Below are 53,776 nucleotides of genomic sequence, written 5' to 3' on the forward strand. Positions count from 1 at the left end.
GCCAAGGCCAAGGAGTTCGACGCACTCAACGAACCCGCCATGACCAAGGACTCTGAACGGCTCCGCGCCACGTCCGCTGGGCCGGGAGTGCCGCTGGCCAAGCTGGTCAACAACGGCAAACGACTCTTCGCGTCGTGGGAATGGGTACAGATCTGGCTCATGGGACCTCGCGCGGGTAAGACCACCAGTGTGTGCGTCCCTCAGATCCTGGAAACCAAGGGCCCTGTGGTGGCGACCTCGAACAAGCGCGACCTCGTGGACATGACGCGGGGCCCCCGGTCGAGGACCGGGGTGGTGTGGGTCCACGACGTCCAAGGCATCATCGGGGAGGAACCCACTTGGTGGTGGAACCCGCTGTCCTTCGTCACTGGCATGGAGCGGGCCGAGATGCTCGCGGACATCTTCGTCACCTCCGCCACGTCCGCCGGATCCACCCAGGACGCCTACTTCGAATCCGACGGCCGACGCCTGCTGTCGATGATGTTCTACGCCGCCGCAGTCGGTGGCCGTCCCATCACGGACGTACACCTCTGGGCCCAAAACCCCGACGACAAGGCACCCCGAGACCTACTGCTCGAGCACAGCCACACGGCAGTGGCCGTCTCCCTGGGCAAGATCCAGCAGCTCACGCCGAAGCAGCGCGACGGGGTCTACGGGACCATGCGCCCCTGGGTCAACGTGCTCTCCTACGACCGAGTCGTCCCCTGGGTGCGCGATACCGGCCAGCTCGGCCGAGCCGAGTTCGACCCCAAACGCTTCGCATCCTCAACCGACACCCTGTACCTGATCTCTAAAGAGGGCGCAGGGTCCACCCGTGCCATCGCCGGTGCCCTGGCCGTGGCGGTGCTAACCGAGGCCGAAGAGATTGCCGCCCTCCAGCCCGGGGGCCGGCTCTCCCCGCCGATGACGGGAGTGCTCGATGAGGTCGCCAACGTCGTGCGGTGGCGCCAGCTACCGGACGTGTACTCCCACTACGGCTCCCGGGGGATCGTGCTGTCCTCGTTCTTCCAAGGCTGGGACCAAGGCCTGGAGGCCTTCGGGGAGAAGGGCATGAAGAAGCTCTGGTCCGCCGCCAACATTCGGATCGCCGGTTCTGGCCTCTCGGACTCGTCGTTCCTGCCGTTCCTGTCCCAACTCATCGGCGACCACGACGTCATCCGCCGCACCACCTCCACCCAGAAAGGTGGACGCTCGGTGTCCACCGCCATCCAGCGCGAACGCCTCCTGGACGTCAACGACCTCGCCGCCCTACCCCGCGGCAGAGCCGTGCTCTCCACCTCCGGGCTGCCCCCGGGCCTGATCGAGCTCCAGCACTATTCCACCAACCCCTACGGCGATGACGTAGACGCCTCAAAGGACTACTACGAACAGCTCGCCGGTTAGTCAGTAACTAGAGGCGGCCTGCGCAATCCACTTGCTCTGCCGCTGGTGCTGGTGCTGGGCGGAACATGTCAATCAATTGCAATCTTGTCGAGGTGCTCCACCTGCCCAGACATCTCTTTGTCCACGCGAATGTTGAACTGCAATACGACGTGCCGAGTTAAGTCGACCTCAACGTAGTGCTCCTCTAAATTCCCCAGGTCCACGGCGTCGACTTCACCAGATTGTTCTAAGGAGTAAGCCTCAGAGCGGTGAACATGCGCGCTGATGTTCACTTCCGCCCGGCATTCAAGCTGACCAAGCTCCATGGTGTTCTCGAAGGCCTCATACGGATCCCAGCTGGCTGAGTCCACCTCGAGAGCTACCCAGCTGATGTGAGGAGACTCGATCTCCGAGGGAAGTACTAGCCCGTCAATCTCCAAACCCGAGGGATACGGATCAAAATCGGACCCGGCGACCTTAGCGCCAACCAGATGGTTCTCGACGTAGTCTTCGGCCGCATCCATAGCGAGGTCTTTGGCTGCCGGAGCAAAGTATGTCTGGCCTTCCTCCGCGAGACGAACCTCCTCTTCATACTCCGCCAGGAAGTTCTCAACGTCGATGCATACAGCTACTTGGTCCGCTTCATTCAGGGTCACCCGGAGGTCCGGATGCAGAGTGCCTCCAGAAGCGAAATCCTTATGGTTTTTAGTGAGGAGAATGATGCTTCGGCGAGGTTCGGAGACAGCAAGTGAGCGGACCGTCTGCCAAATCACATAGTCGGCGATTCCGGCATCGTCTGTCTTGAACGGCTTTTTTGCCCGCAAGTAGGAATCAATCAGATCTTCGGGATTAATTGGTGGCAGGTCGAGAACTTCGCCAACCGACGTAATTTGCCTTCTTAGACTGTCCTCATATACCCCGCTAGAGAGGGCGGCGTCCCGTCGGCTACGCAGATCCTTCTTGCTCACGCCCGGCGAGGATAGACCAAGGTCAATCAGGACATTGTCAAGGTCAACTGGATTGTCTACCGCGTTAATGATCAGGTTCATATTTTCGCGGTGCCTGCGCTGATAATGCCTAACCATCTCCCGCACGACTACTTCAGGGAAGTACAGGCGAACAACTCTAGAACGCTGAAGATTCACTAGTCGTTTCCATGTACCTCCCCTTAGATGGAGGTCGCCCCAGAAGAGATTTGTATCTACAACAACAGCATCTGCGAGGTGTTCGTCTTCCTCGGCAAGGCTGAATATTCCGGTGGTTTCCACGTCGTCATTATCACCCGAGCTCAACAAATCAGAACCAACCTCGAGGCGCTGGGGTGACCGCCCACTGAGGAGGCACGTCGGTGGATCGGGGTGGGTCGTAGTCCCAGAAGGGGCCGTCGGGGTCGGTGAGTCGGTCCATGATGGGCCAGAGGTAGTCCCGGAACCAGGCGGTGGAGGCCATGGCGTCGCCCCACCGGACTTGTTCCCAGGATTCCCAGAGTGCTTCGAGGACGGTGCCGACTTCCTCGTACCTCCACCACTGGGGGTCCCAGCGGCGGGTGGCGGGGTTGCGCCGATAGTGGGGGAGCAGCCAGCCCTCGACCCAGGCACCGGCATTGGGAAAGCACAGAGGCCGCTCTTTCTCGGCCCCCTGGTGCGTCTCGGTGGCCGGATCGTCAGCGCTGCCGAATTCCACGATCATCGGCTCACTCCTGTCTCTTGGCTGCGACCGGCGGTCGGTGCGGTGGAGACTGGCCGCTTTGTGGTCTTGGCCGGGTTGGTTGCGATGCGTTCAGCGGTCGAGCGGGGGAAGAAGTCGGCTTGCTGGGATCGCACGTTTGCCAGTTCAGGGGTGTTGGCGTGGCGCTCGATTTGAGCCAGTTGGGCGTCTGTGACTCGCTGGTATTGATTCGACAGCCTTCCCCCGGTCTGTTCCTCAGCCTGGGCATGTACCTGGTCCTGTTGTGCTTCGGATCCATATCGGTCAGCCAGGGCTAGGTGGACGTCTTCGTCCACAGCCTTGGCGTCGGCGCCCTTCGCGGCTGCTTGACTGGCGACCTGATCGGCCTCGCTGGGCTGTGCGCTGGCATCCAGCTGAGAGTCGGTACCCAGCTGCTCATCTCGGTCGCTCTCTCGTTCCAGTGTGGCCGTGGGGGCCAGCGCCTGGTCGGCCTCAGCGTCCAAACGCTGTCGGGCGAAGTAGTCGTCCAACGCATCACGCAGGGCCGCGTGCCGGTCGACCAAGGACGTGGGGTGGTCCTTGTTCATCAGCTCCAGATTGATCCCGTAGTCGTTGCGCAGCACGTCGGCGGCGTGCATCCATGCCCCGCGAGCCTCCGGGTGGGCACCGGCCAGGTGCGCGGCCACGGTGACGCGGTCGGCGATGGATTCAGAGCCGGCGGTGCGCCAGAACTCCGGGTTGTACATCTCCCGATTCACCATCGCGGCGACGTTGGCCTCGGCCCGGGTCTGTTGGTCGGCCTGTGCGGTCCTCTCGGCGGCCTGCATCTGTTCACGGCGAGCTTGGGCTTCACGGAGTTGCATCCTGGAGCCCATCGCCACGCGCAGCATGTTGCCGAACTGCGCGGCCATCTCGGATTCTTCCTCGTTCTCTGCCATGTCCCTCTCCTATCGATCCATTCCGGTATCCGGTCGGGGCCGGGTGAACTGTTGGCCGCCCATCCGGGCGCGGGTCTGGCTGGGTGCGAGGGTGTACTGGGCCGTGATCACGTCCACGGTGCGCATCAGCGCAGCGGTGCGGCTCGCCAACTGCGGACGGTGCGTGGCCAAGGATTGAGTGGTCATCGCCCGGGAGAGCCGATTGGCCTGGGCCAACACCGCAAGCCACCCACGGGCACTGTCCTTGGCCGCGAATCGAGCTCCCAAGCGCACCGCGTGGGTCACGTTGCCCCGCCCTTGGGCAGCACGGGCGTACTGCTCCGAGAGCTGGGAGAACGCACCCGGCTTGCCTCGCTCGACGTGCATGGACAAGCGGGCGTAGATCGTGGACAGGTCGTCCGGGCCGGTGCCGGTCTTTCCGCTGAACAACTTCTCCACCGATGCCGGGTCAAAGGACCCGACCTGCACCGAAGACCAGTCGCGCTTCGCACTGTTGTGCATCGAGGCCAGCAGGGTCTCGGCCGATTCCCTTCCGGCGCCTTCGAAGCGGCGTAGAACGTTGGGCCACCCTAGGGTGGCATCCAGTTTCGATGGGGAGTACCAGACCGATTCCTGTGCCTCGCCGAGGGCCACCTTGTACCCGCGGATCTGGGTGGTGGATCCTTTGGCAAACGACGGTGCCACCCGCACGTTCAACTCACCCAATCGTTCGATGTACTGGGACGGAGTGGCGGCTGTCGCCAGCGCGGTGCGCATCCGTCGGCGCAGCTCCGGACGAGGAGCCTGGGGGTAGCCCTCGGCGGACGCACGAGCGACCTCGGCGGGCTTATCCCCGGACAAGCCACGGGCCACCTGACGGGACTCCAACACCGCCAGCCCGTGCTCCGCTTCCAGCTCCCCGCAGACCTTCTGCGCGCGGTAGTAGTCGTTGTGAATATTGGCCTTGGTTCCGTCTTCCCGGACCAACTGCACGGCAATGTGAATGTGATCGTTGCCGGCTTTCGACACTCCGTGGTGCACGGCCACCCAACGGGAGGACTGCGCCCCATCCGGGTCGATGAACCCCATCCGCTCCACGAAGCCCTGGGCGATGATTCCCCACTCCTCTTTGGACACCTCCCGCTCGCCTTTGGCTAGGGATAAGGAGCAGTGCCAGACATGGCCGTCCTTCTCGGCGACCTTGACCTTGCGCTGGGACGCTTCGTCCCACGCGAAGACGGGGGCCTTCACCTCGGTGCCATGCGTACGCCGGGGGCCGTCCAGGATCGCACCGATGCGTTGCCCGTCCTCGACGGAAAGCTCCTGTCCGGGTTCGAACTCAATCAATACCCGGTCGTCGCCGGAGATCACCATTGGTGTGGTGTGCTCGTTGGACCGACCCGGGCCGGCGAGGTAGCTCATCAGCCCGATCATCTGCCCGCCGCGGACCACGTTCGGCATCATGGCGTGCCCCTATCCAACGCCAGGGTCTCGATCGTGACATCAACGTCACGCAGCACCCCGCGCAACTCATCCAACGACCCGCGCACGTCTCCGTGCAGTTCCCCGTCGGTGTTCAGCCCACGGGCAATCTGGTTCAGGTTGTTCCCGACACGGGCGAGCTGCCCGGTCACCACGTTCAAGGCCGTCAGGAGCCGACGACGGCCCGTCACCGTCTCGCCAGCGGACTCGGCCAGGGCGGACTCCTTCAACAGCCGCGGCACCGACACCCCCTGCTCGGCTGCGGCCAACGACAGCATGGCATCCTCGGAGGCCGAGAGCCTCACCACCCGGCGAGCCGGACGACCACCAGCCACGTTGGCCTGACGCTTCCGCTCAGCCACCACGACCACCCCCGACCTGACTCCCGTTCTTCTACGACTCCGCCCAGTGCAACGCCGCTCACTCGTGAGTGTCCCATCCGACCAAGCGTCAGCGCAAGGGCACAAGCAGTTTAGGGCACCTAACCTTATAGCTTGCTCCAGTTCCGCCGGTCCCGTTGGCGCGGGCGTCGATGCGGGCTGCCGCCCGCAGTTGATGGACGGGAACGGAGCGTTCCATTCGGCCTTGGAGGGTACTGGTCCGCCAGAACCGGTCAAGCATCCGGACCGGCTTTCGCGGCATATCCTCACTCGCTCGTTCCTCGCTCCCTCCGGTATTCCACGTCCGACCCTCCCGTGCTTGACCGAACCTGACGGCCCGAGTATTTCGGTCTTCGCCGAAAGGAACGGCAGCCAGAGCAAAGCGACAGGAGAGTTCTCCATGTACCTCACCACTCGCGGTTTCCAGACCGCCCTAGAAGACTTCCTCGGCGACGACGCCGGCGACCAGGTCCTCACCTACGCCCGGACCCATCGAGCCGCCGAACACCTCCAGGGCTACCCCGAGCTGCTCACCCTCGAGGAGGTCGCCCACCTCCTCGACACGGACACCCACGAGGTTCTCCAGGTCACCGGTGACGACGCACTGCCGGCCATCGAGATCGGTGCCACCATCCGCCGCTACCGACGAGAAGATGTCCACAACTACCTGCACCACCTCAGCGAGAAACCCGCACCCGGCCTAGGGTGAAAACCATGACCGAGAACATCACCGAATCCTTCATCGACCAGGCCCGCAAACTCAACGACCAGCGCCTCACCGCAGTCCAGGACATCGCCGCCGCCGTTCAAGCCCGCGTCGACGCTGAGCAGGCCCTCAAGGACGCGCAGGCGGCCGAACGCAAAGCTTTCAAAGATGCCGAACGTAAAGGCTGGACCAAGGCCGAGCTGGACAAGCTCCGCCCGGCCAAACGCCGTCGCACCACCACCAAGGACACTGCCGGCACCAACGCCAATACCGCGGCCGCAGACCACTCACCCGACCACCGCCAGTCCACTGACTGACACCACCACCCACAGGGGGAACACCATGGAATCCGTCATCACCGAGAAACTCTCCGAACTGCTCAGCAGCGCACCCGAATCACCCGTCGTCGTGGACATGCATCTGCACCGTGAACCGGTCACCGTCGTCTTCGAGCCGCAGGACTGAACCATGGCCGACGACAAGCCCACCATGCGCATCACCACCCCGACCGATCTGGCCGGAGCCGTCCCCCACATGGTCGGCTACCAACCAGGCAACAACCAGATCGCCATCCTCGGCTTCCACGGACCCGACTACATCGGCGCCGCCGTCCACACCTGGACCGCCACCCTCGGCGACGGACCAGCCCACGCCGCCGAAGTCACCGACCACATCACCCGCGCGTTCGGCGACCGCGCCAACTCCTACCTGGCCATCGGCTACGGACCAGAGGGCCCCGACCGCGCACTCCTGTTCCAGGACGCCTTCACCCAGCAGACCGAGACACGGGCCCAGGCCTGGGCCGTGGACAACGACCGCCTCCGAGTCTTCACCCCTGGCCGCGGGTGGAGCCCCGAAGCCGACCTGGAGGACACGGCCGGCACCGAGTACTCCATGGTCACCGGCGCCCAACCGGTCGCCACCCGCGAGGAACTCGCCCGGCACTACGAACCGGTCTCCGAAGATCAACAAGCGCACCTGGATCCGGAGACCGCCCAACGGTTCGCCACCATGGCGCCCACCGCCCAATACGAATGGGCCTCCCGCGCCCTCACCGAAGGAGCCGAGTCCAAGACCGGCCTGAGCGACGAACACGTCGCCGTCATCGCCCATGCCGTTGCCACCAGTGTGCACATCCGCGACAACCTCCTGGCCGACGTGATCGGCGACAGCATCAAGGCCGATCGCCTCGTCGACGTCTTCCGGCGTTGCGATGACGCACGTCGACCCGGCATGGCCGACCTCGCCGGCGCCGCCCAGTTCATCACCCGCGGCAGCACCGTCGCCATCGAAGCCATCACCCGCCACACCACCGGGGAGCTCGGCCGCATGGCCGACCAAGCCGCCTCCCTCGGCCTCGACCCGCAACCACTGATCGACTCCATCGCCCGCGACGAACTACGCCAGCGCCTCACCGCGGCAGACCGTCAGCACTACCGCAGCCACGTCGCAAGCCATTCCCCGCTCCTACCCAACCCTGACCCCAGAGCGCCTACCCGGCCAGCGCCCGACACTGGTCAGCAGACCAGAGCACACCCCTGGGCCGGGATGGACCGCTAAGACGGAATCAACCTCACCGGCGGTGGCCGCCCCGACATGTCCTCTTGGGGTGGCCGCCGCCGCCACGAGAACCCTCCCTGCGCAATACTCCCTGGACTATGGATCCGGACCTTGGACAGGGGCGTAGAGCATCCCCGCGGACTAGGAATGTGGATACTCAGCGACCTAGTGTCCTGCGCCGTTAATTCGGTTCAATAGTCGTCCGAGGGATTCGAGGATCTGGTCTGCGGTCTTGGTCCATATGAAGGGCTTGGGGTTCTCATTCCAGGCCTTGACCCAGTCGCGCAGGTCCTTCTCCAGGGCCTGGACGCTTCGGTGGTCGCTGCGTTGGAGGAGATCTCGGGTGACTTCGGCGAAGAGCCGCTCGACCTGGTTGATCCAGGATGAATACGTGGGCGTGAAGTGCATGTGGAACCGGGGATGGTTGGCCAGCCAGGTCTTCACCGTGGGGTGCTTGTGTGTGCCGTAGTTATCGCAGACCACGTGCACGTCCAGGTCCTCGGGTACTTCTCTGTCGATCTTGGTCAGGAACTTGCGGAACTCCGTGGCCCGGTGGCGGCGGTGGGTGGAGGCGATCACGGTGCCGTCGGCGACGTTCATCGCCGCGAACAGGCTGGTGGTGCCGTGCCGGAAGTAGTCATGGGTGCGTTTCTCCGGCATCCCGGGCATCATCGGGAACGCCGGCTGGGAGCGGGAGAGGGCCTGGACCTGGGACTTCTCATCCACGCTGAGCACCACCGCGGATTCGGGCGGGTTCAGGTAGAGCCCGATGATGTCGTAGACCTTGTCCACGAAGAACGGGTCGTTGGAGAGCTTGAACCCGTCCTCGAGGTGGGGCTTCAGGCCGAAGGCCTTCCAGATTCGCCCGATCGTCGAGGCACTCAGCCCGGACTTCTCGGCCATCTTCGATCGCGACCAATGCGTCGCGTACTCCGGGGTGGACTCCAGGGTCGCGACCACCACGTCCTCGACCTGTCCGGCAGTGACAGTGGCCGGACGGCCAGGCCGATCCTCATCGGCCAAGCCGTCCAAGCGGTGCTCCAGGAACCGGGCCCGCCACTTGCCCACCGTATGGCGCGTGACGCCCAGTCGGTCGGCGACCACGGTGTTGGATCCGCCGTCTGCGCACTCCAACACGATCCTGGACCGCTGCGCCAGTGCCTGCGAGGACTTCCTGTGCCTGGTCCAACGCAGAAGCTGTTCACGCTCCTCATCACTGAGAAGCAGCTCGGCCTTCGGACGTCCGGTACGTGCCATACCCCAATTCTATGACTTAGATCACGAATTAACGGCGCAGGACACTAGTGCAACATTGACTACCTGTGAGTCTGCCCTCAATAGCCCGCTCAGGACCCAGCCAACTTGATCACCCCAGGCGTGTCAGTAATACTCAAGTTTCGGGCTTGAAGCAGCGGATACGATTCCGCATTGCTTACGGGAGAACCACTATTCACCTCCCGGTGAATGATGCTCTCGGGTCGAGGAAAGAAAACAGCGACGGGAGACCCTTGGCACAGAAGGTGGAAGTAGTTTTGGTAGACGATCTGGACGGTAGCCCAGCGGATGAAACCGTTCAGTTCTCCTTGGACGGACGCCATTACGAAATCGATTTATCGGCGCAGCACGCCAAGGAACTCCGCGCAACCCTCAAGACACACATCCGCAAGGCCCGCGCGGTCGCGCCACCGGCCCCCGCCAACGAGGCGGCACGGATCCGTGAATGGGCCGCCGAAAACGGCTACGAAGTATCCCGCCGCGGACGGCTGCACCGAGACGTGGTGGAGGCATACCGCAACGCCAAGAAGTAACCAGCCCAGCGGTCGGCCCTGAAGCACCCGGAATCTGATTCGGGTTTCAGTAGGAATCGCCGCGCCAAAGCCGGCTGGCCGGCACCCACAACTCATTCGAATCGCGCGTCCAGTGGCACGCCGGTTCAGCACTGAATCCACATCGTCGCCGCACATCAACCGTGTCGCAGGAGGATCCCCTAACGGACACACCCGAGCCCATGGTCGGAGACGCCACCAAGCGATCACAGAAGACCGCCATTTAGCGATTAAATCCACACCGGAGGTCGGTCTCGCCTCATCAAGATGATGCCTATGAGACGCCTGCTGTGGCCACGCTCGTGTTGCCGATCGGCACGTCGAAGCGATGGCGAGCGACGACGATGTCGTCTCTTGGACGAGACGGGTGAGTATTCGGACCTCTGGGAGCCACTGAATATTGTGGTTCAGAGCCACCACTATGGCCGTTGAGAGCCGGCGGCCGGCCGGGTGGGAGCCACCGGCCCTCGACGGGCTTTCTAGTGGCCGTTCATGGCGGTGTGTTCGCGCATGTTGTAGCTGCCGGTCTCGATCCAGAGGGTGTTGTGCACGATGCGGTCCATGATGGCGTCGGCGTGCACTCCGGAGCCCAGGNAGATCGTGGTCTGGGTCCTGCTGGCCCTGGTCATCGTCGGCGGCACCATCGGCTATTTCGTGGCCCGCGGCGCCACCACCACCCCACCGCAAGACGCCAGCGCGTCCACCGGTCAGGAATCCGGACAGCCGAGCCAAGAGACCGGGCAGCTGGTCCGGGAGAACAGCCGGGTGCTCTCCCAGGCACCGAACGAGAAGGCCGTGCTGGTGGAGTTCTTGGACTTCGAATGTGAGGGCTGCGCCGCGGCCTACCCGGTCGTGGAGGACCTGCGCGCCGAGTACGGAGACACGGTGACCTTCGTGCACCGCTACTTCCCGCTGCCGGGCCACCCGAACTCGATGACCGCCGCCACCGCCGTGGAGGCCGCAGCCCAGCAGGGGGCGTACGAGGCCATGTATCAGAAGATGTTCGACACCCAGGAGCAGTGGAGCCACACCGCCGAGGACCGCAGCCCGGTGTTCCGCGGCTACGCCGAGAAGTTGGGCCTGGACATGGCCGCCTACGATGCTGCGGTGGCCGACCCGGCCACCCGCGCCCGGATCGAGCAGGACCTGGCCGACGGGGCCGCCCTGGGCGTGCAGGGCACCCCGACCTTCTTCCTGGACGGAAAGCCGCTCACCCTGAACACCCTCGAGCAGTTCCGCGCCGAGGTCGACGCCGCCGCCAAGAACTGAGCCGCCACATGCGCACCCCTGCCCCGGACGCCGACCCGCCCATGACAACCCCCACCACCACGGACCACCCCGCCGAACACCCCTCCGAGCCCCCGGCCGGCGCCGGACCGGCCTCCGAGGCGGCGGGGACGCCGGCCCTCGCCCGGCACCGCCCGTTCGGGGTGGTGCTGCTCGTCACCGGCGCCGTCGGCTGGATCGCCTCGGCGATCCTGGTCCTCGAGCGCCTCGCCCTGTACGAGGACCCCGGCCACACCACCAGCTGCGACATCAACCCCTGGGTGTCCTGCGGGCGGGTGATGGGCACCTGGCAGTCCGAGCTGTTCGGCTTCCCGAACCCGCTGATCGGCATCGTCGCCTTCGCCGTGGTGCTGGCCACCGCGATGGTGGTGCTCTCCGGGGCCCGACCCGGCCGCTGGTACTGGGCCGGACTGCAGGCCGGGGTCACCCTGGGGATGGGGTTCGTGGGGTGGCTGTGGTTCCAGGCCCTGTACGAGATCTACATCCTGTGCCTGTACTGCATGATTGTCTGGGCGGCCATGATCCCGCTGTTCATCCTGCTCACCGCCCGCAACCTGGCCCACGGCGTGATCCCCGCCCCGCCGGCGGTGGCCCGGTTCGCCACCGGGTGGGCCGGGACCCTGATTGCCGTCGTGTACGTCGCCGTCGCCGGCTCCGTCTTCATCCAGTTCCTCCCCGCCTTTACCGGCCCCTGACCGGCACTGGCCCCAGGCGGCGCCGAACATCTCACCTGAGTTGCGCCCCGCAGGGACCAGACGCACAACACCGTTCAGAGACGAACCCGCATGATCGCCACCGTCGCCGCCATCCTTGCTCTGGCCGTGTACCTAGCAGGCCTGGAGGTAGGGCGAACACCACTACCCGAGTCCTCACCCTGTGCGAGAAGCGCACATGGTTAATGGTCTACCTGACGTCATCATGCTTCTCGGCCGGGCGTCCGTGCCGATCACCGCTTGGCACTCGCGAGGCTCATGAGGCCAGGTTTTCCCCTGAGGCCTACCGGTCGCCGGCGGCGGGACCTGACGAGTTCCGCCAAGCCGCTCCAAGGCCGAGATGATCCTTCCCTCCCCCGATGCTCTTGCCGGGGGACAGACACCGGCCGCAGCACGGGGCCAGGCTCGACACGGTGAAGAACCACGGACGCTGGCCGGGTTTCCAAGCGGGCCTGCACCGCGGACCCCCCCGGTCTGGGCGGCGACGCCGGGCCCACGCAAGGGGGCGGCCGACCCCTTGCCAGGGGGAGATTTTAGTCGCGCAGCGTCCGAATTTCTTCTTGAGCCGCGCTCAGCTCGGTACGCAGAGACTTCGTCTCGGTGTCGGTCTTGCGGAGCTTTTCCCGGGAACTCTTGAGATCTTTCCGCAGCTGTGCCACCTCGGCTTCCGCCTGCTGGCGGGTGGCCTTCTCCTGGGCTTGGTCTTGACGGGCTTGGGCCGCGGTCTCGACCGCTTGATCCCGCTCGGCCTGCACTTTGGTCAGGTCAGCTCGGCAGTCTTTGAGGGTGCTGAAGGCCTCGTCCCGACTGATCTCGGCCTCCGTGAGGGCTGTTCGCGCCGTTTTCGTCTCCGCTTCGGCCTGGGCCCGCGCATGGCGGTCTTGCTGGGCCTGCGCTTTCGCCTGGTCGGCGATGTCTTGGAACTCGCGGACCCGCTCCTTGGCCTCGTCAAGCTCTCCTCGTAGCCGACCCGCTTCGTTCACCGCTTGCTCCCTACGGCCCTCCTCGCGGGCGCGGGCCTGGATGGCATCCGACGCTTTTCCGATGGCCTGCTGCTGTTCGGCTTGGGCCCTGGTCAGCTCGGCCCGGATTCGCTCGAGCTCGCTACGGGCTTCATCGCGACTGACTTCCGTCTCGGTGATGGCTGCCAAGAGGTCGGCCGCTTCGGCTTCGGCGTGCTCTTGGGCCTGCCTGGCCTCGGTGGCCAGGTGTTCAACCTCCGTCCGCGCGGCCGTCAGGGCTGCCCCCCAAGCGCCATTCAGGGCCCGGGCCACGGCCTCGGGAGGTTCGGGCACGGACTGAGCCTGCGCGTGGGCCTGCCGCCAGGCGCGCACGCCCTCGGAGGCATCCTGCATGGAGACCTGGGCCTGCTTCCGCACCGTAGCCACGGTGATGCGCTCTCCGGCGGCCTCGAGCTGGTCACAGGCCGCGAAGACGCGGTCGCTCACGGTCGGGGTGGACATTTCGACCATCGAAGCTCCCTAGAACGAGAAGTAATAATAGTCAGCCTACTACTATTACTACTTTTCGTCGAGTAGGGGCTGGCCTGGGTTCTTGGAGTCTTCCCTCTCTGCTTCGGTGAGGGTCATGGATGCCGCTCTATCAGCTGGGTCTACTGCTGTGTGAGCCTGGGCCGGATGCACCGTTGCCATCCACGGCCCTCCTGCTGCGGCCGCTGGTCGCCAGTCCACGGAGCACGGCGGATACCGGAGGGGACGGAGGGGCAGTCATCGGCCCCGCCGCCCCCGGGCTCATCTACGCCTCGGGGTAGTCCAGGGCGTCGAGCTGTCCCTGCATCAGGTCCGACGCAGTTCTGCGGTGGCCTGCTTGGCTAGTTCTTCGATCTTGTCGGGGCGGAAGCCGGACCAGTGATCGCCGGTCTCGGTGATCACGACGGGGGCCTGCATGTAGCCGAGGGTCCGGATCCGCTCTAGAGCCCCAGCATCCTGGGACAGGTCCACGGTCTCGTAGGCGATGCCCTTGTTCTCCAGGGCCCGGTAGGTGGCATTGCACTGCACGCAGGACGGCTTGCTATAGACGGTCACGGTCTAGTCCTTCCGGGTGGGACTGTCGCGATCAGTGGCCGCGGATCAGATCAGGGTCGATGCCGTCGCCGAACTCCGCGCCGGGAAAACACCGCGGGTGGATGCCACTGGTGATCTGCTCACGGAGCCGGTGATCGACCTCGGGCAGTGCGTCCTGGACGGGCTGACCGTCCATCAGGGCATCAGCCCCGGTCTGGGGGACGGTGATCCATCCCTGCTGCCCGCAGAACGGGCACACCGGGGTCAGGATGTCGGCGCAGTTGTCCTGCATGCTGTCGTAGATCGCGTGGTGACTCATCTGGGGTTCCTCTCGCCGTGGGGGTGGGTTGTTCCTCTCCCCCGTTGTTTTTTGCCTGCTGGCGAAACGCAGTGAAGCTGCCCCGGACGGAGCCGGCATCAACCCGTAGGGCGGTGGAGGAGGAAAGCTTGGGGAGGAAATAAGCGACGAAGGAGCGCCGAGCCAAGGTTTCTTCAGGAGCCGGCCCCGTAGCGCTAGCGGAGGGGCTTGTGCCGGTGGAGCCGGGGCGCATAATCCGAAGAACAGCAGCAAAAAACGAAGAAGAAGCCGGCCCGCCAGGGCCGGTACCTGGTCGACGCCGTTCCGGCGGGACAGGACAACAGCCGGCCGCAGGCCGCCCGCGTGTGCGGTTCCGAGCCAGCGAGGAACACCACCGGGTCCAGGGCTTCGATGCCCCCATCAACTGCGGCGATTCCCAGCTCGCCTCCTAGCTCGTCCGGCCCTTCCCCTAACCTCTGACCCGAGCACCAGCCGCTACAGTGGCTGGTCTTGCTCGTTGCTTCCTGTCTTCCCCTCGCAGGCTGGCCCCCGTCCCAGGGGCCGGTCACGCTCACCCCAAAATGGGGTCGGCATATTGCCTCGAGGAAGGGGAATTCAGGGTGGGAACCTTGACTCAATCGGTGGGCGTGACGTGCACCACGGCCGGGGTGCCGCTGCGCCTGGACTGGGAGCATCGCCGCTATATCGTCGCCGCGGAACCGGCCCGCTGGTTCGAACGCCGCCGGTGGTGGACCGAAGAGTACCGGGCCGAGCGCGGCCGCGGCCCCGGCCTGGTGGACCACGAAGTCTGGCGGCTCCAAGTACGCCTGGAACGAGCCCATAACGCGCCCCTGCTCACCCTCGACATCAGCCACCACGTCGATTCGGGCCGCTGGCGATTAATCCGCGTCCACGACGACCAGGGGCTCGAACAGTCCATGGTCGGCCGCCGCCCACTGGCCAGCACCTGATGTGTTCGACAATCACTGAACGCAGTGCTGGCCCCTGGCCTGCACGGCGCCCCGCGCCCGAGGCAAGGCGGTGTGCATGTCGTGGGTGAAGCGCCCCGGCGGTGGCGCGTACCGTGCGAACGCAGAGTTGTTCCGGACCTCGGATCCGACGGTCTTCGGCGGGCCGAAGACCTGGCAGCCCGAGGACACCTCCGGGCCACCATCAGGCCTGGAGCCCTATGTGCGGGTGAGCTTCCCGGTCCAAGACGCCAAGGCGGTGCGCTGGACCCAGACCCACGTCCTGGTCCAGTGGCCAGATGACGCCCATCATCCGGTGCAGGCCTGGGTGCCGGCCTCCTGGGTCCACCGCATCCCCCGGGAAGAGTCCTCCTGGACGGACCCCTACGACCGACACGACCGGTAGCTCTCAGGGTTATCCACAACCGCGAAGCATGAGACCTCAAGCCCGGTTAGGCTCGGCGTGTGGAGCGGAAGGGGCGGGCACATCCTGAATGGGTGATGATGTCCGACAGGGGCGTCTCAGCCGCGGTCATTGCCCGCTTGAACGACGTGAACCCGGAGTATGTGCGGGAGTACGTGCGCCGGCGTGGTGAAGCACTTCGGGGCGGGCCCGCCCCGACGCGCCTGGCCCTCCATGACCGGCCGCGCCCCAGGCCCTCGAACTGGCCGGATCCGGACCGGCGCTGGCGAGCCCGCCTCGAGGAACTGGACCGATTCCTCCAAGAACACCAGCGCCGCCCGCACGCCCGCCGGTCGGATGACTCCCGGCAGACTGGTTCCGAGTGGTCCCTGGCCCATTGGCTGATCACCCAACGCTCCCACCATCGCGCAGAACGGTTGCCCTTGCACCGAGAGCGTGGATTAGATCGGGTGTTGCCGTCGTGGAGGTTGGATGACCGGTCGATCGAGAACGAATCCAACTGGCGACTACGCCTGGTCGAGCTGCTGCGCTTCCTCCACGACCACGGTAGGTTCCCCCAGCACACTGACATGCCTGGCGACCAGGAGAAGAGTCTGGCGGTGTGGGTCTATGCCCAGCAGAGCGCCTACCGCGCCGGAACCCTGGAGCCAGAGCGGCTGCAGTGGTTGGACCGGCAGGTTCCGCGGTGGCGTCCGGTACGCGAACAGGAAGAGAGGCAGGGGTCCTCAAACTCCACTCCATAACCCTCCCTGAGGACGCCGAGCGCGGCCGGGACATACTCATGACAGAGTTGTGGACATACAGAGCCCGTGACTCACAGAGTCTTCGACCGTTCACCAGCAGACATCCACGCAAGGCGAAAGAACACTCTCGTTCACCCCGTGCACTGATGTTCACAAAGTACACACAAGTACACCGGGGGAGTGGTCGTGGCTCAGTTGAATCCGTTTCGCCCCACTGCAGGGGCGGAACCGCCGCAGCCCTGGACGCCGCCGTTGGCCACCAATGCTGACAGACTGCCAGGCCGACAGACTCACAGAGTTCGACAGTCCAGGCCGACCCCTGGAAGTGAGTTCTAAAGGGATAAAAACTCTGGCGGACATCGCCGCCCGCATGGCAAGACCAGCCGGTACGCCGGGGTCTACCGCGACCGGCTGCTCAAGGCGGGCATGATCCAGGCCGCCGGCTACGGGCTGGTCGACTTCGACGCACCCTACCTCTGCGAATACCTGCGTGAGCACGCCGCCCACCTCACGGCCGACTCCCACACGCGCGGAACATCCTCTGACTAGGCCAGGTCCGGATAAACTGCCGGCTGTGGCCTCACAGTGTGGGCCGGTGCGAGCACATGACCTAAGGAAGCCATGGCCCAGAAGGCACAAGTAGTTTTGATTGACGACCTCGACGGATCTCCGGCAAAGGAAACCGTTTCGTTCGGCCTGGATGGACGCCACTACGAGATCGACCTGTCCACCGCCAATGCCAAGCAGCTGCGCGGCGAACTGACCGCCTACGTTCGCCAGGGCCGAGCCACCGCGCCTCAAGCGCCGCCTCGCCCGGCGGCGGCCATCCGCCAGTGGGCCCAGCAGAACGGTTACGACGTCTCGGCCCGAGGACGCATCCATCAGGACATCCTCGAGGCTTACAACAACGCCGAACAGACGTAGTCAGAGAGTCCACTTACTAGACATATAATCCAGTAAGTGCTGGCCTGACGTATTCGTGACCGGCGTATTCTCTCGATTCCAGAGCGGGAGCGGGCTATGCGGGGAGCCCAAGGTCAGAGATCGGTGCTGCGGTGGTTGATGTAGTCGGTGAAGGTGGCGCCCGCGTCGCGGCGGTGTTTGTCGGTGACTTGGTAGCTGTAATTGAGGGCGTCGGCGACGATGGGCGCGGGCATTTCCAGGACCAGGGCCCGCAGAGAGGCGTTGCGGGCGCCGAGCAGGTCGATGCCTCGCTCACGCAGGCGGCTCATGATGGTGTTCTGGTGCAGGTGTTCTCCGGGCCTCATGCCGGGGAAGAGCCAGGTGTTGGCCCGGTGCGCGGAGGTGTTCGTGTGCGGCAGCGCGTCAAGATGTGCCCGCACGATCCTGTCGAACGGGGGCGGGATCTGGAGTCGGTCGTCGGTGAAGCTCACGGTGAGCTTGCCCTCGGTGTCGTGGATCTGTGCCAGGCGCATCCGCGAGATGCGGGTGAGCGATTGACCGTAGAGCAGCAGGAACAGAGCGGCGACTTGCAGTGTGCCCGGGATCTGAGTTGAGGGTTCGGTGAGGGTCCGGAGGTGTTCCAGCCGCTGGGCCTGGCTGATGACAGGGGTGGCCTGGGCGATGCGGTAGGGGAAATCCACGGTGGGCAGGTGCCCGTGCTCGACGGCCCAACGCACGAAGCCCCGAGCCAGACTCCGGGTGGTGGGCCCACCGGCCAGCCAGGCGTCCACGTCGTGCTGAGTGCATTCCGCGGGGCTGTGTCCGCGGGCCCTGAGGTGTCCCAGCAAGCCGATGGCCATGGTGATGGACTGCTTGGCGGCCAGGAAGGTGCCCTTCTTCAGGCCCTCGGTGGCCTGAAGGTGATGTATCCGGTTCAGGTGCACCCAGAGGGCGTACTGCCGGATGATCCGGGCGTCCTCGGCGGGCAGGGCGCTGACCTTCGTCTCGAGCCAGGACTGGAAGCGTTCGATGTCCAGGTTCACCGGCTCCAGTAGTTGGTGCTCGAGGCACAAGGCGCGCAGGAAGGCGACTTTGCCGGGGCAGGGGTGCTCCTGGAAGGTCTGGTGAGTCAGGGGCAGCCGGCCTTGGGCCAGATCCCGCAGCAATTGTTCGGCGTGCCGGTTAATGGTGAGCCAGATCCGGGCGCTACGGGCGTGCTTCTGGCCGGTCAGGGCGGTAAACAGGGGGAGCAGTGGTGCAGCGATGGCCCCGGTGCCATCGTCGAGCAGCACGGTGAGGTCATCGGCCAGGCAGCAGTGGGCGCAGAGTCCGGTGCGCACGAACTCGTCCTCGCGCCCGCACCGGGTGCAGTGGAAGTCGGCCGGGATGCCGGTGCAGTCGGCGCAGGCCGGGGCGCCGTCGAGTAGCCCGGGCAGTAGGCGGTGTTGGGCGCAGCCGGGGCAGGTGCCGTGCAGGCGGGTGGCGCGCTGGTAGCAGCGCCGGCAGATCCGCCCCTCGGGCCAAGTGGCCGCGAACCTCACCCCAGTGCGGTCGCAGCGGGCGCAGGGCCCGGTGAAGGCCGGCCGGCTCATTCGGGCCGGTGAATGCGGGCCCTGATCGGGCGGATGGCGTCTCTCTTCGCGGTGCTGGCCTCGGTGCCGGTGGCCTGGTGCCGGACCGGAGTGGCCACCACCGTGGTGGGGCAGAGATCTTCGAAGCTGCACTCCAACACGTCCAGCAGCGCCCCGAGCAGAGTCAGGTTCATCCGCTCCGGGGTGGCCCCGAGCAGCCGGTAGAGCTGGGAAGACGACAGGCTCACCCCGCGATCGTGCAGGTGGGGGATGAGCTCGGAGAGGTTGTTCATCCCCCGGGCGGCCATGACCTCCCGCAGCCGCCAGGTGTACTCCACGTGCCGTTTCATGGGTCAGTACTCCTTGCTGGTGGTCATCGCGGCCGCGGCCATCCGGTGGATGGCCCCGTCCACGACCCGGGCCCGGTAATCGGGGGACAGGCCGGTGTAGATCGAGGTCGTCGAGGCGTGCTCGTGGCCGACCTGTTGCTGGATGAAGAACGCGTCGTAGCCGGCCTCGATCAGGTGGGTGACGTAAGACCGGCGCAGCGAGTGGAAGTCCAGGTCATCATCCAGCCCGGCCTCCCGCTTGACCTCATTGAAAGCCCGGCTCAGCGAGTCCGCGGCGATCGCCGCGGTGCCCCGCTCGCTCGGCCACAACCAGGTCGAACGGGCCGGGGCGTACAACGGGCGCACCTGATCGGTCCATTGCCGCAGGCATTCCACGGCCCAGTCGAACTCCGGCACGGTCAGCACGCTGCGCCGCTTCGGCGGGGAACCGCGCATGGCCTTGCCGTGCCGGACGTAGATAATTCCCGCGTTGCCGAACTGAGGTGCCCGCGGATTGGTGGCGATGTCGACCAGGTCCAGGCAGCGGACCTCGTTGCGGCGCAGCCCCCACGCGTAGGCGACCTTCATGATCGTCGCGGTGCGGAACGCCGGGATCCACCCCTTGGCCCCGGCCTGGCGAATGCGCAGCACCCGGTCATCGGCGCAGTCGAAGAGGTCCTCGAGCTCGTCCCGGGTGTACGGGCGCTTGCCCGGGGTGGCCACCGCATCCTGGGCGTGACGGGCGGTGTTCCACTCGTGGAAGACCTGCGCCGGGTGCTCACCGAACCGCTCCCAGCACTGCTCGCCCCACCCATACGCCGGGTCCGTCAGGTACTCCAAGAACATCCTCAGCGCGTTCTGGTACCCCAGCACCGTCGACCGGGCCGCACCCTTGACCGCCCGCAGCTCCAGGAAGAACTCGTCCACCACCGAGGCCGTCCACTGCCACGGGTAGGCCTCGGCGAACCGCCGGAACCGCATCACCGTGGACCGGCGGCCCTCCACCGTGCCCGCCGAGAGGTTCCGGGCGAACTGCTGGGCCGCCCACCCGTCCAGCATCGCCACCCACACCGTCTCGGCCTCGTTCAGCACGCCCGTCCCGCAGCGCAGCACCAGCGGAACACTGCCGACCGGACCCACCTCAGGCGTTCGCATAATGAGCGAAATCTTCGCACTAACCGCGAACCACCGTCAATGCTTGCCGTAAACCGCTGGTCAGCCCGGTGTTCTTGGCCCCTGTGTCCGGACATCGGTGTACTGCAAGTGCTCCGCGGCCCGCTCAGAAACCGATCTCCAGCGCTCCGTCATGGGGGAGTCGTCCCAACCGGCGGATTCGCAGAAATCGCCAACATGCCATGGTCGAGTTGACATAAGATAGCTTATCGGCGCTCAACCAACGGGAGTTGCAGTAGATGCAGGAACTCCCGTCTTCTGGCGTGGAAACGTCGCTGCAGGTCAACTGCGGCGAGGGTGTGGCACCGTGGATTGACCGGGCGGTGCTCTCTGGTCGTAGTGTGCTGGTGGCCGTAGGATTCTTGCATCTAATGCAGGATTCCACGGCTGTGAGGCGTGATGGACGGTACCGTTCCGGGGTTCGTTCCGAGGCTGCTGACCGATGCGTCCGTCGGTCTGTTCCGGGCCGATGAGCGGGTGTTCGAATCCATGGTCGATGGCTGGCGGGCGCAGATGCTGGCCCGCGGACTGACCACGGCGACGATCGAGAACCGCTCACGTCTGGTGCGCCGGTTCCAGCAGTTCACCGGCGAGTTCCCGTGGCACTGGCGCCCCGTGGATATCGAGGAGTTTCTGGCGGAGCGCCGCAGCGGTGAGAAACCGATCAGCCTGAGCACGTTGCGCTCGGACAGCAACGCCGTGGCCATGTTCTGTGCCTACCTGACGCATCCGGCCTACGGGCGGGCGGATTTCTGCCAGCGGACCTTCGGGGAGATTCCCGCGCAGATCTGCTTTGAGTGGAACACTCCCCGACACACCACCGATGACGCTGGTGGGGCGGCTCACCATCGAGGAAACAACCACTGGTCTTGAACTGATCAATCCGCCCTACACACTTTCATTGGAACGCGGCGACTGACGGGACTACCCCCATAACCCTTGTGCTCCGAAGCCGGCACTGCCGGCACGACTACTCCCGTTCATGCCAGTTGTTATTGAGGGTAAAGCAATGATCGGTCGACAGCAGCCCGCAATATTATCGAGGTTGGCGAAATGCCACCTTTTAAGAGATTGCGCAGATAGGGGCTCAGCGCCATTGGTACTGCTTGACAGGGCGGTCATCCCACCGGAACCGGGTCCATGATTCTTTGAGCAGGCGGCGGATCACGATGATGGCGTTGGCCAGGTGCGTCCAGGCCTGTTGGAAGCAAACGCGACATCATCCGCTGCCTGAAACGCTACGTGATTCGAGAGGTCTACCACCTCGTCAAAACCGACCCAAGAACGGGCGAAATCGCGAGTTGACAACTATAGGAGCATCAACGCCCTGGCCGAGACCGTGAATGGCTACTACAAGGCCGAACTGATCCGCGGGCCCGCCCGCGAAGGGCGCCCGTGGAAGACCGTCGAGGACGTCGAGCTCGCCACCCTCAGCTGGGTCCACTGGCACAACCAGACCCGCCTGCACGGCTACCTGAATGACGTGCCGCCAACAGAGTTCGAGGAAACGTTCTACGCTACGAAGCGGACCGACCAGACCTTGGTCGGAATCCAATAGAACGAGTCTCCATCAGACCCAGGGCGATTCACAGGTTCGCTGCGACCCACACGAGCGGTGCCCACAACCATGACTGCCACCAAGATGTTCTCAGCGATCCACTAGGTGTTGCTGGGCTTTGATCAGCCATGGTATCTACCTTGCTTTCCGCCTCGACACGTTGGCCAGCTCGCACTCGAGGCATGCCGCACATTCGACACCGGAGAACTGAAAGCTGTACTGCGTGGCTACCAAGCCGGCTACAACGCCAGGGCCAGCGAACTCGGGGACTACGTCGTCCGCTGGATCGAAATCAAATACGGCATCAACGGGGCTGCCGAAGAGGAAGCCCGGATCATCCTGGCCGCGCTATAGACCCCATTGATTGCCAGCATCTCACTGTTAAGATCCAGTCACGCCTTGGTCGTTGCACTCAACTATCGGGAATCGCGCATCAACGACTTTCAGGATTTCTGCAGTGAGTTCGCCTTCAGCTTCGCTCATGTCGCCGTAGCGTACATGTGTGCCATCAAGAGTGGCAGGTATATTCAAGGCATCAAGGATTTGCCAAAACCTACGCATGTACGCTTCGGGAGTTATGGAGTTTTCGACGTCATCAGAGGGTATCTGTAAAGTGACGCGTTTGTATTGTTCCGCCATGGCGCATCCCTCTTTGTGCGGTGTCAATGGACTACGGAGTATCTCGAAGCATGGGGCCCGCATCGCTGCAATAATCCGAGACGGTGGCGATATTTCCATTTGGCGTCGATATTTTCCAGTTGCCTTTGTACTTCCCTGGCGCAGTCTTGAGGTAGTAGTTCCCTGTGCTGTACTGCGTGTCCTGCGGAAGGCCGTTCAACGTCAGGCTAATGGTGCCGGGGGTTGTCATGTATCCGGTCACGATGATTCTCTGATTGGTCGAGGGGCAGGTCAGGGAGCCGGACGCGGACTTGACGGCCGCAGTAGCGGGCGGTGCCCAGAAAAGTAGCGCGAGGATGGTGAATAGAGGAATAAGCGCTTTGCGAAGGGGTGTCATTCTTGTCTCTCCAAGGTGCGTAATGAGTCCCAGGCTGTGTTTGTTTGCGAGTGAGAGTAACCACCTGGTGGTTATCTGGATATTTCCAGTAAGTGAGCTGGATCTCAAGGCCTGACGGACAAGTCCGCCGGCGCAGCGCATGAGCAAAAGGGCCCAGCATGACCCCGAGGTCCCCGGCCAGCTCACCAGCCTCATCAACGTCACCGCCCGAGCCGTTCAGTCCGTTCGAGAACTGCACAGCTGCCCGTGAGGCTGGCGCGGCCCCGGTCCACGCCGATTCGCTTGGGTATGCGCCCCATCTGGATGGCATTGGTGATGGAGTCGGCTGCGAGTAGTGACCGCCCAGGAAGGGTCGCGATTCGATTCAAGCCCAACCCACCATCTAAATGATTCGCGATAAACGATCGATAGACGGGAGTCCCGGCACCGCAGCGATTCCCGCTTCAGCCCATCCCGTCATCCGCGAGTTCTCAGCCCGTGAAATTCCTGAATAACGGGTATCAGTCAGGTTGGCCGCATCAAAGGGTGCCTCTTGGAGTTTTTGGGAGTGACGCGTGGCTCCATTGTGGCGGTGTCAGTTTCAGAAGTCGACGGCACTGATATCAGAAGTGGCCTTCACGGATCGCCATGGTGACGTCGGAGGTGTTCCGTAGGGGGATCCTCATGCGGGTGCTCAACCGGGTCGATGGAGTGATCATCGCGATTCGGGTTGTGATCCGTAGACTCCTACTTATGGACCTTCTAGACCTGGGGCGGATCATTGTCGGGTTGGTGCTGCTGGTGCTGGGCGGGGAGGTACTGGTGCGAGGGGCCTCCGCCCTGGCTCGTCGAGCGGGGGTTTCCTCCCTGGTGGTCGGGCTCACCGTGGTCTCGGCGGCCACGTCGGCGCCCGAGCTTTCGGTGAGTATCGGTGCGGTCCTGCGCGACGAACCCGGACTGGCGGTGGGCAATGTGGTCGGCAGCAACATTGCTAACGTCTTGCTCATTCTCGGCCTCTCCGCTCTAGTTCTGCCGCTGGCCGCGACACAACGGTTGGTGCGCTTTGATCTCCCCCTGATGCTTTCTCTGTCCGCGGCGCTGCTGCTGGTCTGCCTCGACGGGGTGATCAGCGCGGTAGACGGGCTAATCCTGTTCGGTGCCGTGGTCGCTCACACCGTGCTGACCGTCACCATCGGCCGCAGAAGGACACAGTCCAAGGCCCCTGTTATGCAGCTGGCTGAGGGTTCCCCGGGTATCGGCACCTCCGCCCAGGCCCAGAAACTGCCTGTGGCCTCGAGCGGAAAGTCGATTCTGCTCGTGGTGTTCGGAGTTGCTCTCCTGGTAACCGGGGCCACGCTCCTCGTCGAGGGCGCGGTGAACACCGCCACCACGCTCGGGGTGAGCAGCCTAGTGGTCGGTTTAACCGTCGTGGCCATCGGCACATCTCTGCCTGAGCTGGCGACTTCCCTCATCGCCGTGCGCCGTGGCGAACGTGACTTGGCGATTGGCAACGTGGTCGGCAGCAACATCTTCAACATCGGAGTCGTGCTCGGGTTGCCAGCCATGATCTCCCTCGAGGGCATTCCCGTATCCAGCGCCGCCCTGGCCTTCGATATCCCGGTAATGTTGGCGGCCGCGATCGCCTTGCTGCCCGTAGCCTTCACCGGCTTCACGGTGGCGCGATGGGAAGGCGCCCTGTTCGTAGCCCTGTATCTGGTTTACCTCGGGTATCTCATCCTGGCTGCCACCGCACACGACGCACTGGAAGGATTTACCGCCGTGATGGCATGGTTTGTCCTCCCATTGATCACAGTGACGCTGATCGCCTTCACCGCATACGAAATCGGGCTGCGTAAGGGCCGACAAAGCAGCGGCACAACCCCCCGTCCGTCCTGACCACGAGCCGCTGACTAGATCAACCCGGGCCTGTCAATACCGCGCGCCCCCCCCAGGCACCAGATAGTCGCCCCCCCCGATCAGTGCCAGACCCAGTGTCTAGTGGCCACCTGCATGGACACCCGGCCTGTAATTCAGATGACGTCACGAGGTGGCCTGAGTATTGGATCAGAGGAATCAACTCTGCAAGCCTCCCCAGCACACTGGCCGGCCATCACCTGCACCCCAACACCGTCATAGAGCGGCTGCGCGACCTGGGCGTCAACCCCTCAGCGCCCGCCACCGAGCCATCGGTGAGCTCGTCCTCGAATGCCCGCCCTCGCTCGTTGCCGAGGTCCTCGGCTACAGCACGCAGGTGGCTTTCCTCCACGCGAGCAAGGCTGCTGAGCCATGGGCCCGATGTGCCGGCCGATCCGTCAGGTCGCCCTGAGCGTCCCGAAAGACGATCATCCAGCGGACATGCCTGAGCCCATGGTCGGAGCCGCCACCACAGATGACCGCCATTTATCCCCGAAATTCACAGGCTTGTTGATTGCCTTTCGCTGGAGTTGGTCAGGCGCATCCGGACAGGGCGGCACCGAGGTAGGGCAGGTACACGATCGTGGCCAGTAGGACGAGCGTGGCCAGGTAGGAGGTGGTCGTGAGCGCGGCGAGCAATCCGGCCGGTCCGGTGTGCGGTTGCACGAGATGGCGGATCCGGTCGGGACCGAGGGCGTGCAAGGCTCCGTCGAGGGGTGCCTCATGCCCAGCGTGGTGGGCGTGCTCGCCGAGGGTGAGCAGGGCGCTGGCCAGGGCGGGGGTTCCGACGCGGCGGCGGGCGGCGTCGTCGGCGGCGATCTCGAGGTAGTGCCCGAGCGCGTCCTCGACGGCGGCCATTATTGGCAGCCAGCGCAGGGGCCGGCAGATGCTGGCCACGGTGGTGGTGATCAGGTGGTGGCGCTGATACAGGTGGGCATGTTCGTGGGCCAGGACTGCGGCGAGTTCATCGCGGGTCAGGGCTCGTAACGCCCCCTTGGAGATGAAGATTCCGCCGTGGCGCCGCGGGAGTGTCAGGGCGAACGGTCGGGAGTCGTCGATGATGAGCACGCTGTGACCGAGGATCTGTCGGGGCTCGGCCCAGACTCGCAGCCGGTGCGCGGTGCGCGTGGTCGCCCGGCGTTGCCGGTGGGCCTCGGCGCCGACCATGATGGCAAGGCCGGCAGCACCCAGTGCAGACAGGGCCAGCAACACCGCAGCGGGAATCCCGGTGTCGATGGTTGCGGTGGGGAACGGGTTGGCGGCGGCGAGGCAGCGCTGGCAGACGTCGGCGGCGCTGCCGGGTAAGAGCACCGGGCCGGAGGTGATCCACGCCAGCAGTGGCCCGAGGGCGAGGGCGGTGATGACCCAGCTGACAACGCTGCCGGTGAGTAGCGCCGCGGAGGTCCGGGGTGCGCGGACCAGTGCGGGAGCAGCCCGTCTGAGCACCCACGGGCCGGCCAGCGCCGAGACGGTCAGTGCGAGGACCAGCATTACGGTGAGACTCTCCGCGATCACCGCCCCCCTCCGTCCGCTCCATCCGTGCGCGCACGCAGGTAGTTGCGCAGCAGGTCGAGGTCGGTGGGAGGGATCGTGTCGATGAAGTGCAGCATGGACGCGGTACGGTCGCGGCTGGATTCCAGGGCGTGCCTCATCACGGAGGCGACATGCTCCTCCCTGGGGATCCTCGCCTCGTAGCGCGTGGAGTGGCCCTGCCGCAGGGCGGTGACCAGCTTCTTGCCGTCGAGGTTGCGGAGCACGGTGGCGATCGTGGTGTAGGCCGGGTCGTGAGACAGCCGGTTGATGATGTCCCTGATGGTGCCGGGACCGTGATCCCAGAGCGCGTCCATCACTTGTGCTTCCAGGGCACCCAGGCGGGGTGGTTCTGCTGCGAGTCCAGGCGTGGTCATCGGGCGGTCTCCATCCTCGGGGTAGGGACTGGGCAGGCGAACTGTCCGCGGAGTCGGCCCAGCAGGGCGATGCCGGTCAGCAGCAGGGCGCCGAGGGCGAGGTACGGCTGGATGGGGGCGAACCAGGTGATGGCCCCGGAGTAGCCCAGCGCTAGCAGGGCAAGCTTGTTGCACACCGGGCATCCCACGGCGAACCATGCCAGCAGGCCCCCGGCGACACCGAGCCGGCTCGTGCGCTGTTCCGCAGCATCACTGCCGTCCTCCACCCTAACGCGGCTCGTCGGGGCGGCCGCGCCGGCGGTGTCGACGCGCCCGCGCACGTAGGTGGCCACGAGCATCCCGGACAGTACGGAGGTGAGGACCCATACCGGGTAGTTCCACCACACCGGGGGGATCTCGCGGGTGAAGAACGTGTTGGGGATCAATACCGTCGCCAGCCCCAGCACCAGGCCGAACACCAGTGCCGCTGCTGTCGCGACCAGCACCTGGCGCCCCGTCCATGATCGGAGCGCCTGAACGGCCTCGGTGATGGACCGGGTCGCGAATGTCGGTTGGCGCGGTGCAGTCCTCATGGCTCCATCCTGCCCGAGGATGACTATGAATCATAGTCGACTATGTAAGATAGTCGATCGTGGCATCAAAGCGTCAGCGAGGAAAGGGCCCCGAGGCATGAACGCACAGAACGGTTCAACGAAGAAGAGAGCCTGGATGGTGCCCGCCGTCCTGGTGGCCGTCGCGGTCCTCCTGGTCGGGACAGTGATGATGTCCGCCCTGGGCGGTTCAGGCTCCGACGGCGCTGCTGCACCATCGACACCGGTGGAGTCGGCGCCGACACAGGTCGAGGGACCGCCGGATCTATCCGAGGCCGAACGCCACGACCCCGACGACCTGCTCGCAGCCGGCCCGGTGGAAGCGCCGGTGACGCTCGTGGTCTTCTCTGACTACCAGTGCCCGTTCTGTGCGCGCTGGAGCGAGGAGACCCTTCCGCTGATGATGGAGCACGTTCAGGCCGGTGACCTGCGCATCGAATGGCGGGACGTCAATGTGTTTGGTCCGGCCTCGGAGCGGGCCGCCCGCGCCTCCTATGCGGCCGCACTGCAGGGGGCGTTCTGGGAGTACCACGACGCCCTGTTCCAGGACGGGCAGAAGCGGTCCGAGGGGCAGCTGAGCGAGGAGGCGCTGACCGCCCTGGCCGAGGAACTCGGGTTGGATCCCGACCAGTTCGCCGAGGACATGGACTCGGCTCAGACGGCCGAGCAGATCGCCACCAATGAACAGCTGGGGCTGGGGCTGGGCGCCTACTCGACCCCGACGTTTGTGCTGGGAGGCCAACCCATCGTCGGCGCCCAGCCCTCGCAGGTGTTCCAGGACGCCTTCGACCAGGCCCTGACCGGATCGGAGTGAGTCCGTATGGATATTGGATTGCTCAGCGCCTTCCTGGGCGGGGTCCTGGCCCTGCTCAGCCCGTGCGCGGCCCTGTTGATGCCCGCGTTCTTCGCCTCCACCGTCGGGGCCGGGCCCCGGTTGCTCGCCCATGGGGCGGTCTTCTACGTCGGATTGTTGCTCGTGCTGGTGCCCCTGGGCGTGGGCGCGGGGGCCATTGGGACTCTTTTCGCCACGCACCGCGAGGTGATCGTGCTCAGTGCCTCGGTGCTGCTGGTGGTGCTGGGCGTAGTGCAGTTGCTCGGGTTCGGGTTCGACCCGGCCCGGCTGTTGCCCGGCGCGGCCCATCTGCAAGAGCGGGCGACCACGGCCACCGGATGGGCCAAGACGCTGCTGCTGGGCGCCGCCAGCGGGGTTGCTGGCTTCTGCGCCGGCCCGATCCTTGGCGCCGTGCTCACTCTGGCCGCCGCCCGAGGTGACATGGTCTCCGCCGGGACACTGCTGGCCGTCTACGGGGCCGGTATGGTCGCCCCGTTGCTGCTGATCGCCGCACTCTGGGGCCGCTTGGGGGCCCGGGGCCGGCGGGTGCTGCGTGGCCGGGCCTTCACGGTCTTCGGCCGCGAACTGCACAGCACCTCCATGCTCACCGGGTTCATCCTCATCGGAGTGGGCGTCGTCTTCTGGACCACCAACGGCCTGGTCACCGCCCCGGAGTTGCTGCCTTTGGAGGCCCAGGCCTGGTTGCAGGAGGGGTCGGCGGTCCTGGCCAATCCGGTCGTGGACATCCTTGCCATCCTGGTCCTGGTCTGCGCGGTGCTCATCGTGTGGGCGCGGCGACGACGGCGCGACCGCTCCACGGCAGGCACCCGCCCAGTGGGCGGATCATGATCCGTGGCCTCCGGGCCCTGGCTCTCATCATGGCCGTGGTTCTGGCCTTGACCGGGTGCGCTGGTGGGCTACCGGAGCCGGTGCGGGACCCGCATCCGGCCGAGGAGCCGCTGCCCGCGGTGGATACCCGTGCCCTGCGGCTGCCCACACCCTTCACGGGGTTGAGGGTGGTGGACCCCGGGTGGACCAGCGCCCCGCAATACGCTGACGGCATCTTCGTGGGGGTCGCAGAACAGGAGGCTCTGTGGCGGTTCTCCGCTGTCGATGTCCACGGTCAAGTGCGGTGGGTGGCCGAGCGCCCCGCTGAGGACACCGGGTTCGCGCTCACCGCCGACGCCGACGGGCGTTCACTGGCCGTGCTCACGGACGCCCACCAGGGATCCGGCACCGAGCCCGACACGGTCACCGCGACGGCCTACGTGTTGGCTACCGGGGAACACGTGTGGGGTCCCGTGGAGGTTCCCGGTCCCCAGGTGGGGCCCGGCCTCGTCTTCGCTCGACCATCCGAGGATCCGGCGGCGAGGGTGAGGTCGCGCACGGTCCTGGATTCAACCACCGGCCGCGCCGTGCCCTCGATATCCGACTCCTCCGACCGGGTCGTCGGCGAATACCACGGGACGGTGCTCGTCAGCGGAGACCACACCCTCACCGCACTGGACATCGCCGATGACCAAGAACTCTGGAGCATCCCGTTGGCCGAGCACGGTGAGGTCATCGCCGCCGTGGACTCCTCCGGGACTGCAGCCGCCGCGAACGGGCTGGTCCTGCTGGAGACCGAGCACTCCCGGGGTTTGCTCATTGATCTGCGCAACGGCGCCATCCTCAGCGACACGGCCCGCGACGCCGCCGCGGACCCTGGTACGGGCGCCGTCGTCATTCTGGACGAGGCCGGCCTGCATGCGACCCGGGACGGTCAGCAATTGTGGTCATTCACCGTCGCCAGCGACACTCGTCTCGCCGCGCTTGGCGGGGCCCTGGTTTACCTGCGGGACGACGAAGCAGTCCGGGTGCACAACGTCATCACCGGCGAGGTCGCCGACGCCTACGACCCCACCGGGACCGGCACCATCCTCGTCCCGGCGCACCTCACCGCAGAGGGGGCCGCGCTGTTTGTGGGCAAGGGGTCACGTCACCTCATCGTCACCCTCGTCCCTGAACCGGGCGCCTCTGGTTGAAAGTGACCGGGGGCACCCTGCCCGCCGATAGGCATCTTTTCACCGGGTACACCACGGGTTCTTCGGCGACTGAGGCCCTACCGGACACAGCCGGTAGGGCCTCAGCCGCGGGCGGCATGGGTGCTGGGGGGCGTCAGCGCCCGAACAGGCGGGCCAGGAGGCCGGGGCGCCGGGTGCTGGTCGGCGCTTCGGTGCGGTCGTGGCCAGGGCACCAGTTCCCGGCCGGGACGGTGCGCCTGACCTGGTCGATGTGCTGGCCGCAGCCGGCCCAGGTGGTCTTGCCGCAGACGCGGCAGGTGACGGATCGGCACATGGTCGGTTCCTTTCGAAGCGGGCGCTCCTGCCCGGCGGAAGGCACGGGGTCGGGCGGGGAGGATCGGTGACCCAGATGAAGACGGTGGGCCCGGCCGCGGGGGCGATGAAGGGGGGCGTGCCCCCGCGGTCGGGGGTCTAGGGGTGAGGGTCTGGAAGGGATGGGTAGAACCTTCCGGACCTCGGCTCAGCGGGCTTGCAGGGCGGTGGGGACCTGGTCGAAGAAGGAGGTCAGGGATGGAACCGCCTCGACGCGGTTCCACGGCATGCGGGACAGTATCGAGGCCATCGCGCAGGAGTCAGAGGCGGCGGAGTAGGCCAGGCCGGCGCCGATCGCCCCTGCCACCAGGCCCAGGCGGCGGTGCACCAGCTGGCCGGCCAGGGTGCCGGCCAGCACCAGGGTGCCGGCAGTCAGGCGGACCTGGCGGTCCATGGCCCACCGGTTGCCCCGGCGCACGACGTCGTCTCCGCCGGCCGCCTCGTAGGCGGCGACACCGCCCTCGAGCACCTCTGCGGATTCGAAACCGACGGCCTGCAGCTTCTGCCGGGCCTGGCCGGCGCGGGTGCCGGACTGGCACACCAGCACGACGTGTCCGGCCAGACGCTCTGCGAGGTCATCGGTGTGCTCGGTGAGCAGGTCCAGCGGCACGTTGTAGGAGCCGCGGATGTGCACGGTCTCGAACTCGCCCGGGGTGCGAACGTCGACGACCATCAGGTCCTGGTCCTGGTTCAGTCTTTGGCGCAGCTCGTCCGGGGTGACCGAACGGGTCTTAGGTGCGGTGGCGGTTACGGTCATCGGGCGGCTCCTGAGGTTTCGTTCTGCACTGTGGTGGTGTTCTGGGCGGTGTCCTGTCCGGTGTTCCAGGCGGACCAGGCGGCGTAGCTGCCCTCAAGCTCGACGACGTCGTAACCGGTCCGGCGCAGGGCGGCGGCGGCCACGGCGTTGCGCACCCCGGACTGGCAGTAGGTCACCAACGGGCCAGCGTCCTTCGCGGGCAGCTCGTCCTGGTAGAAGAGCACCTTGCCGGCGTTGAGCTGTCGGGAGCCGGGAACATGGCCCTCGGAGTGCTCGGTGCGGTTGCGCACGTCCACCAGCACGGCGGAGTCATGCTCAGCCAGGAAGGCGTCCAGTTCGGCCGGGGCGACGGTCTGCGGGATGGATGCCGGCAGGCCTTCCAGGGTCGGGGTGTAGCCGACCAGACCATCCACGCCCACGCGCACGAAGTGGTCGCCGTACTCGGCGGCGGCCTGCGCATCCTCGGCCAGCACGACCAGGCCGGCGTCATCGGCCTCCGGGTCGTACGCCCAACCGATGTGGGTGGCGGCCTTACCCAGCGACGGGACGCTCAAGGCTCCGGGCACGGTGCCGGCGTGCACTTGATCCACCGGGCGGGTATCCACGAGGGCCAAGGTGCCATCGGACAGGCCTCGGGCCAGTTCGTCGGCGGTGAAGGAGCGCGGGGCCGAGCGCTCACCGAGCAGGGCCGGGCCGACCTTGTTCTGCCGCTTCATCCGGGCGAAGTAGGCATGCGCGTCCGGCTGGCCCTCGAGCAGTTCGTCGATGAAGCCCTGCTCGTCGTTGTTGGCCAGGTAGGTGGCCCACCAGGCGAACTTGCGCTCATAGCCCACCGTGGTGGACGGCAGGGCGCCCAGGGCCTTGCCGCACGCCGAGCCAGCCCCGTGGCCGGGGTAGACCTGCACGTGGTCCGGCAGGGTCAGGAAGGCCTCCTTCAGGGAGGCGAACAGGTCCTTGGCCCCGGCGAAGCGGGTGTCCTGGGCCCCGGCGGCCTCGTCCAGCAGATCCGGGCGACCCACGTCACCGGAGAACACGAAGTCCCCGGTCAGGTAGTAGCCGGGCTCGTCGGTGAAGGCCCCATCGGTGACCAGGTAAGACAGGTGCTCGGGGGTGTGGCCGGGGGTGTGGCGGGCGCTGACGGTGATGTTGCCCAGAGCGATGGTGTCGCCCTCACGCAGCAGCTCGGCGTCAAAGCCATATGCCCAGTCCTCCCCGCCCTCGCCGGAAACGTAGAGGGTGGCGCCGGTGGCCGCGGCGAGTTCGCGGGTGCCGGAGAGGAAGTCGGCGTGGATGTGGGTCTCGGCCACGACGGTAATCCGCATGCCGTGGTGGGCGGCCAGCTCCAGGTACTGCCGGATGTCGCGGCGGGGGTCGACGACGAGGGCCTCGCCGGTGGCCTGGCAGCCGATCAGGTAGCTGGCCTGGGCCAGGTCCTCGTCGTAGATGCGCTCGAGAAGCATGATTCCTCCTGCGGGTCGGGAGCGAAAGTTCGGGTTCCGGCGTTCCGGATACCCCCTACCGTATTGCATACCCCCCTGGGTATGCAAGTGGGGGCGTGCGGTCGAACGCGCGTCTTAGCGGGCGTGCCCCGTTCGCCAGGGATTTGCTGGTGACCGGGAGTTCACCCGGGAGGAGCCGGTGGGTAGGGTGGCCGATACCTGACGGTACGAGGCGGTAGCGGTGCTGAAGCTGTCCCGACCCCGTAATTGCGATCTCCGTCAAGTCCTACCCAAGCGAAGGGCGATGATCGAGTGAAAGGACGGCCATGGCGGATCAGCACACGCCCCTTGAGATGTCCGACCCGGTGCGCGCAGTCACTCCGGAGGGCACCCAGGTCGGCCTGGACCGGAAGATCAAGCAGCGCGTGGAGTCCTACGCCGAGGCGTCCGCCGGGGAAATCTCCGTGCGCATCGACGAACTGGAACGCGAATGGGACATCGAGCGAGTGCTGGAGCTCAATGCCTCGTCCCTGGCCTTCGTGGGCACCGTGCTCGGCGCTACCGTCAGCCGGAAGTGGCTGCTGCTGCCTGGTGTTGTCTTACCGTTCCTTTTCCAGCATGCCATCCAGGGGTGGTGCCCGCCTGTGTTCCTTTTCCGCCGCCTGAGGGTACGCACCCGTAAGGAGATCGAGCTGGAAAAGTATGCCCTCAAAGCCCTCCGCGGGGACTTCGTGGCGTCCACCAAAGAAGTGAACCCCGAGGATGCCCTGCGCGGGGCGACGCGTTGAGCGCGGCCATGCGCAGGGGAGTGAAGAAGCGATGGAGTTGTTGAGGGGCCCACTGGTAAGGGAACAATGGCCACAGGGGCCGCGATGCTGGGAGGTCTGGATGTCTGCTGCTGAGACGAGTGCAGGCCGGGGTGCAGCACCCGAGGCGCGCCGGGGATCCGGGACCACCCTGGACCGGCGCACGGTGGCCTCGGGGTTCCTGTTCGGATGTGGGATCGCGGCGTCGATGATCGACCTGTTCATCTTTCACCTGGGCCTGCAGTGGCATCACTTCTACGATCTGTCCACCACGCAGGTGGCGTTGACCGCAGATGGGTTCTTCCACGCCTTCGGGTGGTTCATCACCATCTGGGGACTGTTTCTGCTGGCCGACGTTCGACGTCGGACCGAGGTGGTCTGGAAGCGTTGGACAGGGGCAGTGATTGCCGGGGTCGGGTTCTTTCAGCTCTTCGATGGGGTAGTCGATCACAAGGTGCTGCGAATCCACCAGGTCCGCTACGGAGTGGACCTGCTGCCCTATGACATCGCGTGGATCGGCTCGGCGGTGTTGTTGTTGATGATCGGGGTTCTCATCCTTTGGCGCACCCGGCCGACCGGCGTCACGGACTGAGTGTCTTGTGAGGGATCACGACCACAGTAGCGGGCACAGTGGCGCCGGTCATGGCCCGGTCCTGGGGACCGAGGCCTGGGGGTGGGCGCTCTTTGATGCTGTGGTCGTCCTCGCCCTGGTGACAGCCGCGGTTGGTTATGCGGCCTGCCTGTGGGCGGCCCGGGGCCGCAGCCCGTGGCCGGTGCGCCGGACCGTGGCCTGGTACGCCGGTCTGGTCTGCGCCGGGGCCAGGCTCCTCGGCCCGGTCGCCGCGGCCGCTCACACCAGTTTCACTGCCCACATGCTGGGGCATCTGTTGCTTGGGATGCTAGCCCCGTTGCTGCTGGTCCTGGGCGCGCCTGTCACCCTGATCTTGCGGGCTGTGCCGGTGGCCCGGGCCCGGTCACTGACTCGGCTGCTGCGCAGCCGCTACGTCCGGATCATCACCCACCCGATGGTCGCGGCCGTGCTCAATGCCGGTGGGCTGTGGGTGCTCTACAGCACCGAGCTGTATCAACTGATGCATACCTCGGCACTGATCCACGGGCTGGTGCACGCCCACATCTTCCTAGCTGGTTACCTCTTCACCGCCTCCCTGGTGGGGGTGGACCCGGACCCGCACCGGGCCTCGGTTCCCGTGCGCTCAGCGGTGCTGATCGCCTTCATCGCCGCTCACCCGATCCTGGCCAAATGGCTCTACGCCCATCCGCCGGCCGGAGTCGAGGTCACGGACGGCCAGGCAGGGGCGCAACTGATGTACTACGGCGGGGATGCCGTCGACGTGGTGTTGATCGTGCTGCTCTTCGCCGGGTGGTACTCAGCCACCCGACCCAAATCCGTAGCGGACTCTCCATCCGGACCCCAGAGCACTCGAGATCTCCAGGTAGACAGAGAACACTGAACGAAGCGGAGGAATGAGCATGTCATCACGATTCAGCGGCATCCTGCAGGCGGCTGGCACCGGTGCGGCGGCCGGCCTGGCCGGAGGGGTAGTGATGGTGGTGGGTGAGAAGATCGAACAGGCCATCACCCACCGACCGAACTCCTACGTGCCAGCCCGGGCACTCTTGACCCTGGTCGGGCAGCACCCCGGCGACACGGACCGGCCGGTGGTGTGGAACCATTTGATGCACTATTCCACCGCCGCCACCCTCGGTGCCCTGCGCGGAATCTGGGCGGTCACCGGGATCCGCGGGGCCCATGCCAATGCCTGGCATACCGTCGTGAGACTGGGCTTCGACCAGACCATCGAGAACGCCACCGGGGTCGGTGCCCCGCCGACCACCTGGCCGGTGCGTGAGCAGGTGGTCGACGTCCTGCACAAAGCCGTGTTCTCCGTGGCCACCGGCATGATCGCCGACCGCGCCCTGGCCCCGGTGCTCACCTCCACCCGAGGGCGCACCAGCCACTAGTTCTCCCAGCCCAGCCCGGTGCGGTCAACAAGGACTAGACACCGGCGCAACAGCCCGTCGCACAGGACCGGCTCGCAGCGGCCAAGGCCGCACCCGATGACGCCATCACCGGGCCCGGCTTACGGATGCAGATAGGACCACCCCTCACTCTGGCGGATTACCAGATGGGCCATCCCGGAGGGCACGACAGTGGCCTGAGGGTGAATCCGATCTGGCGTAAGGCCGCGGGCGGTAAGAGTGTTCTGGCAAACGCGCACCTGTAGGCCGGCCTCCAACAGGCCGGGCAACAGCTCGCCGACCGGCTCGGTGGCCACGGCGATGCCGGGACCGTGGGCCACCAGCTCAACCTGCAGATCGGGGCCCAGCGCCGTATAGAGGTTGGTGACGTTCTGCAATACAGCTTGAATCTTCGTCGGATCGGCGTCGTTGAGATGTACGACGGTGCGATGCATGAGCACTCCTTCGCTACGGGCATGAGGCTGCGGCCAGGTGGGGGCCCGCCTGATCTCACCTTAGGCGTCTCGATATACCTCCTGTGGACCTCGAGGGGCAGCGACCCGTCCGCAAAGGCGGCGGCAGGGGTCTCAGTGACTGGCGCGGCTCAGGCCGAGAAGGACCAGCGTGGCGGCGATGACCAACAGAGCGGCCAGGGCGTTGACACCGGGGTAGCCGATCAAGCCCATGGCCGGCCCGGCGGCCGCAGCCCCGACGGCCCCGGCCAGGGACATGGTGGCGTCGGAGAAGCCCTGGGCCGGGACCCGCTGGGCCGGGGCCAGGGAGGACACCAACAGGGTGGAGCCGGCCACGGTGACTGCGGACCAACCCAGCCCCAGCAGGACCAGTCCGGCGGTGACCGCCCCCATGTGCCCCGGCGCCAGTCCGGTCAGGGCGACGGCGGTGATGAGGGTGCCCATGCCGGTCAGCACGGTGGGGGTGGGACCGAGGCGGTCGGTGAGCCATCCCATCACCGGGGACAGGGCGTACATGCCGGCGATGTGCAGGGAGATGGTGAACCCGATCAGCGCGATGGTGTCCAGGTGCCCGGCCGTGGCCCCGGCCTGGTGCTGCATGTGCAGCGGGGTCATCGACATCACCGCGACCATTACCGCGTGGGCGGCGATCACGGCGGTCACCGCGGCGGCCGCGGTGGGATGGGCACGCAGGATCTGCCAGCCGGCCCGCCAGGGGTTCCTGCTGGCGGTGGGCCCCGAGCGCGCGGGGGCGCCCCCGTCCAGGGTCCGGGAGGTCAGCAGCGGATCCGGACGCAAAAACACCGCGATGATGCCCGCACCCAGGACCATGCCGGCCGCGGAGATCACGAACGGGCCGGCCTGGGCGGGGATGCCCAGCCAACCGGCCAGGACGGCTCCGGGGCCGACCATGTTCGGCCCGGCTACCGCCCCGATGGTGATCGCCCAGACCACCAGGGACAAATCCCGGCCGCGGCGAGCCGGGACGGCCAGATCGGTGACCGCGAAGCGGGCCTGCAGGTTGACCGCCGATCCGAGACCGACGAGGAAGGCTCCGCCCAGCAACAGGGGAAACCCGGAAGTGAGGACGGCGGCGACCATCAGCCCGGCCCCGATGATGGCCGCACTCAGCCCCGTGGTCAGGGCCGCTCGGCGTCCGCGCGCCAGGGCCAATTGCGATAGCGGGATCGCGGTGGCGGCGGTGCCCAGGGTCAGGGCGGTGTTCACCGATCCGGCCCAGGCCTCGGAGCCGGCCAGGTCCACGGCCAGGATCGAGCCCAGGGCCAGGGTCGAGCCGTTGCCCAGTCCGGAGAAGACCTGCGCGATCGACAGGGTGCGCACGGTCCGGGATTGGACGGCGTGCAGATCCGGGACGGTGGTGGTCATGGGTGAGGGCTCCTGAGATGGCGGGTGGCGGTGGGCAGGGAAAGTCCGGGGGTGTGGTCGCGGCCCCGCATGCGCACTGCCACCACGGTGCCGGAGGCCGCGGTCAGGGCGGCGACGACGGTGACCGCGGTGGGGATACCGAAGGCGTCGGCGACCAGGCCGGCGATCACGGCGCCGGCGGCGAAGCCCCCGTCACGCCAGAGCCGGTAGATGCCCACCGACCGGGCCCGCCAGGCCGGGTGGGCGACGTCGCCGATGGCGGCCAGCAGGGTGGGGTAGACCATCGCCGTTCCCGCCCCGAGCAGCACCATGGCCACCAGCCAGGCCCCGAATCCGGAGCCGGCAGCGATCAGGGCCAGGGCCAGGGCCTGGGTGAGCATCCCGGCCACGATGAACCCCTTGCGGCCCCACCGGTCCGACAGGGCACCGGTGGCCAACTGTCCGGCACCCCACACGGCCGGATAGACCGCGGCGAGGATTCCGATCTGGCCCAGGGACAGCCCGGCCGCGGCGAACAGCACCGGGAACAGCCCCCAGGCCAGCCCGTCGTTGAGATTGTTGACCATCCCCGCCTGGCTGACCGAGGACAGGGATCGGTCGCGGAAGCTGGTCAGGGTGAAGACCTGGGCGCTGCTCAGGCCCGCGTGGGCTTCGGGACGGGTGCCGAGGTGACCGGCGGCCTCCAGGCGGGCGTGGTCCCGGGTCTCACGCACGGTGAGCACGGACAGTCCCAGCCCGAGTCCGATGTAGGCCGCGCCGAGCAGGAACGGGGCCGGACGCAACCCGTACTCGGCGGCCAGATAGCCGGTGGCCATGGCCGTGGCGGCGACCCCGAGGTAGCCGGCGGCCTCGTTCAGGCCCATGGCTGCCCCGCGGCGATGCGGGCCGACCAGGTCCATCTTCATCACCACGGTCGTCGACCAGGTCAACCCCTGGCTGATGCCCAGCAACACGTTGGCGGCCACGATCCAGTCCCAGGACGGCCCGTAGATCAGCAGCACCGGCACCGGCAGGGCGATCAGCCAACCGGCCACCAGCACCGGCTTGCGCCCGTAGCGGTCACTGAGCGTGCCGGCCAGGTAGTTGGTGGCGGCCTTGGCCACCCCGAAGGCCAGGATGTAGGTCAGCGAACTGGTGTACAGATCCAGGCCGAACACGTCGGTGGCCAGTAGCGGCAGCACCGTACGCTCTTGTCCGAGCGTCCCGCCGACCAGGGCATTGACGGCCACCAACAGGGTGAACTGGGCCAGGTTCTGCCGCAGACCCAGCACGGGCCGGGGGTCCGGGCGGCGCCCCGTAGCGCTAGGAGTCCTCACGCAGCCGTACTCTCCCTCTCGTGGGCAGTGATGGTCCGGTCGGTGTCGGTCAGGCCTGCTCGGTCCGGTCGGACTGGGCGGCCGCCTGGGCATGGACCTGGACCATGTCCAGGTCCTTCACGGCGGTGATGACCTGTTCGAGGGCAGGCGCAGGCAAGGCGCCGGGCTGGGAGAAGACCAGCACGCCCTCGCGGAAGGCCATCAGGGTGGGGATGGAGCTGATGCCCGCAGCGCCAGCCAGGGCCTGCTCGGCCTCGGTGTCGACCTTGGCGAAGACCACGTCGGGGTGCTGGGCCGAGGCGGCCTCGTAGGTGGGGGCGAACCGGCGGCAGGGCCCGCACCAGCCCGCCCAGAAGTCCACGAGCACAATGTCATTTTCCTGGATGGTGCCGGCGAAGTCCTGGTCGGTGACGTCGATGGTGGCCATGGGGGTCTCCTTGTCAGTGATGATCGGTCGTCTGCGGTCGGTGTAGACCGACGGGAACAGGAAGGGGTGGAGGACGCTCAGGTGGGGTTGGTGGTGCCGGCGGTGCGGATCGGGCAGCTGGGCACGGCGAACCAGCACACGGCGGCGGCCACGGCCGCCAGGGCGGCGACCGCCCCGACGATCATTCCGGTGGCCCCGGGCAACTCCTGGACCAGGACGAAGACGCCCATGATGAGCACGAACACCCCGAAGCCCTTACGCAGGGCGGCCTCCGGGATCCGCCCGGCCAGCCGGGCCCCGAGCACCGATCCGGCGATCGCGGCGGCGGTCACAGCCCCGACCAGCACCCAGTCCAGGGACACGGTGGTCAGGTACCCGGCCAGTCCGGCGAAGGACTTCATCGCGATCACTACTAGGGAGGTGCCCACTGCCACGGGCATGGACAACCCGCCCAGCAGGGCCAGGGCGGGCACGATGAGGAAGCCACCACCGGCGCCGACCAGGCCGGTGACCAAACCGACGACCAGGCCCTCGGCCAGGACCTTGAGGATCGGCAGTTCGCCCTCGTGGGTCGTCGCGGCCTTGTTCTTGCGGCCACGGATCATGGCCACCGAGGTGGCCACCATCATCAGGGCGAATGCGATCATCAGGACGGTACCGGGGATGTATCCGCCCAGCAGGCCGCCACCGAAGGCCCCGGCCATGCCGGCGGCACCGAAGATCAGCCCAGTGCGCCACTTGACCCGCTGGTTGCGGGCGTGGGTGATGGCGCTGAAGGCGGAGGTGACTCCGACGACGAACAGGGACGCGGCGATCGCCTCCTTGGGATCCAGACCGGCGACGTAGGTCAGGATCGGCACGGTCAGGATCGATCCGCCGCCGCCGAGCAGGCCCAGGGAGAGCCCGATCAACACCGAGAGCAGCAGGGTCAGAAGAAGGGTGAGCGTCATGGCAGCGTCCTTGTCAGTCGGCGGTCAGCAGTCATCGGTCGGAGGCCGGGCTCAGTGGGCCGGCAGTCCGGCGCCCTGCCAGGCGACCATCCCGCCGGTCATGGTGTCGGCGGTGTAGCCGGCCTGATTGAGCGCCTCGGCCACCCGGGCGCTGCGGTTGCCGCTGCGGCACACCACGATCACCGGGCGGGACCGGTCCAGCTCCTGCAGCCGGGAACCGAGCTGGTCCATGGGAATGTGCAGGGCGCCGGGGATCATCCCCTCGGCTACCTCGAAATCCTCGCGCACATCCAGAATCTGGTCCTGGGCTCGGCGCTCATCGGCCTGGGCAACGGTGATCTCGGACATGACTACTCCTCAACGTATCGGGGACATCAAAGGGGACGGATCCGTGGCGCTTAGGCCAAAGCCGGGCTGTCCAGCAGGTATCCGGTCACAGGCAGAGCCTGTCTCGACTCAGTATGCACGATACCCCCAGGGGTATGCAAGACACCCCCTGGGGTATAGAATGGATGGCACGCCCCGACCTCAGGAGACCACGTGCAACTGGACGCCACCGAGATGACCCCCGTACTCAACCGCCTCAGGCGCGCCCAAGGCCAGCTCACCGCCGTGGTGCGCATGCTCGAGGAGGGCCGGGACTGCAAGGACGTCGTCACCCAGCTCTCGGCGGTGTCCAAGGCCCTGGATCGCGCCGGCTTCGCCATCATCGCCAGCGGGCTCGAGCAGTGCCTGGCCAACCCGGAAGAGAACCTGGACAAGAAGGACCTGGAGAAGCTCTTCCTTTCCCTGGCCTGACCGGCCCTGTCTCGGGCAGGCTGAGAACACCCCTCATCGTTCACGAAGGAGCTCAGAATGGCCTATACCCACTCGATCACCGTCCCCCTGACCTACGAGCAGGCCGTGGAACGCACCCGTCAGGCCCTGGCCGAGCAGGGCTTCGGCGTCCTCACCGAGGCCGACATCACCGCCACGTTTACCGCCAAGCTCGGCCCCGAGGCCGCCGCAGACCTCGGCGACTACGTGATCCTCGGAGCCTGCAACCCGACACTGGCCAGCCGCGCCCTGGCGGCCGAACCCCAGCTCGGCGCCCTGCTGCCCTGCAACGTCGTGGTCCGCCGCGGGTCCGATGACCAGCACACCCTCATCGAGGCCATCGACCCGCAGACCATGGTCCGCCTCAGCGACAGCCCCCAGGTCCGCGAGGTCGCCGACGACGCCGACACCCGCCTGCGCGCCGCCCTGGCCAGCCTCGGCCGCACAGGCCCCGCACGCCCGGACTCCGACCCGGTCCACTGAACCTGACGGGCGCCCCTACGCCCGTCGCCTTACCGCCAGTGCCCGGATGCCGCGCAGGCGGCGGTGTGGACCCGGCCATTGCCTGGCACCACGACGCGTCCTGGACTGGACACGTCCGTCCGCAGCACACCAGGTCGCTGGACACTCCTGCGGGACGGGCATACCCGGTGGTGAACCTGCCTGCAGAGAACGCTTGAAGTGCGGGTGCTCACACAGCGGCGTGCACCGCCATCCACATGAAACAACTCAGGCCGACATGGGACTGACCGAGGGATCGTCCGCTAATGGCAACCGTGGCCTCACCTAGGAAATTAGTGCAGGCCACTCCTGACGTCCGTGTCGCCGGCTTCTGAAATCGACAAAGGGCCCCAGATCGGTCACTGAGCAGGATCCCGTAAAGGGAACCCCCACCGGACACACCGCTTGTGACCTGGGCACGCTCAAGCACGCCTCGGGGGGCGTCCCGTAGCCCCCGTCCGGTGATTTGTCCGGTGACGGGGCGCCGTACGGCACGCGCCCCGCTCGGTGAGGTTGTGGACGATGTTGACCCGGTGGCGCAGATCCCGACCGAGCCGCTCGAGCTTCCACACCAGCAGCGTGTCCCCGGAGCGTGCCCTCACGCAATCTCAGACCTTGGGCAAAGGCCACGATGCGTGTCTTATTAATGGACAGCTTTCCAAGACACCGGATCTGCCTCCCGGCGTGCGCCATCGAAGACCGGGATCCTGGCCCCCGCGGTGTCTCGATAAGTCGTCTCAACGCGTAGTGTCTCGAAATCCCACCGAGACCCCCTTTGTGAGGCAAGATGGGTTTGTGAGACAACTCGGCTACACGCGCGTGAGCACCGCCGGCCAGGACGCCCAACTCCAGGTCGATGCACTCCTCGCCGCAGGGGTCCAGAAACGAGACATCTTCGCCGAAGTCACCTCCGGGAGCAGGAACGCGGTGGACCGGCCTGGCATGCGCAAGCTGCTCGACTACGCCGAGCCCGGGGACACCGTCGTGGTCTGGCGCGTGGACCGGCTCGGTCGGTCCCTCATTGACGTCCTCAACACCGTCAATCTGCTGCGCGACCGGGACGTGCAGGTGAAGTCCATCGCCGACGGCATCGATCCCTCGACGTCCACGGGCCGGCTGATGCTGAACATGCTCGCCACCCTCGCCGAGTACGAACGCGAACTGATCGTCGAACGCGTCAATGCCGGTATCGCCGCCGCCCGCGCCGGGGGCACTCGGTTCGGCCGCCCGCCCCTCGACCCGACCGACATCGCCGACAAACTTGCCATCGTCAACGCCGCCCGCGCCAAGGGCCGCACCGCCGCCGACGCCGCCCGGCTCGTGGGCTGGAGCCGGGCCACCCTCTATCGGCACCAGCAACAACTGTCCGGGAACCAGGAAGCCCCCAACACATAAGGGCCCCCGGCGGCCGCGCCCAACGGATGTCAGTACGCCTGAGTTCGGCACCCCGCGGCCCCGGCCCGGAAAGGGCTTCGGACGTTCGCCGTCTCGGGGCGCCTTGCCTGGGTCCACAGATGGCGACGCTTCTGGACAGTCCGTACCGTCATTTAGCTTCCACAGAATGCCGCCACTTATCTCTGAAAGTCATACGAGGTGTTGAGAAAAACTGTCACGTATCCCGCCATCTATTCTACGTCTCGCAGACGGTCGTGACGCAGCTATGGTGACAGGTAGTCCGAAGGTATGCCGAGCTCGACGAAATTGCCCCGGACGCCTTGGACCACTTCGTCGTTGTCGCGACGGTACATCGTGCAGAAGTTGAAAAGCTGACGGGCGGTCTCCGGGGTGGTCTGGGCTTCCTCGACGACGGCCTGAAAGCTCTCCTTGATCTCCTGCCACCGCAGGGCGGTGGGGTCCGTGGTCTGGTCGGGGCGACCGGGGTCGCGGGAAAAGTCCGGCTGGGGCAGGAACACCTCGGCTTCGCGTCCGAAGCAGGCCATGGCCCGGGTTTCGAGCAGGTGTATCGCGGTGGCGGCGGCTTCAAGGGATTGGAGTTGGCGCTGGTCGGAGAGTTCCTCGTAGGGGCGCCACGGGCCCTGTCCGGCGCGGACCGGATGGCCGGTGCGGTCCCACACCTGGCGTGTCAGCCGGCCGGGTGCGCCGCTCTCGGTGATGGTCGCGCCGAGCTCATCGAGAAGCGTCCGCAGCAGGCGGAACCAGGTCCCAGCGTGCACCCGATGCCTGGGGAGTTCTACAGCCTCGGTCGTCAGGGCCTGCCAGGTCCGCTGGTCCATGCTCCGGATCGCCTCCCCGACCGGTCGCGGCTCGGGCCCACCCGACGAGGTGTGCCAGAAGTCGTGGTATCCCAACGGGCCGTCGTGGAGTTCGAGTCGGCAGTGGTGGACGGGGCAGGAGAGCATGAGGGGCACCAGCCACGCCAGCTGGTACGGGCACGGCGGGGTTGATTCCGTGGTGCAGCGCGGACAGGCCCGATGGCGCCAACCGGCAACCGTCGGCAACCAGGCCCGCCAGTCCTCCACGGTACGGTCCCGTCTCCTTCCCCGGGGCAGCAGCACCGCCAGCTGTCGGGTGTAGGTGGTGTAGGCCTCCGCCGCTGGCTCGAGCTGGTCCAGCAGCCAGGGGGTCTGCCCTCCGAAGGTCATGGCCCGTATGGTGTCGGTTCTGGCCCCGGTGCGCGCAGCCAGCTGGTCGATGAACCCCTCCGGGGCAGCCACGTCCAGGTCCCCGGGACGGGGGAAGCAGAACCCGGTATCGAGAACGAGGTCCTCGACCTCGGCCCCGTAGCGGTGGGCGATTCGGCGCAGCCAGGAGGTGAGTGCCTCACCGGTGACCGGGGCCGGATGCACCGGCCACCGGGTCCTCACAGCAGCTCGCGTTCGAAGACCCGTCGGCGTCCGGCCGGGCCGAGATAGTCCGCCATCGTCAGCGTCCGGTGGTCGATCTCCTCCAGGCCCGACTCCACCGCGGCCACCGCGGCCGCAGTGAGCAGGTGGGCCAGTTCCCCGATGGTGCCCTCGCTGCGGGCCAGCAGGTAGCGAGCCATGTCCTCGGTGTCGATCACCGAGGGTTTCCGCAGCGGGAAGGAGGCGGCGAAGCTGGCCAGTAGGGACCTTGCCTGGTCGTCAGCCTCCCAGAGCGGGAGCACGAAGGGCTCGAAGCGGTTCTCCAGCTGGTCGTCCGAGCGCACCGCCAGGTAGACCTCGCGGGTGCCGACCCCGACCAGGGGGATGCGCAGTTCGTTGCCCAGGAATCGCAGCAGGTTCAGGAACTCCCGCCGGGTGTCCCCGCGGCCGGCCAGCACGTTGTGCAGCTCATCGACGACCAGCATCCGCGCCCCGACCTCGCGCAGCAGGGACAAAGCGAGGCGTTCGAGTTCCACCACGCGGGGCCGGGGCCGCAATGGTGCGCCCAGGGCGGACAGGATCGCGGTGTAGAACCGCAAGGGCGAGGGTTCCGAGGGCATCTGCACGCACACCACCGGGACCTGTTCCCGGTCCAGCTCGGAGCTGGGCGGGTGCTGCCGGCGGAAGCGCTCGATGATCATCGACTTGCCGTTGTTCGTCGGGCCCACCAGCAGCAGGTTGGGCATGCGCTGCTTCGGCGGCCAGCCGAGCAGGGTCTCCAGACGCTCGACGGCCTCGACCGCCCTCGGATAACCGATCCAGCGGTCCGCGCGGATCCGCTGGATGCGCTCGGCCGCCGGCAGTCGCGCCACCGGCTGCGCGGCCGGGTGCAGGTGGGACAGCTCCAGCGGCTCGTACTCGTCGGCGTTCACCATTGCTCGATCTCCCCGAACCGGGCCACCGATCGACCGGCCGCCTCCGAGTCCGCCGGTACGACAGGCAGTTCCGGCACCGGGGGCGTCGGCCTCGTATTGGCCGTCCCGGCTTGGGCGCGGCGTTGTCTCTCGCGGCGGGTGCGCTTGGTGGTCTTCTGGGCGGTCTCGGCGATGGTGCGCATCTGCTCGATCATCCGGAACAGGCCCGCCTCATCGACCTCGGTGGCCCCACGCTCGCGCAGCCGGGCCAGGGCCTGGCGGTGTTCCCACACGCTGACCGTCGGGTTCGACATCGTCCGGTACGGGACCTCGATGTATGCGGTGCCCTCGGGGTCCAGCACCCAGATCCGGCTGATATCGCGCGGATCCCGACGGATCAGGAACCGCTCCAGGGCCTCGCGGCGTGCGATCCACGGCTTGAGCGCGTTGGCGAAATAGTGGACATGGTCTATGACGAACCCGGTGCGCGTGAGCTTGCGGCGGAACACGGGCAGAAAATCCACCAGGAACGCCGTCGGGTTAGCTGTCAGCACCGGGGTACCGGTCGCTGCGACCCCGTCGGCCCACCGTCCGGCCGGGGTCTGGCCCAGTGTGGAGTGCACCGTGCCGTGGTAGGTCGCCACCGCCAACACCAGCCACCGCTCCAACTCGGCCATGGTCAGCGCGGCCATCTTCTCGGCGTCGTACGCCCCACGCTCGACTGGATTCGAGAACGTGGTCCCCGGCAGCTCGTGGATCTGTTGCATGGCCGTGCCGATGACCCGCTCGACGGTCCCGCCGTAATGCGGCCGGCCCAGCGGGCGGTAGTCGAGACTGATACCGTGCTGGTCGCACCCGCGGGTGAGCGCTTCGCTCTTGAACTCCCGGGCATTGTCCACATACAGTGCCTTCGGCTTGCCGCTCATCGGCCAGGCCGCGTCGATTCCGAGCCGCTCCAGCCAGGGCCGCTTGTCACCCGCCGCATGGGCCAGGCACAACCCCACCGACACCGCCGAGGGCGGCTCCAAGGTCACCACCATTCCAACCAGACACCGACTGCACACGTCGATGGCCACCGTCAGATACGGCCGTCCGATCGGCTGGCGGTCACGGTCATCGACCACGATCAAATCTATGACCGTGTGATCGATCTGCACCTGGTCCAGGATCGACTCGACAACCGGAACCTCGTCGCCGGCCGATTGCAACGGCCGGACGCTCTCGGCCCCCTCGCGCCGCCGGCCCACCTCGACCGGATTCATCCGGGCGATCCGCGCGGCCACCGTGTTCCGTGCCGGAGCCGGCAGCCCCTGCACGGCGCAGGCCCGCGTGATCTCCCGATGCAGCGAGGCAATGCTGCGCTTCTGCCGGGTCAAGTACCGCTGGCGCACCAGCTCACGGATGATCTGCTCCACTGGCTCCGCCAGCCGGCCCCCACCCTTGCCACCATCCGATCGCCGGGGGACAAGATCAGTGACCAGGCCCGAGCCCTGCCGGTACCGCTCCAGCAGCACGTACACCCGGCGCCGGGAGATCCCCAGCTCCACCGCGGCTTCGTCGACGGCAGCCAGTCCCACTGGATCGTGCTCGGCCAGTCGACCGATCACCCCGGCCCGCAACCGGGCCTGCTCCCACTCAAGCTCGGGCACCGCAAGCACGCCCGGTCCAGCCATCTCATCCTGGTCGCCGTCCACGCCCGCCTCCTCATAGAGAACAGGACTACTGAGCAGACGCGACCCTAGTGCACACGACTACTGAACGACCAGAGTTCAGAAGTCGACGACACCACCCCCGGGTTGACGGGCCCGAGAGTGCAGTCAACTTCTGAAAATGACAGGGCGAGAGGTGTAAAAGAGGGTGTACCCGTGTCTGACAATCATGTCTTGACGCTGATGCCTGAAGCGTCAGGCGCAGCAGGAGGTGGGCATCTGGTTGCGGAACAGGCCGGCGGTCAGGCGCAGGCTCTCGGCCATGGTCAGGTACGGGGCCCAGGTGTCGGCCAGGTCGTCGACGCTCATGCCGGCCTTGATGGCGTAGGTGGCGGCCAACATGATTTCCCCGGCCCCGTCGGCCAGGGCGTGCACGCCGAGGACGGTGCCGGTGGTCGCGTCTGCGACGATCTTGACCGCCCCGCGGGTGTCGTGGTTGACCAGGGCCCGGGGCACCTCGGACAGGTCCAGGACCCGACACTCACAGGCCCGGCCTCGGGCCAGTACCTGGGCCTCGGTCAGCCCGGCGGAGGCCAGCTGCGGGCGGGTGAACACCACCGCGGGCAGGCCCGCGTAGTCCACCTGGGAGAGGGCGTCCTCGGCGTCGGTGGCTAGGGCGTTGCGCGCGGCGACCCGGCCGGTGGCGGCGGCGACGTAGACGAACTGGGGGGCGCCGGTCACGTCCCCGGCGGCGTAGATGCGCGGGTTGGTGGTGCGCTGGTGTGCGTCGACGGCGATGAAGCCGGCCGCGTCGACCTCCACCCCTGCCGACTGGAGGCCCAGCCCGTCGGTGCGGGCGGCCCGTCCGGTGGCCAGCAGCACCCGGGCGCCCCTGACCTGCCGGCCGGAGACGGTCGTCACGACCGCCTGCCCGCCCTCGGTGGCGACGGATCCGGCGTGCTCCTCGATGACGGTGATGCCGTCCTGGGTGAAGATTTCCCGGAGCCGGGCGGCCAGCTCCGGTTCGGCCCGGGGCGCGACCCGTCCCACCAGGGACACCCGGGCGCCGAGGTGGGCGAACAGCTGGGCCTGTTCCAGGCCCACGTACCCGCCGCCGATGACGACCAGGGACTCGGGCACCTGGTCCAGTTCCATGGCCGTGGTCGAGGTCAGTGGTTCCACCTGTTCCAGGCCTGGCAGGTTCGGCACCGCGGGCTCGGCCCCGGTGGCCACCAGGTAGGTTCGGGCGCGCAGAGGCCTACCGTCCACGGCCATGGTGCGCCCGTCGAGGAAGCGGGCCTGCCCGGGGAGGATCTCAAAGCCGTGGGCGGCGGCCACGTCGGCGTATTTGGCCCCGCGCAGGTGCTCGATGAGTTCGTCCTTCTGCCGCACCAGGGCGGTCAGGTCAACCGGCCCGGCACCGGTTGGGGCCCCGCCGAAGGGGTTGGCCAGCGCGGTGTGCCGGGCGCCGGCCGCGGCGAGCAGGGTCTTGGAGGGTACGCAGCCGATGTTCACGCAGGTGCCGCCGAGCACGCCGCGCTCGATGAGCACCACCGTGTGCCCGGCCTGCCGGGCGGCGATCGCCGCGGACATCGCGGCGCCCCCGGAACCGACCACGGCCAGATCGACCTCGTACTTCTCGTCCATGTTGTGCGATGCCCTTCTCGTCGTTGCTTCCTTGGTCACCATCCTGAACGTTCCAGTGCGGGGTAAGGTCAAGACCGACCGGCCCGGACCCGAGAGGCGGAGGTGGTGGGGTGCGCATCGGTGAGCTGGCCCAGGCCGGCGGGACCACCGCCAAGACGCTGCGCTTCTACGAGGACGCCGGGCTGCTCCCGGCCCCTGAGCGCACCGTCAACGGCTACCGGCACTACCCCGACCCCGCGGCGGTCCTGGCGCGCCTGGACTTCGTCCGCCGCGGCCGTGCCGCCGGGCTGACCTTGGCCCAGGTCCGTCAGATCCTGGACCTGCGCGACGGCGGGTCCGCCCCCTGTGGGCACGTCGCGGACCTGCTGGACGCCCGCCTGGGCGCCCTCGATCGTCAGATCGCCGACCTGAGGGCACTGCAACAGGCCGTCACCGACCTCCGGCAACGCGCGGCCGCCCTGGACCCGGCCGACTGCCCGCCGGACACGATCTGCCAGTACCTCTAGCGTCGGGCGCCGGCGCTGGCCACAGCCAGCAGCAGGGCTCATGCCGGGGTGGAAGTCCACCCGGATCGCCGGCACCATGGACGGCCGGATCAGCGGCTCCATCCGACAGTGAGGGTGTTGCCGTGTTAGGGGCGTAGGCCGAGCCGGCGGAAGCGTTCCAGGGTGTCCGCCAGGCCCCAGGCCTTGGCGATCAGCCCCTCGCGGAAGGTGAAGAGGTACGCCTCGTCGATGTTCTCGAAGCGTCGCCCGGTGGGGGCGTGGCCGCGCCACGGGCCCAGCTGGATGCCGGAACAGCGGAACCGGGCGGCCACCGTGTCCTCCTCGCGGACCAGTTGCACGATCTGCATGCGCACGTCAGGGAAGGAGGTGTGGAACGGGGCGATCCAGCGGTGGGCCACCGGGGCCAGGGCCGGGGTGTAGAGCCGGTCCAGCATCCCCAGGTTCCCGCCGACCAGCACCTCTTCAACCAGGCGGGTGGTCACGGCAGCGTGGGCGGACCGCGTGGCGTCATCAGGGGCGGGCATGGTTTCTCTTCCGGGCGGCGGGGAAGGCTGACGCCGCCACCCTATAGGGGCGCGTGGCCGGGCTGCCGACAGGAGCTCTGTGTCGAGCGGCGGTGGTCAGGCAGTGCTGGGGGTGGCCTGGGGTTCGGGGAGGAGGCGGGGGATCAGGCGGACGAAGATGACCATGCCGATCAGTTCCACCAGGGTCTGGGTGACCACGACCAACGGCACCAGGTTCAGGGAGGCCGGCAGGGCCAGGGCCAGGGGCAGTACGACCAGGGAGTTACGGGTGGCCCCGGTGAACACCAGCGCCCGGGCGGAGCGCACGTCCAGGCGCGCGGTGCGGGCGGTGAGGATGCCGATCGGGATCATCACCACCAGGAACGCCACGTACAGGGGCACCACCGCCGCCAGCGCCCCGAACTGCTCACCCACCCCGCGGACCTGGGAGGCGATGACGGTGAACAGGGTCGCCATCATCAGCGGAACCATCGCCACGGTCATCGCCGACTCCACCGTCCGGGCCGCCGTCCTGCGGGGCGCGGCCCACTGCACGGACGCGGCCGCGCCCAGGGGGAGGAGGATGAGCACCACGAAGGCCTCCACGAACGGGCCGATCTCCACCAGCGCGACCGTCTCGGTCCCGGCGAAGGCCCACAGGTACACAGGCAGCAGCACCATCTGGACGAGCATCAGCAAGGGGGCCGCGGCCAGCAACCGGTCGGGGGCCCCGCCGGCCAGCCCGGCGAAGACGATCACGTAGTCGATGCACGGGGCCAGCAGCACCAGCAGCACCCCCAGCAGCAGCGCCTCATGGTCGGCGACAATGCGGGAGAGGGCGAAGACGATCGCCGGGACCACCACGAAGTTCAGCACCAGCACCGCACCCAGGAACCGCAGGTCCGTGAAGGCCCGCCCGATCGCGGTGAACGGCACCGCCAGGAATGTGGCGAACAGCAACAGACCCAGTACCGGGTTGATCGCCGCCTCCAGCGCCGAGGCCCCGGGGGCCCACCACCCGGCCGCGATGCCGACGACAATCGCCGCCACGTAGAGGGCGATCTGGTGCCGCTCCATCCACGCCGCTGCCGTCGAGTCGTTCACCCCTCCACCCTAGGAGACGGCCCTGCGGCCTTGCCCCCGGGCGCAGGGTGATCCCGGTGGCGACCCCGGGCTTCGACAAAGAGACGCCTCTCCGTGATCCGCGCACCGCCCCCCGCCGGGGTCGGTTCAGTGCGCACTGTATAGTTCAGCGAGTGATGATTATAAATTCTCGTTTGGATGTAATGAACCGGTTGGGGCGGGCGATGGCCGACCCGACCCGGTCACGGATACTGCTGACCCTGCTGCAGGGCCCGGCCTACCCGGCCGAGCTGGCCCGGGACCTGGGATTGACGCGCTCGAACGTGTCGAACCACCTGGCGTGCCTGCGGGACTGCGGGATGGCGGTCGCGGTGGCCGAGGGCCGCCAGACCCGGTATGAGCTCGCCGATGCGCACCTGACGCGGGCGTTGACCGGCCTGGTCGATATCGCCCTGGCGGTGGATGAGAGCGCCCCGTGCCTGGACCCGGCGTGCTCGGTGCCAGGCTGCGACGATACGGAGGCTGCGGCATGATCCTGTCTTCAGTCCTGCAGGCGATCGGCCTGTTTCTGGTCACGAACATCGATGACATCATCGTGCTCTCCCTGTTCTTCGCCCGCGGCGCCGGTCAACGGGGGACCACCGCCCGGATCCTGGTCGGCCAGTACCTGGGTTTTGCCGGCATCCTGGGCGCGGCCGTGCTCGTGTCCCTGGGCGCGGGGGCGTTCCTGCCCCCGGAGGTCATCCCGTACTTCGGGCTGATCCCGCTGGGGCTGGGTCTGTGGGCAGCCTGGAAGGCCTGGCGCGGGGACGACGATGACGATGACGATGCCAAGATCGAGGGCAAGAAGGTCGGCGTCTGGACCGTGGCCGGGGTGACCTTCGCCAACGGCGGGGACAACATCGGCGTCTACGTCCCGGTCTTCCTCAGCGTCGGCCCGGGCGCCGTGGTCGCCTACTGCATCGTGTTCCTCGCGCTGGTGGCGGTACTGGTGGGCTTGGCTAAATTTGTCGCCACCCGCCGGCCCATCGCCGAGGTGCTGGAACGCTGGGAGCACATCCTGTTCCCCATCGTGCTGATCGGCCTGGGCGTCTTCATCCTCATCAGCGGTGGAGCTTTCGGGCTCTGAGCTACGGGGCCGGGCATTCACCCCGAGCGGCTCGGCCCCGCCTTCCCCGTGCCGCAAATTGCGTTGCGCGCCTTGACCATTGAGCAGACTCAGCGCCCGTGCCACCAATCCGCCGACCGGAAGCCCCGTCGGGCTGTCATCGCTCAGCCTTGCCGGCGGTGTAGCCCGGAGTTCGGCCCGTTCTTCTACAACCGGTAGAATCCGGGAAGCCCCGATCCCTGCCGTGGTCCCGGTATCGAGTTCTGAAAGTAGTGCCTGCCGTATGCCCTCCCGTCCGCCGTTGTCCACCCCCTCACGCCGTCGGGTTCTGGCCGGGCTGGCCGGGGTCGTGTCCTTGCCGCTGCTGGCGGCCTGCAGTTCGGACGACCCGTTGGCCGCCCAGGCCGGCAACGCCGATGGCAAGAACTACATCGCCGGTGACGGGTCGGTCCTGGAGATCGCCCCGGCCGAGCGCGGGGAGCCGGTGCGGTTCCGCTCCACCCTGTTCTCCGGGGAGCCGGTCAGCACCGAGGACTTGGCCGGGGACCCGGCGGTGCTGAACTTCTGGTATGCCGCCTGTGCCCCGTGCCGGGTGGAGGCCCCGGACCTGCAGGCCCTGCACGAGCAGTTCGCCCCCGAGGGGGTGCGGTTCTTGGGCATCAATGTCCGGGACACGGTGGCCACCGCCGAGGCCTTTGAACGCAATTTCGGGATCACCTACCCCTCGGTGGAGGACCGCGGCGGGCAGGTGCTGCTGGCGATGACGGACTACGTGCCGCCGCAGGCCGTGCCGACCACGATCGTGCTGGACCGACAGGGGCGGGTCTCGGCCCGGATCCTGGGGATCGCCGAGCCCTCCACGCTGCGCACCCTGATCGCCACCGTCCTGGATGAACAGGCCTGAGCGGCCCGTGAGCGACCGGACCCTGCCCCTGGCCGCCACCGGGACGGCGGCGGAGGACCCCAGCGACGAGAACCACCCTGCCGGCTCGGCCCCGCGGGCGCGCGCCCGTTGCCGGGGGGCCGCCGGGGCCGGGCACACCCGGGCGGTGCAACTGCCGGCTCCGTGCCACAGTGCCCAGAAGCAGTCCAGTGACGAGAGGCGGCCGCGGTGAGCCAGCAGGACAATGTGCGGGTGGCCCGGGACGAGGACGCCCGCACCGAGCCGTCCCGGCACGACCAGCCCCAGCAGCCCGAGGTCCAGCTGCCCGCCCTGGGTGTCACCGGCACGCTGCGGTTCGCCTGGACGCAGTTGACGTCCATGCGCACCGCGCTGATGCTGCTGTTGCTGCTGGCGGTGGCCGCGGTGCCGGGCTCGCTGTTCCCGCAGCGCCCGGCGGGTCCGGAGATCGTCAACCAGTACCTGGAGGACAACCCGGTGCTGGGGGAGTGGCTGGACCGGTTCCAGCTGTTCGACGTGTACTCCTCGGTGTGGTTCTCGGCGATCTACATCCTGTTGTTCGTCTCCCTGATCGGCTGCGTGGCCCCGCGGGCCGTCAAGCACGCCAAGGTGCTGCGCTCGGCCCCGCCGCGCACCCCGCGGCGGCTGTCCCGGCTGCCCGAATACGGCACCGTGCTGCTGGATCCCTCCGGCCCGTCCCCGGCCGCGGCGGTGGACCAGGCCGCGGCGTACCTGCGCAGGCGCGGCTACCGGGTCGAGGTCCGACAGGAGCCCGGCGGCGGGGCCTCCGTGGGGGCCGAGCGCGGCTACGTCCGCGAGGTCGGGAACATCGTGTTCCACCTGTCCCTGATCGGGGTGCTGGCCTTCATGGCTGTGGGCGGCTTGTTGAGCTACTCCGGGCAGAAGATCCTCGTGGAGGGGGAGGAGGGCTTCGCCAACACCCTCGTCTCCTACGACGCCTTCACCCCCGGCGGTGCCTTCTCCGAGGACAGCCTGGTGCCGTTCTCGATGTCCCTGAAGAGCTTCGAGAAGGTCTTCGACCGGGAGTCGGAGACCCACTACGGCCAGCCGTTGGACTTCACCGCGGTCATGGAGGTCCAGGACGGCACCGGTGGCGAGCCCCAGGAGCGGATCCTGAAGGTCAACCACCCGCTGGCGTTCGGCGGCACCCGGGTCTACCTGGTCGGCAACGGCTACGCCCCGGAGGTCACCGTGCGGGACGGCAACGGGGACATCGCCTTCCAGGGCCCGGTGGTCGGCCAGGTCCAGGACGAGGTGTACACCTCGCTGCTGACCATCAAGGTCC

General features: G+C 67.1%; 63 protein-coding genes and 4 pseudogenes (2 of these 67 cut by a window edge). 33 read left to right on the forward strand and 34 right to left on the reverse strand.

The annotated features are described in order from the left end of the window. On the forward strand, positions 1-1,383 hold the 3' portion of the coding sequence (locus BOSE125_RS16370) for a type IV secretory system conjugative DNA transfer family protein (protein WP_229672756.1). It extends 330 nt beyond the left edge of the window; the window shows 1,383 of its 1,713 coding nt (coding positions 331-1,713); its start codon lies off the left edge, out of view; it ends in the stop codon at positions 1,381-1,383. A 68-nt stretch (positions 1,384-1,451) separates the two neighbouring features. Here the strand turns inward: BOSE125_RS16370 and BOSE125_RS16375 are convergent, their stop codons facing one another. Genes BOSE125_RS16375 through mobC form a run of 5 tightly spaced genes read right to left on the reverse strand, consistent with a single transcriptional unit; the run spans position 1,452 to position 5,791 of the window. Next, a complete protein-coding gene (locus BOSE125_RS16375; RefSeq protein WP_159554292.1) occupies positions 1,452-2,630 on the reverse strand; it encodes a PIN domain-containing protein in 1,179 nt (392 codons plus the stop codon). Positions 2,631-2,658: 28 nt separating this feature from the next. Further along, positions 2,659-3,051 (reverse strand): DUF4913 domain-containing protein, encoded by a 393-nt coding sequence (locus tag BOSE125_RS16380; RefSeq protein WP_159554294.1) that lies wholly within the window; start codon positions 3,049-3,051, stop codon positions 2,659-2,661. Further along, complete coding sequence (locus BOSE125_RS16385; RefSeq protein WP_159554296.1) at positions 3,048-3,968, reverse strand: hypothetical protein; 921 nt, start codon at positions 3,966-3,968, stop codon at positions 3,048-3,050. The genes BOSE125_RS16380 and BOSE125_RS16385 overlap by 4 nt, the downstream gene beginning before the upstream one ends. A 9-nt stretch (positions 3,969-3,977) precedes the next feature. Continuing rightward, positions 3,978-5,411: a relaxase/mobilization nuclease domain-containing protein gene (locus tag BOSE125_RS16390; RefSeq protein WP_159554298.1), complete on the reverse strand. Its 1,434-nt coding sequence runs from the start codon at positions 5,409-5,411 to the stop codon at positions 3,978-3,980. After that, entirely contained in the window at positions 5,408-5,791 is a 384-nt protein-coding gene (gene mobC / locus BOSE125_RS16395; RefSeq protein WP_159554300.1) for a plasmid mobilization relaxosome protein MobC, read from the reverse strand. The genes BOSE125_RS16390 and mobC overlap by 4 nt, the downstream gene beginning before the upstream one ends. Positions 5,792-6,209: 418 nt before the next feature. Between mobC and BOSE125_RS16400 the strand changes: the two genes are divergently transcribed. Genes BOSE125_RS16400 through BOSE125_RS16410 form a run of 4 tightly spaced genes read left to right on the forward strand, consistent with a single transcriptional unit; the run spans position 6,210 to position 8,075 of the window. Further along, the gene (locus tag BOSE125_RS16400) at positions 6,210-6,518 is read left to right on the forward strand and encodes a hypothetical protein (RefSeq protein ID WP_159554302.1); all 309 of its coding nucleotides are present in this window, start codon (positions 6,210-6,212) and stop codon (positions 6,516-6,518) included. A 5-nt stretch (positions 6,519-6,523) separates the two neighbouring features. After that, entirely contained in the window at positions 6,524-6,832 is a 309-nt protein-coding gene (locus BOSE125_RS16405; RefSeq protein ID WP_159554304.1) for a hypothetical protein, read from the forward strand. Between the two features lie 25 nt (positions 6,833-6,857). Further along, a complete protein-coding gene (locus tag BOSE125_RS18145; protein WP_256375981.1) occupies positions 6,858-6,980 on the forward strand; it encodes a hypothetical protein in 123 nt (40 codons plus the stop codon). Positions 6,981-6,983: 3 nt separating this feature from the next. Continuing rightward, positions 6,984-8,075 (forward strand): DUF4192 family protein, encoded by a 1,092-nt coding sequence (locus BOSE125_RS16410; RefSeq protein ID WP_159554306.1) that lies wholly within the window; start codon positions 6,984-6,986, stop codon positions 8,073-8,075. 165 nt (positions 8,076-8,240) lie between these two features. On the opposite strand, the gene BOSE125_RS16415 is transcribed toward BOSE125_RS16410, so the two are convergent. Further along, positions 8,241-9,332 carry an IS630 family transposase gene (locus BOSE125_RS16415; RefSeq protein ID WP_159554308.1) on the reverse strand — a complete coding sequence of 364 codons (1,092 nt, stop codon included), beginning with the start codon at positions 9,330-9,332 and terminating at the stop codon, positions 8,241-8,243. Positions 9,333-9,583: 251 nt separating this feature from the next. Here BOSE125_RS16415 and BOSE125_RS16420 point away from each other — a divergent pair, with 251 nt between their 5' ends. Further along, positions 9,584-9,883, forward strand: a complete 300-nt coding sequence (locus tag BOSE125_RS16420; protein ID WP_159554310.1) for an Lsr2 family protein — start codon at positions 9,584-9,586, stop codon at positions 9,881-9,883. A gap of 497 nt (positions 9,884-10,380) precedes the next feature. On the opposite strand, the pseudogene BOSE125_RS18285 reads toward BOSE125_RS16420, so the two are convergent. Continuing rightward, positions 10,381-10,495: pseudogene (locus BOSE125_RS18285) on the reverse strand (ATP-binding protein); the annotation flags it as partial. 1 nt (position 10,496) lies between these two features. On the opposite strand from BOSE125_RS18285, the pseudogene BOSE125_RS16430 reads away from it, so the two are divergent. Beyond that, positions 10,497-11,170: pseudogene (locus tag BOSE125_RS16430) on the forward strand (DsbA family protein); the annotation flags it as partial. 41 nt (positions 11,171-11,211) lie between these two features. Continuing rightward, positions 11,212-11,883 (forward strand): vitamin K epoxide reductase family protein, encoded by a 672-nt coding sequence (locus BOSE125_RS16435; RefSeq protein ID WP_159555330.1) that lies wholly within the window; start codon positions 11,212-11,214, stop codon positions 11,881-11,883. A gap of 551 nt (positions 11,884-12,434) precedes the next feature. On the opposite strand, the gene BOSE125_RS16440 is transcribed toward BOSE125_RS16435, so the two are convergent. The 3 genes from BOSE125_RS16440 to BOSE125_RS16450 form a co-directional block, all read right to left on the reverse strand. Next, complete coding sequence (locus BOSE125_RS16440) at positions 12,435-13,373, reverse strand: DNA-binding protein (RefSeq protein WP_159554312.1); 939 nt, start codon at positions 13,371-13,373, stop codon at positions 12,435-12,437. Positions 13,374-13,697: 324 nt separating this feature from the next. Continuing rightward, positions 13,698-13,946, reverse strand: coding sequence for a glutaredoxin-like protein NrdH (gene nrdH, locus BOSE125_RS16445; protein ID WP_159554314.1), 249 nt, complete (start codon positions 13,944-13,946; stop codon positions 13,698-13,700). A 31-nt stretch (positions 13,947-13,977) separates the two neighbouring features. After that, a complete protein-coding gene (locus tag BOSE125_RS16450; RefSeq protein ID WP_159554316.1) occupies positions 13,978-14,244 on the reverse strand; it encodes a hypothetical protein in 267 nt (88 codons plus the stop codon). A 599-nt stretch (positions 14,245-14,843) separates the two neighbouring features. Here BOSE125_RS16450 and BOSE125_RS16455 point away from each other — a divergent pair. The 5 genes from BOSE125_RS16455 to BOSE125_RS16470 all read left to right on the forward strand — a co-directional run bounded on the left by BOSE125_RS16455 (position 14,844) and on the right by BOSE125_RS16470 (position 17,282). Continuing rightward, positions 14,844-15,194, forward strand: coding sequence for a DUF6504 family protein (locus BOSE125_RS16455; RefSeq protein WP_159554318.1), 351 nt, complete (start codon positions 14,844-14,846; stop codon positions 15,192-15,194). Positions 15,195-15,270: 76 nt separating this feature from the next. Next, positions 15,271-15,597, forward strand: a complete 327-nt coding sequence (locus BOSE125_RS16460) for a hypothetical protein (RefSeq protein WP_159554320.1) — start codon at positions 15,271-15,273, stop codon at positions 15,595-15,597. A gap of 95 nt (positions 15,598-15,692) precedes the next feature. Next, positions 15,693-16,358, forward strand: coding sequence for a helicase associated domain-containing protein (locus tag BOSE125_RS16465; protein ID WP_236558208.1), 666 nt, complete (start codon positions 15,693-15,695; stop codon positions 16,356-16,358). 426 nt (positions 16,359-16,784) lie between these two features. Further along, positions 16,785-16,907 (forward strand): hypothetical protein, encoded by a 123-nt coding sequence (locus BOSE125_RS18150; RefSeq protein WP_256375982.1) that lies wholly within the window; start codon positions 16,785-16,787, stop codon positions 16,905-16,907. Positions 16,908-16,979: 72 nt separating this feature from the next. Then, the gene (locus BOSE125_RS16470) at positions 16,980-17,282 is read left to right on the forward strand and encodes an Lsr2 family protein (RefSeq protein ID WP_159554324.1); all 303 of its coding nucleotides are present in this window, start codon (positions 16,980-16,982) and stop codon (positions 17,280-17,282) included. Between the two features lie 113 nt (positions 17,283-17,395). Here the strand turns inward: BOSE125_RS16470 and BOSE125_RS16475 are convergent, their stop codons facing one another. From BOSE125_RS16475 to BOSE125_RS16485, 3 genes are read right to left on the reverse strand one after another with little or no spacing between them, the layout of a single operon-like run. Then, on the reverse strand, positions 17,396-18,853 hold the full coding sequence (locus tag BOSE125_RS16475; protein WP_159554326.1) for a recombinase XerD: 1,458 nt from the start codon (positions 18,851-18,853) through the stop codon (positions 17,396-17,398). Continuing rightward, positions 18,850-19,182: a helix-turn-helix transcriptional regulator gene (locus BOSE125_RS16480; RefSeq protein ID WP_091696820.1), complete on the reverse strand. Its 333-nt coding sequence runs from the start codon at positions 19,180-19,182 to the stop codon at positions 18,850-18,852. Before BOSE125_RS16480 ends, BOSE125_RS16475 begins: the two co-directional genes overlap by 4 nt. A 3-nt stretch (positions 19,183-19,185) precedes the next feature. Continuing rightward, the gene (locus BOSE125_RS16485; RefSeq protein ID WP_159554328.1) at positions 19,186-20,316 is read right to left on the reverse strand and encodes a tyrosine-type recombinase/integrase; all 1,131 of its coding nucleotides are present in this window, start codon (positions 20,314-20,316) and stop codon (positions 19,186-19,188) included. Between the two features lie 417 nt (positions 20,317-20,733). On the opposite strand from BOSE125_RS16485, the gene BOSE125_RS16490 reads away from it, so the two are divergent. The 3 genes and pseudogenes from BOSE125_RS16490 (at position 20,734) to BOSE125_RS16500 (ending at position 22,246) form a co-directional block, all read left to right on the forward strand. Beyond that, a complete protein-coding gene (locus BOSE125_RS16490; protein ID WP_201301235.1) occupies positions 20,734-21,207 on the forward strand; it encodes a hypothetical protein in 474 nt (157 codons plus the stop codon). A 448-nt stretch (positions 21,208-21,655) separates the two neighbouring features. Further along, a pseudogene (locus BOSE125_RS16495) lies at positions 21,656-21,892 on the forward strand (integrase core domain-containing protein); the annotation flags it as partial. Positions 21,893-22,000: 108 nt separating this feature from the next. Then, on the forward strand, positions 22,001-22,246 hold the full coding sequence (locus BOSE125_RS16500; protein WP_159554330.1) for a hypothetical protein: 246 nt from the start codon (positions 22,001-22,003) through the stop codon (positions 22,244-22,246). A 27-nt stretch (positions 22,247-22,273) separates the two neighbouring features. On the opposite strand, the gene BOSE125_RS16505 is transcribed toward BOSE125_RS16500, so the two are convergent. Continuing rightward, the gene (locus tag BOSE125_RS16505; RefSeq protein ID WP_159554332.1) at positions 22,274-22,531 is read right to left on the reverse strand and encodes a hypothetical protein; all 258 of its coding nucleotides are present in this window, start codon (positions 22,529-22,531) and stop codon (positions 22,274-22,276) included. A gap of 31 nt (positions 22,532-22,562) precedes the next feature. After that, positions 22,563-22,907, reverse strand: a complete 345-nt coding sequence (locus BOSE125_RS16510) for a hypothetical protein (RefSeq protein ID WP_159554334.1) — start codon at positions 22,905-22,907, stop codon at positions 22,563-22,565. Between the two features lie 158 nt (positions 22,908-23,065). On the opposite strand from BOSE125_RS16510, the gene BOSE125_RS16515 reads away from it, so the two are divergent. Both BOSE125_RS16515 and BOSE125_RS16520 read left to right on the forward strand, forming a co-directional pair. Further along, a complete protein-coding gene (locus tag BOSE125_RS16515) occupies positions 23,066-23,242 on the forward strand; it encodes an excalibur calcium-binding domain-containing protein (protein WP_159554336.1) in 177 nt (58 codons plus the stop codon). A gap of 397 nt (positions 23,243-23,639) precedes the next feature. Then, entirely contained in the window at positions 23,640-24,782 is a 1,143-nt protein-coding gene (locus tag BOSE125_RS16520; RefSeq protein ID WP_159554338.1) for a calcium/sodium antiporter, read from the forward strand. A gap of 552 nt (positions 24,783-25,334) precedes the next feature. Here the strand turns inward: BOSE125_RS16520 and BOSE125_RS16525 are convergent. Genes BOSE125_RS16525 through BOSE125_RS16535 form a run of 3 tightly spaced genes read right to left on the reverse strand, consistent with a single transcriptional unit; the run spans position 25,335 to position 27,279 of the window. Continuing rightward, positions 25,335-26,291: a M56 family metallopeptidase gene (locus BOSE125_RS16525; RefSeq protein ID WP_201301236.1), complete on the reverse strand. Its 957-nt coding sequence runs from the start codon at positions 26,289-26,291 to the stop codon at positions 25,335-25,337. A gap of 20 nt (positions 26,292-26,311) precedes the next feature. Next, entirely contained in the window at positions 26,312-26,707 is a 396-nt protein-coding gene (locus BOSE125_RS16530; protein WP_115931386.1) for a BlaI/MecI/CopY family transcriptional regulator, read from the reverse strand. Then, positions 26,704-27,279, reverse strand: coding sequence for a hypothetical protein (locus tag BOSE125_RS16535; protein ID WP_159554342.1), 576 nt, complete (start codon positions 27,277-27,279; stop codon positions 26,704-26,706). Before BOSE125_RS16535 ends, BOSE125_RS16530 begins: the two co-directional genes overlap by 4 nt. 97 nt (positions 27,280-27,376) lie before the next feature. Here BOSE125_RS16535 and BOSE125_RS16540 point away from each other — a divergent pair, with 97 nt between their 5' ends. The 3 genes from BOSE125_RS16540 to BOSE125_RS16550 are packed head-to-tail and all read left to right on the forward strand — an operon-like array spanning position 27,377 to position 30,153. Next, entirely contained in the window at positions 27,377-28,111 is a 735-nt protein-coding gene (locus BOSE125_RS16540) for a DsbA family protein (RefSeq protein ID WP_159554344.1), read from the forward strand. A 6-nt stretch (positions 28,112-28,117) separates the two neighbouring features. Beyond that, complete coding sequence (locus tag BOSE125_RS16545; RefSeq protein WP_159554346.1) at positions 28,118-28,978, forward strand: cytochrome c biogenesis CcdA family protein; 861 nt, start codon at positions 28,118-28,120, stop codon at positions 28,976-28,978. Continuing rightward, complete coding sequence (locus tag BOSE125_RS16550) at positions 28,975-30,153, forward strand: PQQ-binding-like beta-propeller repeat protein (RefSeq protein ID WP_159554348.1); 1,179 nt, start codon at positions 28,975-28,977, stop codon at positions 30,151-30,153. The genes BOSE125_RS16545 and BOSE125_RS16550 overlap by 4 nt, the downstream gene beginning before the upstream one ends. A 133-nt stretch (positions 30,154-30,286) precedes the next feature. Here BOSE125_RS16550 and BOSE125_RS16555 read toward each other — a convergent pair whose 3' ends face one another. The 3 genes from BOSE125_RS16555 to BOSE125_RS16565 all read right to left on the reverse strand — a co-directional run bounded on the left by BOSE125_RS16555 (position 30,287) and on the right by BOSE125_RS16565 (position 32,721). Continuing rightward, complete coding sequence (locus BOSE125_RS16555) at positions 30,287-30,466, reverse strand: hypothetical protein (RefSeq protein WP_159554350.1); 180 nt, start codon at positions 30,464-30,466, stop codon at positions 30,287-30,289. A 186-nt stretch (positions 30,467-30,652) separates the two neighbouring features. Then, entirely contained in the window at positions 30,653-31,261 is a 609-nt protein-coding gene (locus BOSE125_RS16560) for a rhodanese-like domain-containing protein (RefSeq protein ID WP_159554352.1), read from the reverse strand. Further along, entirely contained in the window at positions 31,258-32,721 is a 1,464-nt protein-coding gene (locus tag BOSE125_RS16565) for a rhodanese-like domain-containing protein (RefSeq protein WP_159554354.1), read from the reverse strand. Before BOSE125_RS16565 ends, BOSE125_RS16560 begins: the two co-directional genes overlap by 4 nt. A gap of 305 nt (positions 32,722-33,026) precedes the next feature. On the opposite strand from BOSE125_RS16565, the gene BOSE125_RS16570 reads away from it, so the two are divergent. The 4 genes from BOSE125_RS16570 to BOSE125_RS16585 all read left to right on the forward strand — a co-directional run bounded on the left by BOSE125_RS16570 (position 33,027) and on the right by BOSE125_RS16585 (position 35,489). Beyond that, positions 33,027-33,488: a hypothetical protein gene (locus tag BOSE125_RS16570; protein WP_159554356.1), complete on the forward strand. Its 462-nt coding sequence runs from the start codon at positions 33,027-33,029 to the stop codon at positions 33,486-33,488. A gap of 100 nt (positions 33,489-33,588) precedes the next feature. After that, entirely contained in the window at positions 33,589-34,098 is a 510-nt protein-coding gene (locus BOSE125_RS16575; protein WP_159554358.1) for a DUF2243 domain-containing protein, read from the forward strand. A gap of 118 nt (positions 34,099-34,216) precedes the next feature. Next, positions 34,217-34,978: a cytochrome c oxidase assembly protein gene (locus BOSE125_RS16580; RefSeq protein WP_229672834.1), complete on the forward strand. Its 762-nt coding sequence runs from the start codon at positions 34,217-34,219 to the stop codon at positions 34,976-34,978. Between the two features lie 19 nt (positions 34,979-34,997). Continuing rightward, on the forward strand, positions 34,998-35,489 hold the full coding sequence (locus BOSE125_RS16585; RefSeq protein ID WP_229672833.1) for a hypothetical protein: 492 nt from the start codon (positions 34,998-35,000) through the stop codon (positions 35,487-35,489). Positions 35,490-35,608: 119 nt separating this feature from the next. Here BOSE125_RS16585 and BOSE125_RS16590 read toward each other — a convergent pair whose 3' ends face one another. From BOSE125_RS16590 to BOSE125_RS16615, 6 genes are all read right to left on the reverse strand, one after another. Then, complete coding sequence (locus BOSE125_RS16590; protein WP_159554364.1) at positions 35,609-35,941, reverse strand: DsrE family protein; 333 nt, start codon at positions 35,939-35,941, stop codon at positions 35,609-35,611. A 132-nt stretch (positions 35,942-36,073) separates the two neighbouring features. Next, on the reverse strand, positions 36,074-37,345 hold the full coding sequence (locus BOSE125_RS16595; protein WP_159554366.1) for an MFS transporter: 1,272 nt from the start codon (positions 37,343-37,345) through the stop codon (positions 36,074-36,076). Next, the gene (locus BOSE125_RS16600) at positions 37,342-38,661 is read right to left on the reverse strand and encodes an MFS transporter (protein ID WP_229672832.1); all 1,320 of its coding nucleotides are present in this window, start codon (positions 38,659-38,661) and stop codon (positions 37,342-37,344) included. The genes BOSE125_RS16595 and BOSE125_RS16600 overlap by 4 nt, the downstream gene beginning before the upstream one ends. A 49-nt stretch (positions 38,662-38,710) precedes the next feature. Continuing rightward, on the reverse strand, positions 38,711-39,088 hold the full coding sequence (trxA, locus tag BOSE125_RS16605) for a thioredoxin (protein WP_159554370.1): 378 nt from the start codon (positions 39,086-39,088) through the stop codon (positions 38,711-38,713). Between the two features lie 77 nt (positions 39,089-39,165). Beyond that, complete coding sequence (locus BOSE125_RS16610) at positions 39,166-40,038, reverse strand: sulfite exporter TauE/SafE family protein (RefSeq protein ID WP_159554372.1); 873 nt, start codon at positions 40,036-40,038, stop codon at positions 39,166-39,168. A 51-nt stretch (positions 40,039-40,089) separates the two neighbouring features. Next, entirely contained in the window at positions 40,090-40,386 is a 297-nt protein-coding gene (locus tag BOSE125_RS16615) for a rhodanese-like domain-containing protein (RefSeq protein ID WP_159554374.1), read from the reverse strand. Positions 40,387-40,578: 192 nt separating this feature from the next. On the opposite strand from BOSE125_RS16615, the gene BOSE125_RS16620 reads away from it, so the two are divergent. Next, positions 40,579-40,836 (forward strand): metal-sensitive transcriptional regulator, encoded by a 258-nt coding sequence (locus BOSE125_RS16620; RefSeq protein ID WP_101589005.1) that lies wholly within the window; start codon positions 40,579-40,581, stop codon positions 40,834-40,836. A gap of 57 nt (positions 40,837-40,893) precedes the next feature. After that, on the forward strand, positions 40,894-41,337 hold the full coding sequence (locus tag BOSE125_RS16625; protein WP_159554375.1) for a DUF302 domain-containing protein: 444 nt from the start codon (positions 40,894-40,896) through the stop codon (positions 41,335-41,337). Between the two features lie 515 nt (positions 41,338-41,852). Here the strand turns inward: BOSE125_RS16625 and BOSE125_RS18070 are convergent. After that, positions 41,853-41,960, reverse strand: a pseudogene (locus BOSE125_RS18070) (recombinase family protein); the annotation flags it as partial. Between the two features lie 190 nt (positions 41,961-42,150). Between BOSE125_RS18070 and BOSE125_RS16635 the strand changes: the two are divergent. Continuing rightward, positions 42,151-42,750 (forward strand): recombinase family protein, encoded by a 600-nt coding sequence (locus BOSE125_RS16635; protein ID WP_159554379.1) that lies wholly within the window; start codon positions 42,151-42,153, stop codon positions 42,748-42,750. A gap of 263 nt (positions 42,751-43,013) precedes the next feature. Here BOSE125_RS16635 and BOSE125_RS16640 read toward each other — a convergent pair whose 3' ends face one another. From BOSE125_RS16640 to merA, 4 genes are all read right to left on the reverse strand, one after another. Continuing rightward, on the reverse strand, positions 43,014-44,162 hold the full coding sequence (locus BOSE125_RS16640; RefSeq protein ID WP_159554381.1) for a TniQ family protein: 1,149 nt from the start codon (positions 44,160-44,162) through the stop codon (positions 43,014-43,016). Between the two features lie 14 nt (positions 44,163-44,176). Next, on the reverse strand, positions 44,177-45,094 hold the full coding sequence (locus BOSE125_RS16645; protein ID WP_159554383.1) for a TniB family NTP-binding protein: 918 nt from the start codon (positions 45,092-45,094) through the stop codon (positions 44,177-44,179). Beyond that, positions 45,088-46,767 carry a Mu transposase C-terminal domain-containing protein gene (locus BOSE125_RS16650; protein ID WP_201301237.1) on the reverse strand — a complete coding sequence of 560 codons (1,680 nt, stop codon included), beginning with the start codon at positions 46,765-46,767 and terminating at the stop codon, positions 45,088-45,090. Before BOSE125_RS16650 ends, BOSE125_RS16645 begins: the two co-directional genes overlap by 7 nt. A gap of 210 nt (positions 46,768-46,977) precedes the next feature. Next, a complete protein-coding gene (gene merA, locus BOSE125_RS16655) occupies positions 46,978-48,369 on the reverse strand; it encodes a mercury(II) reductase (RefSeq protein ID WP_159554385.1) in 1,392 nt (463 codons plus the stop codon). Between the two features lie 110 nt (positions 48,370-48,479). On the opposite strand from merA, the gene BOSE125_RS16660 reads away from it, so the two are divergent. Next, positions 48,480-48,875: a heavy metal-responsive transcriptional regulator gene (locus BOSE125_RS16660; RefSeq protein WP_159554387.1), complete on the forward strand. Its 396-nt coding sequence runs from the start codon at positions 48,480-48,482 to the stop codon at positions 48,873-48,875. A 125-nt stretch (positions 48,876-49,000) separates the two neighbouring features. Here the strand turns inward: BOSE125_RS16660 and BOSE125_RS16665 are convergent, their stop codons facing one another. After that, entirely contained in the window at positions 49,001-49,399 is a 399-nt protein-coding gene (locus BOSE125_RS16665) for an ester cyclase (protein ID WP_159554389.1), read from the reverse strand. 96 nt (positions 49,400-49,495) lie between these two features. Then, complete coding sequence (locus BOSE125_RS16670; RefSeq protein WP_159555334.1) at positions 49,496-50,455, reverse strand: arsenic resistance protein; 960 nt, start codon at positions 50,453-50,455, stop codon at positions 49,496-49,498. A 179-nt stretch (positions 50,456-50,634) separates the two neighbouring features. Between BOSE125_RS16670 and BOSE125_RS16675 the strand changes: the two genes are divergently transcribed. The 4 genes from BOSE125_RS16675 to BOSE125_RS16690 all read left to right on the forward strand — a co-directional run. Continuing rightward, positions 50,635-50,994, forward strand: a complete 360-nt coding sequence (locus tag BOSE125_RS16675; protein WP_159554391.1) for a helix-turn-helix transcriptional regulator — start codon at positions 50,635-50,637, stop codon at positions 50,992-50,994. Beyond that, complete coding sequence (locus tag BOSE125_RS16680; protein WP_159554393.1) at positions 50,991-51,590, forward strand: cadmium resistance transporter; 600 nt, start codon at positions 50,991-50,993, stop codon at positions 51,588-51,590. The genes BOSE125_RS16675 and BOSE125_RS16680 overlap by 4 nt, the downstream gene beginning before the upstream one ends. Positions 51,591-51,852: 262 nt before the next feature. Then, positions 51,853-52,473: a TlpA disulfide reductase family protein gene (locus BOSE125_RS16685; protein WP_159554395.1), complete on the forward strand. Its 621-nt coding sequence runs from the start codon at positions 51,853-51,855 to the stop codon at positions 52,471-52,473. A gap of 207 nt (positions 52,474-52,680) precedes the next feature. Next, positions 52,681-53,776 carry the 5' portion of a cytochrome c biogenesis protein ResB gene (locus BOSE125_RS16690; protein ID WP_159554397.1) on the forward strand. The gene runs 701 nt beyond the window's last position, so the window shows 1,096 of its 1,797 coding nt (coding positions 1-1,096); its start codon is at positions 52,681-52,683; its stop codon lies off the right edge, out of view.

Origin of the sequence: Citricoccus sp. K5, assembly GCF_902506195.1 — a bacterium.
In the GTDB taxonomy this organism is placed as follows: domain Bacteria; phylum Actinomycetota; class Actinomycetes; order Actinomycetales; family Micrococcaceae; genus Citricoccus.

Coding starts and splice junctions, on each gene's coding strand:
- BOSE125_RS16665 (WP_159554389.1), bottom strand. CDS start 49,399: ATGCCCGCCCCTGATGACGCCACGCGGTCCGCCCACGCTGCCGTGACC.
- BOSE125_RS16595 (WP_159554366.1), bottom strand. CDS start 37,345: ATGACCACCACCGTCCCGGATCTGCACGCCGTCCAATCCCGGACCGTG.
- BOSE125_RS16610 (WP_159554372.1), bottom strand. CDS start 40,038: ATGACGCTCACCCTTCTTCTGACCCTGCTGCTCTCGGTGTTGATCGGG.
- BOSE125_RS16530 (WP_115931386.1), bottom strand. CDS start 26,707: ATGACCACGCCTGGACTCGCAGCAGAACCACCCCGCCTGGGTGCCCTG.
- BOSE125_RS16555 (WP_159554350.1), bottom strand. CDS start 30,466: ATGTGCCGATCCGTCACCTGCCGCGTCTGCGGCAAGACCACCTGGGCC.
- BOSE125_RS16390 (WP_159554298.1), bottom strand. CDS start 5,411: ATGATGCCGAACGTGGTCCGCGGCGGGCAGATGATCGGGCTGATGAGC.
- BOSE125_RS18145 (WP_256375981.1), top strand. CDS start 6,858: ATGGAATCCGTCATCACCGAGAAACTCTCCGAACTGCTCAGCAGCGCA.
- BOSE125_RS16410 (WP_159554306.1), top strand. CDS start 6,984: ATGGCCGACGACAAGCCCACCATGCGCATCACCACCCCGACCGATCTG.
- BOSE125_RS16490 (WP_201301235.1), top strand. CDS start 20,734: ATGGACGGTACCGTTCCGGGGTTCGTTCCGAGGCTGCTGACCGATGCG.
- BOSE125_RS16405 (WP_159554304.1), top strand. CDS start 6,524: ATGACCGAGAACATCACCGAATCCTTCATCGACCAGGCCCGCAAACTC.
- BOSE125_RS16435 (WP_159555330.1), top strand. CDS start 11,212: ATGACAACCCCCACCACCACGGACCACCCCGCCGAACACCCCTCCGAG.
- BOSE125_RS16470 (WP_159554324.1), top strand. CDS start 16,980: ATGGCCCAGAAGGCACAAGTAGTTTTGATTGACGACCTCGACGGATCT.
- BOSE125_RS16415 (WP_159554308.1), bottom strand. CDS start 9,332: ATGGCACGTACCGGACGTCCGAAGGCCGAGCTGCTTCTCAGTGATGAG.
- BOSE125_RS16505 (WP_159554332.1), bottom strand. CDS start 22,531: ATGGCGGAACAATACAAACGCGTCACTTTACAGATACCCTCTGATGAC.
- BOSE125_RS16515 (WP_159554336.1), top strand. CDS start 23,066: ATGACCCCGAGGTCCCCGGCCAGCTCACCAGCCTCATCAACGTCACCG.
- BOSE125_RS16485 (WP_159554328.1), bottom strand. CDS start 20,316: ATGCGAACGCCTGAGGTGGGTCCGGTCGGCAGTGTTCCGCTGGTGCTG.
- BOSE125_RS16450 (WP_159554316.1), bottom strand. CDS start 14,244: ATGAGTCACCACGCGATCTACGACAGCATGCAGGACAACTGCGCCGAC.
- BOSE125_RS16670 (WP_159555334.1), bottom strand. CDS start 50,455: ATGGAGCGGCACCAGATCGCCCTCTACGTGGCGGCGATTGTCGTCGGC.
- BOSE125_RS16535 (WP_159554342.1), bottom strand. CDS start 27,279: ATGAGGACTGCACCGCGCCAACCGACATTCGCGACCCGGTCCATCACC.
- BOSE125_RS16385 (WP_159554296.1), bottom strand. CDS start 3,968: ATGGCAGAGAACGAGGAAGAATCCGAGATGGCCGCGCAGTTCGGCAAC.
- BOSE125_RS16625 (WP_159554375.1), top strand. CDS start 40,894: ATGGCCTATACCCACTCGATCACCGTCCCCCTGACCTACGAGCAGGCC.
- BOSE125_RS16615 (WP_159554374.1), bottom strand. CDS start 40,386: ATGTCCGAGATCACCGTTGCCCAGGCCGATGAGCGCCGAGCCCAGGAC.
- BOSE125_RS16680 (WP_159554393.1), top strand. CDS start 50,991: ATGATCCTGTCTTCAGTCCTGCAGGCGATCGGCCTGTTTCTGGTCACG.
- merA (WP_159554385.1), bottom strand. CDS start 48,369: ATGGACGAGAAGTACGAGGTCGATCTGGCCGTGGTCGGTTCCGGGGGC.
- BOSE125_RS16480 (WP_091696820.1), bottom strand. CDS start 19,182: ATGAAACGGCACGTGGAGTACACCTGGCGGCTGCGGGAGGTCATGGCC.
- BOSE125_RS16545 (WP_159554346.1), top strand. CDS start 28,118: ATGGATATTGGATTGCTCAGCGCCTTCCTGGGCGGGGTCCTGGCCCTG.
- BOSE125_RS16685 (WP_159554395.1), top strand. CDS start 51,853: ATGCCCTCCCGTCCGCCGTTGTCCACCCCCTCACGCCGTCGGGTTCTG.
- BOSE125_RS16590 (WP_159554364.1), bottom strand. CDS start 35,941: ATGCATCGCACCGTCGTACATCTCAACGACGCCGATCCGACGAAGATT.
- BOSE125_RS16575 (WP_159554358.1), top strand. CDS start 33,589: ATGTCTGCTGCTGAGACGAGTGCAGGCCGGGGTGCAGCACCCGAGGCG.
- BOSE125_RS16460 (WP_159554320.1), top strand. CDS start 15,271: ATGTCGTGGGTGAAGCGCCCCGGCGGTGGCGCGTACCGTGCGAACGCA.
- BOSE125_RS16585 (WP_229672833.1), top strand. CDS start 34,998: ATGTCATCACGATTCAGCGGCATCCTGCAGGCGGCTGGCACCGGTGCG.
- BOSE125_RS16475 (WP_159554326.1), bottom strand. CDS start 18,853: ATGAGCCGGCCGGCCTTCACCGGGCCCTGCGCCCGCTGCGACCGCACT.
- BOSE125_RS16565 (WP_159554354.1), bottom strand. CDS start 32,721: ATGCTTCTCGAGCGCATCTACGACGAGGACCTGGCCCAGGCCAGCTAC.
- BOSE125_RS16520 (WP_159554338.1), top strand. CDS start 23,640: ATGGACCTTCTAGACCTGGGGCGGATCATTGTCGGGTTGGTGCTGCTG.
- BOSE125_RS16510 (WP_159554334.1), bottom strand. CDS start 22,907: ATGACACCCCTTCGCAAAGCGCTTATTCCTCTATTCACCATCCTCGCG.
- BOSE125_RS16645 (WP_159554383.1), bottom strand. CDS start 45,094: ATGGTGAACGCCGACGAGTACGAGCCGCTGGAGCTGTCCCACCTGCAC.
- BOSE125_RS16570 (WP_159554356.1), top strand. CDS start 33,027: ATGGCGGATCAGCACACGCCCCTTGAGATGTCCGACCCGGTGCGCGCA.
- BOSE125_RS16560 (WP_159554352.1), bottom strand. CDS start 31,261: ATGACCGTAACCGCCACCGCACCTAAGACCCGTTCGGTCACCCCGGAC.
- BOSE125_RS16525 (WP_201301236.1), bottom strand. CDS start 26,291: ATGCTGGTCCTCGCACTGACCGTCTCGGCGCTGGCCGGCCCGTGGGTG.
- BOSE125_RS16465 (WP_236558208.1), top strand. CDS start 15,693: ATGATGTCCGACAGGGGCGTCTCAGCCGCGGTCATTGCCCGCTTGAAC.
- BOSE125_RS16380 (WP_159554294.1), bottom strand. CDS start 3,051: ATGATCGTGGAATTCGGCAGCGCTGACGATCCGGCCACCGAGACGCAC.
- BOSE125_RS16550 (WP_159554348.1), top strand. CDS start 28,975: ATGATCCGTGGCCTCCGGGCCCTGGCTCTCATCATGGCCGTGGTTCTG.
- trxA (WP_159554370.1), bottom strand. CDS start 39,088: ATGGCCACCATCGACGTCACCGACCAGGACTTCGCCGGCACCATCCAG.
- BOSE125_RS18150 (WP_256375982.1), top strand. CDS start 16,785: ATGATCCAGGCCGCCGGCTACGGGCTGGTCGACTTCGACGCACCCTAC.
- BOSE125_RS16400 (WP_159554302.1), top strand. CDS start 6,210: ATGTACCTCACCACTCGCGGTTTCCAGACCGCCCTAGAAGACTTCCTC.
- BOSE125_RS16440 (WP_159554312.1), bottom strand. CDS start 13,373: ATGGTCGAAATGTCCACCCCGACCGTGAGCGACCGCGTCTTCGCGGCC.
- BOSE125_RS16540 (WP_159554344.1), top strand. CDS start 27,377: ATGAACGCACAGAACGGTTCAACGAAGAAGAGAGCCTGGATGGTGCCC.